The sequence below is a fragment of the Rhodoferax sp. GW821-FHT07F03 genome (assembly GCF_059418745.1).
This window is the reverse complement of record NZ_JBWKQM010000013.1, coordinates 57,672-115,223: the sequence shown is the minus strand read 5'-3', so window position 1 is coordinate 115,223 and position 57,552 is coordinate 57,672. Positions and strand designations below refer to the sequence as shown.

The 57,552-nt window shown below is 62.9% G+C and carries 51 protein-coding genes and 1 pseudogene (2 of these 52 running past the window's edge); 22 read left to right on the top strand and 30 right to left on the bottom strand.

All coding sequences use genetic code 11. From position 1 onward, the window contains the following. The 12 genes and pseudogenes from AC07R0_RS20280 to AC07R0_RS20225 all read left to right on the top strand — a co-directional run. A protein-coding gene (locus AC07R0_RS20280; protein ID WP_495106187.1) for an Ig-like domain-containing protein crosses the window boundary here: on the top strand, positions 1-2,814 show its end. Its footprint begins 4,224 nt before the window's first position; only the last 2,814 of its 7,038 coding nucleotides appear in the window; its start codon lies beyond the left edge, outside the window; its stop codon occupies positions 2,812-2,814. A gap of 24 nt (positions 2,815-2,838) precedes the next feature. Then, the gene (locus AC07R0_RS20275; protein WP_495106186.1) at positions 2,839-4,335 is read left to right on the top strand and encodes a TolC family protein; all 1,497 of its coding nucleotides are present in this window, start codon (positions 2,839-2,841) and stop codon (positions 4,333-4,335) included. Then, positions 4,332-5,084: an efflux RND transporter periplasmic adaptor subunit gene (locus AC07R0_RS20270; protein WP_495106185.1), complete on the top strand. Its 753-nt coding sequence runs from the start codon at positions 4,332-4,334 to the stop codon at positions 5,082-5,084. Before AC07R0_RS20275 ends, AC07R0_RS20270 begins: the two co-directional genes overlap by 4 nt. Positions 5,085-5,093: 9 nt before the next feature. Then, a complete protein-coding gene (locus AC07R0_RS20265; RefSeq protein ID WP_495106184.1) occupies positions 5,094-6,434 on the top strand; it encodes an efflux RND transporter periplasmic adaptor subunit in 1,341 nt (446 codons plus the stop codon). Continuing rightward, the gene (locus AC07R0_RS20260) at positions 6,434-8,557 is read left to right on the top strand and encodes a site-2 protease family protein (RefSeq protein ID WP_495106183.1); all 2,124 of its coding nucleotides are present in this window, start codon (positions 6,434-6,436) and stop codon (positions 8,555-8,557) included. Before AC07R0_RS20265 ends, AC07R0_RS20260 begins: the two co-directional genes overlap by 1 nt. Before the next feature lie 63 nt (positions 8,558-8,620). Continuing rightward, the gene (locus AC07R0_RS20255; RefSeq protein WP_495106182.1) at positions 8,621-9,571 is read left to right on the top strand and encodes a phosphoglycerate mutase; all 951 of its coding nucleotides are present in this window, start codon (positions 8,621-8,623) and stop codon (positions 9,569-9,571) included. Continuing rightward, positions 9,568-11,292 (top strand): single-stranded-DNA-specific exonuclease RecJ, encoded by a 1,725-nt coding sequence (recJ, locus tag AC07R0_RS20250; RefSeq protein ID WP_495106181.1) that lies wholly within the window; start codon positions 9,568-9,570, stop codon positions 11,290-11,292. The genes AC07R0_RS20255 and recJ overlap by 4 nt, the downstream gene beginning before the upstream one ends. A 183-nt stretch (positions 11,293-11,475) precedes the next feature. Next, positions 11,476-12,225, top strand: a complete 750-nt coding sequence (locus tag AC07R0_RS20245) for a helix-turn-helix transcriptional regulator (protein ID WP_495106180.1) — start codon at positions 11,476-11,478, stop codon at positions 12,223-12,225. Positions 12,226-12,346: 121 nt separating this feature from the next. Further along, positions 12,347-12,481, top strand: a complete 135-nt coding sequence (locus AC07R0_RS20240; protein WP_495106179.1) for a hypothetical protein — start codon at positions 12,347-12,349, stop codon at positions 12,479-12,481. Positions 12,482-12,556: 75 nt separating this feature from the next. Next, positions 12,557-13,516 carry a hypothetical protein gene (locus AC07R0_RS20235; RefSeq protein WP_495106178.1) on the top strand — a complete coding sequence of 320 codons (960 nt, stop codon included), beginning with the start codon at positions 12,557-12,559 and terminating at the stop codon, positions 13,514-13,516. Between the two features lie 138 nt (positions 13,517-13,654). Further along, complete coding sequence (locus AC07R0_RS20230; RefSeq protein ID WP_495106177.1) at positions 13,655-14,986, top strand: MFS transporter; 1,332 nt, start codon at positions 13,655-13,657, stop codon at positions 14,984-14,986. Between the two features lie 160 nt (positions 14,987-15,146). Then, positions 15,147-15,422: pseudogene (locus tag AC07R0_RS20225) on the top strand (single-stranded-DNA-specific exonuclease RecJ); the annotation flags it as partial. 178 nt (positions 15,423-15,600) lie between these two features. On the opposite strand, the gene AC07R0_RS20220 reads toward AC07R0_RS20225, so the two are convergent. From AC07R0_RS20220 to AC07R0_RS20140, 17 genes are all read right to left on the bottom strand, one after another. Beyond that, on the bottom strand, positions 15,601-16,077 hold the full coding sequence (locus tag AC07R0_RS20220) for a hypothetical protein (protein WP_495106176.1): 477 nt from the start codon (positions 16,075-16,077) through the stop codon (positions 15,601-15,603). Positions 16,078-16,296: 219 nt separating this feature from the next. Further along, positions 16,297-17,742, bottom strand: coding sequence for a family 43 glycosylhydrolase (locus AC07R0_RS20215; RefSeq protein ID WP_495106250.1), 1,446 nt, complete (start codon positions 17,740-17,742; stop codon positions 16,297-16,299). A gap of 296 nt (positions 17,743-18,038) precedes the next feature. After that, positions 18,039-19,373, bottom strand: coding sequence for an NAD(P)/FAD-dependent oxidoreductase (locus AC07R0_RS20210; protein ID WP_495075217.1), 1,335 nt, complete (start codon positions 19,371-19,373; stop codon positions 18,039-18,041). Positions 19,374-19,419: 46 nt separating this feature from the next. Further along, entirely contained in the window at positions 19,420-20,361 is a 942-nt protein-coding gene (locus AC07R0_RS20205) for an NAD-dependent epimerase/dehydratase family protein (RefSeq protein ID WP_495106175.1), read from the bottom strand. Continuing rightward, positions 20,361-21,359: a fumarylacetoacetate hydrolase family protein gene (locus AC07R0_RS20200; RefSeq protein ID WP_495106174.1), complete on the bottom strand. Its 999-nt coding sequence runs from the start codon at positions 21,357-21,359 to the stop codon at positions 20,361-20,363. Before AC07R0_RS20200 ends, AC07R0_RS20205 begins: the two co-directional genes overlap by 1 nt. 11 nt (positions 21,360-21,370) lie before the next feature. Beyond that, complete coding sequence (locus AC07R0_RS20195) at positions 21,371-22,180, bottom strand: cyclase family protein (protein ID WP_495075214.1); 810 nt, start codon at positions 22,178-22,180, stop codon at positions 21,371-21,373. A gap of 109 nt (positions 22,181-22,289) precedes the next feature. Continuing rightward, positions 22,290-22,877 carry a cupin domain-containing protein gene (locus AC07R0_RS20190; protein WP_495106173.1) on the bottom strand — a complete coding sequence of 196 codons (588 nt, stop codon included), beginning with the start codon at positions 22,875-22,877 and terminating at the stop codon, positions 22,290-22,292. A 14-nt stretch (positions 22,878-22,891) separates the two neighbouring features. Next, the gene (locus AC07R0_RS20185; RefSeq protein ID WP_495106172.1) at positions 22,892-24,019 is read right to left on the bottom strand and encodes an FAD-dependent oxidoreductase; all 1,128 of its coding nucleotides are present in this window, start codon (positions 24,017-24,019) and stop codon (positions 22,892-22,894) included. Continuing rightward, positions 24,016-24,363: a Rieske (2Fe-2S) protein gene (locus AC07R0_RS20180; protein WP_495106171.1), complete on the bottom strand. Its 348-nt coding sequence runs from the start codon at positions 24,361-24,363 to the stop codon at positions 24,016-24,018. Before AC07R0_RS20180 ends, AC07R0_RS20185 begins: the two co-directional genes overlap by 4 nt. Before the next feature lie 11 nt (positions 24,364-24,374). Then, a complete protein-coding gene (locus AC07R0_RS20175; RefSeq protein ID WP_495106170.1) occupies positions 24,375-25,319 on the bottom strand; it encodes a VOC family protein in 945 nt (314 codons plus the stop codon). A 33-nt stretch (positions 25,320-25,352) separates the two neighbouring features. Then, a complete protein-coding gene (locus tag AC07R0_RS20170; protein WP_495106169.1) occupies positions 25,353-26,183 on the bottom strand; it encodes an EthD domain-containing protein in 831 nt (276 codons plus the stop codon). Positions 26,184-26,231: 48 nt separating this feature from the next. Further along, entirely contained in the window at positions 26,232-27,389 is a 1,158-nt protein-coding gene (locus tag AC07R0_RS20165) for an alpha/beta hydrolase family protein (RefSeq protein WP_495106168.1), read from the bottom strand. A 22-nt stretch (positions 27,390-27,411) separates the two neighbouring features. Further along, entirely contained in the window at positions 27,412-28,590 is a 1,179-nt protein-coding gene (locus AC07R0_RS20160) for an MFS transporter (RefSeq protein WP_495106167.1), read from the bottom strand. Beyond that, positions 28,587-30,974 carry an efflux RND transporter permease subunit gene (locus AC07R0_RS20155; RefSeq protein WP_495106249.1) on the bottom strand — a complete coding sequence of 796 codons (2,388 nt, stop codon included), beginning with the start codon at positions 30,972-30,974 and terminating at the stop codon, positions 28,587-28,589. The genes AC07R0_RS20160 and AC07R0_RS20155 overlap by 4 nt, the downstream gene beginning before the upstream one ends. Then, on the bottom strand, positions 30,974-32,041 hold the full coding sequence (locus AC07R0_RS20150) for a WD40/YVTN/BNR-like repeat-containing protein (RefSeq protein WP_495106166.1): 1,068 nt from the start codon (positions 32,039-32,041) through the stop codon (positions 30,974-30,976). Before AC07R0_RS20150 ends, AC07R0_RS20155 begins: the two co-directional genes overlap by 1 nt. Before the next feature lie 13 nt (positions 32,042-32,054). Continuing rightward, positions 32,055-33,419, bottom strand: coding sequence for a DUF1329 domain-containing protein (locus tag AC07R0_RS20145; protein ID WP_495106165.1), 1,365 nt, complete (start codon positions 33,417-33,419; stop codon positions 32,055-32,057). Between the two features lie 30 nt (positions 33,420-33,449). Then, entirely contained in the window at positions 33,450-35,069 is a 1,620-nt protein-coding gene (locus AC07R0_RS20140; protein ID WP_495106164.1) for a DUF1302 domain-containing protein, read from the bottom strand. 234 nt (positions 35,070-35,303) lie between these two features. On the opposite strand from AC07R0_RS20140, the gene AC07R0_RS20135 reads away from it, so the two are divergent. After that, entirely contained in the window at positions 35,304-36,212 is a 909-nt protein-coding gene (locus AC07R0_RS20135; RefSeq protein WP_495075202.1) for a LysR family transcriptional regulator, read from the top strand. Here the strand turns inward: AC07R0_RS20135 and hmpA are convergent, their stop codons facing one another. After that, on the bottom strand, positions 36,213-37,394 hold the full coding sequence (gene hmpA, locus AC07R0_RS20130) for an NO-inducible flavohemoprotein (RefSeq protein WP_495106163.1): 1,182 nt from the start codon (positions 37,392-37,394) through the stop codon (positions 36,213-36,215). It abuts the gene before it with no gap. 126 nt (positions 37,395-37,520) lie between these two features. On the opposite strand from hmpA, the gene norR reads away from it, so the two are divergent. Beyond that, on the top strand, positions 37,521-39,080 hold the full coding sequence (norR, locus tag AC07R0_RS20125) for a nitric oxide reductase transcriptional regulator NorR (RefSeq protein ID WP_495106162.1): 1,560 nt from the start codon (positions 37,521-37,523) through the stop codon (positions 39,078-39,080). A 33-nt stretch (positions 39,081-39,113) separates the two neighbouring features. Beyond that, complete coding sequence (locus AC07R0_RS20120; RefSeq protein ID WP_495106161.1) at positions 39,114-39,635, top strand: acyl-CoA thioesterase; 522 nt, start codon at positions 39,114-39,116, stop codon at positions 39,633-39,635. Between the two features lie 22 nt (positions 39,636-39,657). Here AC07R0_RS20120 and AC07R0_RS20115 read toward each other — a convergent pair whose 3' ends face one another. Genes AC07R0_RS20115 through AC07R0_RS20100 form a run of 4 tightly spaced genes read right to left on the bottom strand, consistent with a single transcriptional unit; the run spans position 39,658 to position 42,398 of the window. Further along, entirely contained in the window at positions 39,658-40,197 is a 540-nt protein-coding gene (locus AC07R0_RS20115; RefSeq protein ID WP_495075198.1) for an NYN domain-containing protein, read from the bottom strand. 5 nt (positions 40,198-40,202) lie between these two features. Continuing rightward, on the bottom strand, positions 40,203-40,595 hold the full coding sequence (gloA2, locus tag AC07R0_RS20110; protein WP_495106160.1) for an SMU1112c/YaeR family gloxylase I-like metalloprotein: 393 nt from the start codon (positions 40,593-40,595) through the stop codon (positions 40,203-40,205). An 11-nt stretch (positions 40,596-40,606) separates the two neighbouring features. Beyond that, complete coding sequence (locus AC07R0_RS20105; protein WP_495106159.1) at positions 40,607-41,347, bottom strand: LytR/AlgR family response regulator transcription factor; 741 nt, start codon at positions 41,345-41,347, stop codon at positions 40,607-40,609. A 13-nt stretch (positions 41,348-41,360) separates the two neighbouring features. Beyond that, complete coding sequence (locus AC07R0_RS20100) at positions 41,361-42,398, bottom strand: sensor histidine kinase (RefSeq protein WP_495106158.1); 1,038 nt, start codon at positions 42,396-42,398, stop codon at positions 41,361-41,363. Between the two features lie 104 nt (positions 42,399-42,502). On the opposite strand from AC07R0_RS20100, the gene argH reads away from it, so the two are divergent. The 3 genes from argH to AC07R0_RS20085 all read left to right on the top strand — a co-directional run bounded on the left by argH (position 42,503) and on the right by AC07R0_RS20085 (position 45,562). Further along, positions 42,503-43,912, top strand: a complete 1,410-nt coding sequence (gene argH / locus AC07R0_RS20095) for an argininosuccinate lyase (RefSeq protein WP_495106248.1) — start codon at positions 42,503-42,505, stop codon at positions 43,910-43,912. A 186-nt stretch (positions 43,913-44,098) separates the two neighbouring features. Then, a complete protein-coding gene (locus AC07R0_RS20090) occupies positions 44,099-44,536 on the top strand; it encodes a universal stress protein (RefSeq protein WP_495075194.1) in 438 nt (145 codons plus the stop codon). Between the two features lie 201 nt (positions 44,537-44,737). Further along, entirely contained in the window at positions 44,738-45,562 is an 825-nt protein-coding gene (locus AC07R0_RS20085) for an SGNH/GDSL hydrolase family protein (protein ID WP_495106157.1), read from the top strand. Positions 45,563-45,591: 29 nt separating this feature from the next. Here the strand turns inward: AC07R0_RS20085 and opgC are convergent, their stop codons facing one another. Further along, a complete protein-coding gene (gene opgC, locus AC07R0_RS20080) occupies positions 45,592-46,731 on the bottom strand; it encodes an OpgC domain-containing protein (RefSeq protein ID WP_495106156.1) in 1,140 nt (379 codons plus the stop codon). A 182-nt stretch (positions 46,732-46,913) separates the two neighbouring features. Between opgC and AC07R0_RS20075 the strand changes: the two genes are divergently transcribed. Both AC07R0_RS20075 and AC07R0_RS20070 read left to right on the top strand, forming a co-directional pair. After that, positions 46,914-47,573, top strand: coding sequence for a response regulator (locus AC07R0_RS20075; RefSeq protein WP_495106155.1), 660 nt, complete (start codon positions 46,914-46,916; stop codon positions 47,571-47,573). Beyond that, positions 47,570-48,874 (top strand): ATP-binding protein, encoded by a 1,305-nt coding sequence (locus tag AC07R0_RS20070; RefSeq protein WP_495106154.1) that lies wholly within the window; start codon positions 47,570-47,572, stop codon positions 48,872-48,874. The genes AC07R0_RS20075 and AC07R0_RS20070 overlap by 4 nt, the downstream gene beginning before the upstream one ends. Here the strand turns inward: AC07R0_RS20070 and AC07R0_RS20065 are convergent. Next, positions 48,871-50,103, bottom strand: a complete 1,233-nt coding sequence (locus tag AC07R0_RS20065) for a glycosyltransferase (RefSeq protein WP_495106153.1) — start codon at positions 50,101-50,103, stop codon at positions 48,871-48,873. The genes AC07R0_RS20070 and AC07R0_RS20065 overlap by 4 nt on opposite strands. An 89-nt stretch (positions 50,104-50,192) precedes the next feature. Here AC07R0_RS20065 and AC07R0_RS20060 point away from each other — a divergent pair, with 89 nt between their 5' ends. Next, entirely contained in the window at positions 50,193-51,386 is a 1,194-nt protein-coding gene (locus AC07R0_RS20060) for a right-handed parallel beta-helix repeat-containing protein (protein WP_495106152.1), read from the top strand. Between the two features lie 56 nt (positions 51,387-51,442). Then, positions 51,443-53,116, top strand: coding sequence for an asparagine synthetase B family protein (locus AC07R0_RS20055; RefSeq protein ID WP_495106151.1), 1,674 nt, complete (start codon positions 51,443-51,445; stop codon positions 53,114-53,116). A 122-nt stretch (positions 53,117-53,238) separates the two neighbouring features. Here the strand turns inward: AC07R0_RS20055 and hisD are convergent, their stop codons facing one another. The 6 genes in view from hisD to AC07R0_RS20025 are tightly spaced (at most 19 nt apart) and all read right to left on the bottom strand, a layout consistent with a single transcriptional unit that may run on beyond the window. Next, positions 53,239-54,561, bottom strand: a complete 1,323-nt coding sequence (hisD, locus tag AC07R0_RS20050) for a histidinol dehydrogenase (protein ID WP_495106150.1) — start codon at positions 54,559-54,561, stop codon at positions 53,239-53,241. 5 nt (positions 54,562-54,566) lie between these two features. After that, positions 54,567-55,217, bottom strand: a complete 651-nt coding sequence (gene hisG, locus AC07R0_RS20045; protein ID WP_495106149.1) for an ATP phosphoribosyltransferase — start codon at positions 55,215-55,217, stop codon at positions 54,567-54,569. Beyond that, positions 55,214-56,494: a UDP-N-acetylglucosamine 1-carboxyvinyltransferase gene (gene murA / locus AC07R0_RS20040; RefSeq protein ID WP_495106148.1), complete on the bottom strand. Its 1,281-nt coding sequence runs from the start codon at positions 56,492-56,494 to the stop codon at positions 55,214-55,216. The genes hisG and murA overlap by 4 nt, the downstream gene beginning before the upstream one ends. A gap of 19 nt (positions 56,495-56,513) precedes the next feature. Then, positions 56,514-56,756: a BolA family protein gene (locus tag AC07R0_RS20035; protein ID WP_116605720.1), complete on the bottom strand. Its 243-nt coding sequence runs from the start codon at positions 56,754-56,756 to the stop codon at positions 56,514-56,516. A 16-nt stretch (positions 56,757-56,772) separates the two neighbouring features. Then, on the bottom strand, positions 56,773-57,528 hold the full coding sequence (locus tag AC07R0_RS20030; RefSeq protein ID WP_495106147.1) for an ABC transporter permease: 756 nt from the start codon (positions 57,526-57,528) through the stop codon (positions 56,773-56,775). Next, positions 57,525-57,552, bottom strand: partial view of an ABC transporter ATP-binding protein gene (locus AC07R0_RS20025; RefSeq protein WP_495106146.1) — the final stretch only. 911 nt of this gene lie beyond the right edge of the window; the window shows 28 of its 939 coding nt (coding positions 912-939); the start codon falls outside the window, past its right edge; it ends in the stop codon at positions 57,525-57,527. Before AC07R0_RS20025 ends, AC07R0_RS20030 begins: the two co-directional genes overlap by 4 nt.

Genomic DNA, 57,552 nt, shown 5'->3' with positions numbered 1-57,552 from the left:
GGCAACGCCGGGACCGGCAGCACCGATTCCAACAACTACGCCCTCGACAGCCAACGTCCAACGGCCACCATCGTTTTGAGCGATACGACTCTTAAACCAGGCGAAACTGCGTTGGTGACCGTTACATTTTCCGAAGCGGTGACGGGATTCGACAACAGTGATTTAAGCATCGCCAACGGCACACTGACCGCAGTGAGCAGCAGTGACGGCGGCATCACCTGGACCGCAACCTTCACCCCGACCGCAAGCACCACCGACGCCACCAACGTCATCACCCTGAGCAACAGTGGCATATCCGACCTGGCTGGCAATACCGGAGCGGGCACCACCAGCTCGGCCAACTATGCTGTCGAAACCGAAGTGCCGACTGCCACCATCCTGGTAGCCGACAACGCCCTCAAGGCAGGTGAAACCTCGCTGGTGACCATCACCTTCTCGGAGGCAGTGAGCGGTTTCACCAACGCCGACCTGACCATTGCGAACGGCACACTGAACACCGTTGCGTCGGGCGATGGCGGCATCACCTGGACCGCGACCTTCACACCCACAGCCAGCGTGACAGATGCCACCAACCTGATCAGCCTGGACAACACCGGCTTCACCAACGCTTCGGGCAACAGCGGCATTGGCGTAACGGACTCGAACAACTACGCCATCGATACCGCTCGCCCCACCGCAACCATTGCGTTCGCCGATACGACACTGGCCACCGGTGAAACCTCACTGGTTACTTTCACTTTCAGCGAAGCAGTCACTGGCTTTACCAATGCCGACCTGACCATAGCCAACGGCAGCTTGAGTGCGGTGAGCTCCAGCGATGGCGGCATCACCTGGACGGCAACCTTCACGCCCGCCGCCAGCACTGCGGATACCACCAACCTGATAAGCATCGACAACACTGGCGTGCAGGATGCGGCGGGCAACACCGGCACAGGCACGACCGACTCCACAAACTACATCGTCGATACACAGAACCCCACCGTCACCTCTGTCAGCGTGCCGGCCGACGCCACCTACATAACCGGGCAGAACCTGGACTTCACCGTCAATCTGTCGGAGGCCGTGCTGGTCGATACCAGCGGCGGCACACCGCGCATCGCGGTCAGCCTCGATACCGGCGGTGTCGCCTATGCCAACTATCTATCCGGCTCAGGCACCAGCGCCCTGGTGTTCCGCCTCAGCGTCACCTCGGGCCAGCTCGACAGCTCAGGCATCAGCCTGGCTGGCAGCCTGGACTTGAACGGCGCCAGCGTGCGCGATGCAGCTGGCAATGACACAGCCACGGGGCTCCACAGCGTGGGCAGTACGACCGGCGTGCTGGTCGATGCCGTGGCCCCTGGCGTGACTTCTGTGGATGTCCCGGCGGCTGGCGACTACAAAGCTGGCGACCTGCTCAGCTTCACGGTCCAGACCTCCGAAGCCGTGATCGTAAATACCGCCGGTGGCATACCGCGCCTGCCTATCGACCTGGACGGCACCACCGTCTATGCGACCTATGTGTCCGGCTCCGGCAGCACGTCCCTGGTATTCCAGTACACCATACAGACAGGCCATACCGATACCAATGGTATTTCTGTCGCCAGCAGCCTGGAGCTCAACGGTGCGACGCTACGCGATGCGGCAGGCAACGCCACGTCCCTGGCGCTCAACGGCGTGGGCTCCACCAGCGGAGTTCTGGTCGACACCACCCCACCAACGATTCTCAGCGTCAGCCCCCTGGACAGTTCGCCAACCTCCGACGAAAGCGTGCACTACACAGTCACCCTTTCCGAAGCGGTGCAAGGGCTGGACGCTGGAGACTTTCAATTAACCAAGGATGGTACAGTAACCGGCACGATTTCCGCACTGACCCAGGTAGATGCCCGAACCTATGTGGTAACCATCTCGGGCATTAGCGGCACAGGCGCTTTGCAACTCAGCCTGGCCGGAGCGGGCAACAATATCAGCGATGCCGCTGGCAATGCCTTGCAAGGTTCTCTCAGCGGCGCGGCATATGCCATTGCCCCGCCGGAATCCACCGCCCCACCTGCACCTATTGCCCCGCCGGTTGCCATACAGGTCTTGCCTCCCCCCAGTCCGCCAGTGCCCACCATCGGCAGCGACCCGATCCAGCTCGGACCGGTCACACCCAATATCGTATTGGCCGTTTTTAGCAACGGGACGGGTGCCACAGCATCGCCATCGCTCACGTTGGATCCCATCGGCAGCAGCCAAGCCGTTAATGGGTTACAGCTGTACAGCCCGCCTGGCCAGTCGATTGGCTTTACCCTGAACCTGCCCACAGTAGGTGCCGGCCCCTCCGATGGCCGCGCGACCTCGATACCGGTCCGCGACACCCCATTCATCACAATGGCCGATCCAAGCCAGCGCGAGGCCATCAGGTCCCTGCCTGATCTCGGAACCCATAGCATCCAGAGCGGCCAGAACTTTGGCTTCGCCCTGCCTGCTGACAGTTTCAGCCAAAAAGATCCGGACGCGCGCGTCAGCATTGCCGTGCGCCAAGCCAATGGCAGCGCCCTGCCCCCCTGGATACGCTTTGATCCAGCTACTGGCTGGTTCAGCGGCAAGGCACCACCTGGACAGAGTCAGACTCTGGTGCTGGAAATTGTGGTCCGTGACGCTAGCGGCGCGCAGGCCATCAGCCGCATGGAGATTTCGTTCGAAAAAAGCGATGCACCAGTCGTCCCTGGCGGTGGCACAAGCTTTCTGGTGCCGCAGGGCAAGCCTGGGCTGCATGAACAGCTCGCGCAATTCGGCCACACGGCCTTCGAGCGGGACTGCGATGCCTTGTTGGACCTTCTTGCCACCGCCTAACCCCAGAACCACAAGGACATCGCCATGCAACACAAACTCAAACTGCTGCCGCTCCTGGTTCTGGCGACACTCGCCACTGGCTGTGCCGTACAGCCCCGACAAATCGGCATGGACGAGCGCCAGGCCAGCCTGGCCGAAGACCACAAGGCCTTGTTCGACCAGCAGGACGCGGTCAGCGGGGCGATCAGCCTGGAAGAAGCCATGGCCCGGGCTTTGAAACACAACCTGGACTTCCGGGTCAAACTGATGGAAGAAGCCCTGGCACAGCGCCAGCTCAAACTCTCCAATATGGACATGCTGCCGCGCCTGGCCCTGGCCGCCGGCTACACCCATCGCAGCAACGACGCCGCGTCCAGCTCGCAGGACGTGATCACTGGCAAGGAATCGCTGGTGCCATCCATCTCCAGCGAACGTGACAGCAAGACCATCGACCTGAACCTGAGCTGGAACGTGCTGGACCTGGGCGTCAGCTACTACAGCGCCCAGCAGCAATCCGACCGTGTGCTGATACTGCAGGAGCGCAAACGCAAGGTGGCGCACCAGTTGATGCAGCAGGTACGGCAGGCCTATTGGCAGGCCGTCGGCGCACAGCAGCTGGCCGAACCCATTGAAACGCTTTTGAAGGACGCCGAAAGCGCCCTGACCGATGCGCGCAAGATCGAAAAAGAAAAGCTGCGCGCACCGCTGGAGGCGCTCAACTACCAGCGCCAACTGCTCGACATCATCCGCCAGATGTCGCAGATCCGCGCCTCACTGGCCCAGGCCAAGCCGCGCCTGGCCAGCATCATGAATGTGGCACCGGGCAGCAGTTTTGAGGTCAAGATCAGCAACGAGCTGCCCGTACCCGCTCTGAACATGACGCAAGACAAGATGGAGGAAATGGCGCTGCTGAACCGGCCCGAACTGATGGAAGCCCGCTACAACCAGCGCATCAGCGCGCTGGAGACGCGCAAGGCAATCGCCAAAATTCTGCCCGGGCTGGAGTTCAGCCTTGGAACCCACCGTGATGACAACCATTTCCTGGTCAACCAGCAATGGAGCGATGCCGGATTGCACCTGACCTGGAACCTGTTCAACATCTTGAACGCCGGTACGATCCGCGACTCCGCCGAGGCCCAACTAAAAGTGGCAAAAGAGCAGCGGCTGGCACTGAACATGGCGGTGATGACCCAAGTCTACGTTGCCGTGCTGGACTACGAAGGGCGCACCCGCCAGTACGGGTTGGAGCGCGAACTCAACACGGTGGAACAGCGCATTTTCGAGCAAACCCGCAACGCCGCACAAAGCGGTTCGCAGGGCAAACTGCAAGCCATACTCTCCAATGCCAATGTGGTGCTGTCGCAGTTGCGGCTCTACCAAAGCTATGGTGACCTGCAAAACGCCTATGGACAAATAGGCGCCACGCTGGGCCTGGACCCCTTGCCGCAGCAGGCTGCGGGCCATGACTTGGCATCATTGACAGCGGCCTTCCAGAACGCCGAATCCAGCTGGCAGGGCACGATAGGAGATGGCAAGCCATGAGGTTCCGCCTGAGCGCGGCGTTGTGGCTTGCGTTGTCGATACCAGCGCTTGCCGCAACGCCCCCAGCACCTGCCCCAGCCAAATCCGACGAGGGCCGCATACGCACCCAGTTGATGGCAAAGAACGCGGTAGTGATTGCTGGCGAGCTTTCCGCCAAGATCGCACGCCTGCCGGTGCCTGAAGGCGGCAGCTTTGGCCGAGGCCAGCTGCTGGTGGAGTTCGAATGCAGCAGCTACCGCGCCCAGCTGAGCAAAGCCGAGGCCACACTAGAGGCAGCACGCCAACTGGTCAAGGTCAACAACCGCCTGGCCGAGCTCAACTCCATAGGCCAGCTGGAGCTGGAACAAGCCCAATCCAAAGCCAAGGAAGCGACCGCAGAACTGCACTATATGCAGACGATGGTGGCCAAATGCACCATCAGCGCGCCGTTCACCGGCCGGGTGGCCAAACGATCCGCCGCGCCGTTTTCATATGTAAGCCCGGGCACGCCGATCCTGGACGTACTGGATGTCAGCAGCCTGGAGCTGCGCATGATCGTGCCGTCGAAATGGTTGGCCTGGCTCAAGCCTGGTGCCAAATTTAACGTGCAGGTCGATGAGCTGGGCCGCACGGTGAATGCACGCGTCGAGCGCCTGGGCGCGCAGATCGATCCGGTCAGCCAATCGGTGTTGGCCATCGGTGTGGTCGAGGGTGCCAGCGCAGACCTACTGCCCGGCATGAGCGGCTGGGCTAATTTTGTCCTTCCGTGAAGCGTGGGCATGAATGCACCCGACCCTGGCCGCGAACTCGCCACCCTGCTGCAACTGATGCGCCGCGCGCGCGAAGCCGACAGCGAAGAAGCGCTGGGCTTTGTGCTGGTCAACGAAACGCTGCGCCTGCTGCCCTACCGCCAGGCAGCGCTGTGGCGCGACGGAGCCCTGGGCCGCGTCAGCGCGCTGTCCGGTGTACCCGAAACAGACAGCAATGCACCCTATGTGCAATGGCTGGGCAGCCTGTTCCGCTGGCAGCGGCGGCGCATTGAGAGCCCCCCCATCACCCCCCTATGTGCCGCCGATCTGGATACAGACCTGGCGGAAGACTGGCCCCAATGGCTGCCGCCCCATGCCCTCTATCTGCGCCTGGATCCACCCGGTACCCGGCTCAGCGGCGCTTTGCTGCTGGCACGCGATGCTCCCTGGACGGCGCGCGAGTTGGCACTGGCCGCCGAACTGGCCCATGCCTACGCCCATGCGCAGGCCCGCTATGCACCCCAACAGCACTGGCGCGACCGCTTGGGCGAATGGGCCCGCCCTGGCAAAACCCGCCGCCGGGTGCTGCTGGGCCTACTGCTCGTGCTGTGCCTGCCGCTGCGGCTGAGCGTGCTGGCCAAAGGCGAAGTCCAGCCCATGAACCCCTTGCTGGTACGCGCGCCGCTGGCCGGAGTGATCGACCGTGTGGAGGTGCAGCCCAACGATCGCGTCGAAGCCGGGGCCGCGCTGTTCAATCTGGACGCCACCGTGCTGGCTGGCCAGCAAGCCCTGGTCAGTAAGGAGCGCGATGCGGCCAGCGAGTCCTACCGCCAAAGCGCTCAACTGGCGGTGACCGATGACAAGGGCAAACTGGACATGGCGTTGAACAAAGCGCGCCTGGAAGAAAAATCCATCGAGGCCGACTTCAGCGCCCGCCAGCTCAGCCGCATCCATGTGCGCGCGCCGCGCGCCGGGGTCGTGGTGTTTTCGGACCCCAACAACTGGATGGGCAAGGCAGTGGCCGCGGGCGAAAAAGTCATGACCCTGGCCGACCCCAGCCAACTGGAACTCAGCGCCTACCTGCCCGCCGCCGAGGCGATACGCATCGCCCTGGGCGGCGAATTGAAGCTGTACCCCAACGCCTCGCCCACCGAGTCCTACGGTGCAACGATCACCCGCATCGCCTACCGGGCCGAGCTGACCGAAGACGGCATCCTGGCCTACCGCATCCAGGCACGCTTCAATCCTGACGAGCCTCCGCCACGCCTGGGCCAGACCGGCACCGTGCGGGTCTACGGCGACTGGGTACCACTGGGCTACTACGCGCTGCGCCGACCGCTCACCGGGCTGCGCCAATGGCTGGGCTGGTAATGGCCGCGCTAGACCAGCTGCCTCCGCTGCGCCAGGAACTAAGCCTGCACCCCGGCCCAACCCAGGAGAACGGCACCCCCAGCTGGACCCTCCACGACCCTGCGGCCAACCGCTTCTACCAGCTCAGTTGGCAGGCTTTCGAACTACTGACACGCTGGCCACTGGGCCAGACCACCGCACTACTGGCTGCCGTCAACAGCCAGACCACGCTGCGCCTGCAGGCCGAAGACGTAGCCGCGCTGTGCGACTTCCTGGCACGCCACCATTTGCTGCAGACGGGTATGCCCGGACATACCGCCCAGCTCACCCGTGCGGCACAAGCCAGCCGACCCAACCAGCTGCAGTGGCTGCTCAAGAATTACCTGTTCTTTCGCGTGCCATTGCTGCGGCCCATGCCCATCCTCAAACGCCTGGCACCGGCCTTCGCGCTGGTATTTACACCGGGCTTCTGGTGGGCGGTAGCCGCCATGGCGCTGTGCGGCCTGTTTTTGGTGTCGCGACGCTGGGATGAATTTACCCACACCTTTTCGGCCTACGGCGGTATTGCCGGCCTGGTCGGCATCAGCCTATCGCTGAGCTTTGCCAAGCTGCTGCACGAGTTCGGCCATGCGCTGACAGCGCAACGCTTCGGCTGCCGCGTGCCCAGCATGGGCGTGGCTTTTCTGGTGATGGTGCCGGTGCTCTATACCGACACCAACGAGGCCTGGAAGCTGCCCCGGCGGCGCCAGCGCCTGCTGATCGGCGCGGCCGGCATGCTGGCCGAACTGGTGCTGGCGGTGCTGGCCACCCTGCTGTGGAGCTTCCTGCCCGACGGCCCGCTGCGCGCCGGGGTTTTCATGCTGGCCACCACCGCCTGGGTCGCCACCCTGGCCATCAATGCCAGTCCCTTCATGCGCTTTGACGGCTACTTTCTGCTGTCCGACTGGCTGAACCTGCCCAATCTGCACACCCGCGCCTTTGCCCTCACCCGCTGGGCACTGCGCCGCGCACTGCTGGGCTGGGACGAGCCGCCGCCCGAGCACTTCACACCCGGACGCCAACGCTTGCTGATCCTGTTCGGCCTGGCCACCTGGCTCTATAGGCTGGTGCTGTTCCTGTCGATCGCGCTGCTGGTCTACCACCTGTTTTTCAAGCTGCTGGGCCTGTTGCTGCTGGCCGTGGAACTGAGCTACTTCATCCTGCGGCCGATCGTGTCCGAGCTGACCGTCTGGTGGCGGCGCCGCGCCGAACTTCGCTGGTGCTACCAGTCCTGCCGCAGCAGCCTGCTGTTGTTGGCGCTGCTTCTGCTACTAGCGCTGCCTTGGCAGTCGCGTACCAGCGCACCGGCCATCGTGGGCGCAAGCCAAGCCCAGAGCCTGTATGCCCCGGCTCTGGCCGAAGTTGCATCCCTCCAAGCGCAAGACGGCGACTGGGTCCGCCAGGGCCAGTTACTGCTGCAGCTGCAGTCGCCAGAGCTGGAGTCCCAGTTGGCCCAGGCTAGCAGCCAGGCCCAGTTGCTGCGCTGGCAGCTGGAGCAGCAGGCCTTCAACAGCGCACTGATGCAGCTCGGCCCGGCCCTGTCCAAGCAATGGCAGAGCGCACAGGAGAAAGTCGCGGGCCTGCAGCGCCAGCGCGCACAGTTGGCCGTACGCGCCCCCTTCGATGGCCGCGTCGTCGACGCCAACCCGGCGCTGCAGGTCGCCGCCGTGATTGGAGCGGGCGAGCGCCTGCTGCAGGTCGTTGGCGACCAAGGCGTGAAGGGTGAAGCCTTTGTAGACGAGGCTGCGTTGGCCCGACTCCAGGCCGCCGGTAGCGCGGTCTTTATCGCGCAGCGCCTGGAACAACCTCGCTGGAACTGCCGCATCGGCGAGATCGACCGCCTGCCGCTGACTTCACTGGACCAGCCGGCCCTGGCCGCCACCTATGGCGGGCCCATCGCCACCCAGCGCTCGGAGCAGCAGTTGGTACCACTGCAAGCCCTGTTCCGCGTACGCATCCTGGGCTGCCAGGACGATACCGGCCAGATCCGTGCGCCGCTGCGCGAAATGCCTGGAGTAGTGCAATTGCAAAGCCGGGGCCATAGCATGGTTATGCAAGCCTGGTTATGGCTAACAACCGCGTTACAGGCCGAAGCCGCACTGTAGCGTGTTGACTTCACGCTGAAATGGCGTAAAGCTGCACAACGCCCCATCCGGGACAATAGCCCCATGTCTACCTCTCTCCATGTGTTGATCCCCCTCGCTGGCAGCGAGGCCGAGGGTTGCCGCCAAGCCCTGGCTACCCTGCGCCTGCCAAACCTGGAGCGCCTGCTGGCGCGCCTGACGCCGGCCGTGCTGGACAGCGGGCCGGACGACAGCCTGTCGCCCCCCCACGAACGCGCGCTGGCCCGCCACTACGGCCTGGGCGCCGCCGACGGTCAAATCCCCTGGGCCGCTTGGCAAGCGGGCACCGCGGCCGACGGCCATGCCTGGGCCTTCATCACCCCTTGCCACTGGCAGGTGATGACGGACCACATCACCATGCCCCACCCAGACAGCCTGGACCTGCAGGAGGCCGAATCCCGCGCCATCCTGGCCGCCGTGCGGCCCTTCTTTGAAGAAGACGGCATCCAGCTGGAATACGTCAGCCCGACGCGCTGGCTGGCGCACAGCGAGGTCTTCCGCGGCCTGGCCACAGCCTCGCTGGACCGCGTGGTCAGCGGCGTAGGCGCGCGCAACGTGGACGAATGGATGCCGCCCACCGCGCAAGCCGGCCCACTGCGCCGCCTGCAGAGCGAAATGCAGATGCTGCTCTACACCCATGCGGTGAACGACGCACGCACCGAGCGCGGGCTGGCGCCGATCAACTCCTTCTGGGTCAGCGGCGCTGGCGCCCTGCCCACCCCGCCGCCGCCAGCGGCCGCCCCGTGCATGCCACTGACCCTGCTGCAAGCCGCGCAGTACGAAGATTGGGCCGGCTGGGCCGCCGCCTGGCAGCAGATCGACGCCAACGCCTGCACCGAGCTGCTGGCCGCGCTGGACCAAGGCCACAAGGTGCAACTCACCCTGTGTGGCGAGCGCAATGCGCAGAGCTTCGAGGCCGCGCCGCGCAGTTTCATGCAAAAAATAACAAGCCTTTTAAGCCCCCAGCGCTTATATACCGTGCTAGAGGTGCTATGAAAATTACAGCACGCGACATTCCGCCGCGCGCCGTCTGGGCGCTGGAACAAGCCGGTGTACACCCGCTGCTGGCGCGCCTGTTCGCAGCCCGTGGCGTGGCCGACAAGGACGCGCTGGACGACGGCCTGGGCAAGCTGCTGCCGCCTTCCAGCATGCTGGGCACGCAGGCCGCGGCTGTGCTGCTGGCCGACGCGATTGCTGCAGATAAAAAGCTTTGCATCGTCGCCGACTACGACTGCGACGGCGCCACCGCCTGCGCCGTCGGCCTGCGTGGCCTGCGCCTGCTGGGCGCCAAGCACGCCACCTACATCGTGCCCGACCGCGTCACCGACGGCTACGGCCTGACGCCCAGCATCGCCCGCCGCGTCAAGGACAGCGGCGCCGACATGCTGGTCACGGTGGACAACGGCATTGCCAGCCTGGAAGGCGTGGCCGAGGCCAAGGCGCTAGGCCTGCAGGTGCTGGTGACCGACCACCATTTGCCGGCGCTGAAAGACGGCCAGATCGTGCTGCCCAACGCCGACGTGCTGGTGAACCCGAACCAACCCGGCTGCACGTTCGAGAGCAAGTCGATTGCCGGCGTCGGCGTGATGTTCTATGTGCTGCTGGCCTTGCGCGCCGAGCTGCGCCGCCGCAGCGTCTTCACCGCCGAGAACCAACCCAAGCTCGACCCGTTGCTGACCCTGGTAGCCCTCGGTACCGTGGCCGACGTGGTGAAGCTGGACGCGAACAACCGCCGCCTCGTGGCCCAAGGGCTGAAACGACTGCGCGCGCAGGCGCAGCCTGCGGGACTAGCTGCGTTATTTGTAGCAGCCGGCCGCCAGGCCAAGGTGGCCACCACCTTCGACTTCGGCTTTGCGCTGGGCCCGCGCATCAACGCCGCCGGGCGCCTGGCCGACATGACGCTGGGCATCGAATGCCTGCTGACCGACGACCCGGCACGCGCCACCGAACTCGCCACGACGCTGGACAAGATCAACCGCGAGCGCCGCGAAATCGAGGGCGGCATGCGCGACCAGGCCATGCTGGTGGCCGAGTCGTTGTTCGACGAATCCGAAGAGCCGCCGCCAGCGGTATGCGTGTTCGACCCCGACTTCCACGAAGGCGTGGTCGGCATCGTCGCATCCCGGCTGAAGGACAAACTGCACCGCCCCATCTTCGTCTTCGCCGCCAGCAAGGCGCCGGGCAAGGAGCATGAGCTCAAAGGCTCGGGCCGCTCCATCCCTGGCTTCCACCTGCGCGACGCACTCGACCTGGTGGCCAAGCGGCACCCGGGCGTGCTGCTGCGCTTTGGCGGCCATGCGATGGCTGCGGGCTGCACTGTGCACGAAGACAATCTCGAACAATTCGAGCAAGGCCTGCAGCAAGTGGCGCTGGAGTGGCTGGACGCCGCCACCTTGACCCGCCGCCTGGAAACCGACGGCCCGCTGGCGCCCGAATACCGGCGTGCCGAGCTGGTCGATGTGCTGCACAAGGAGGTCTGGGGCCAGGGCTTTGCGCCACCCACCTTCAGCGAAGAAGTCGAGGTGGTGTCGCAGCGCCTGGTCGGCGAAAAGCATTTGTCGCTGAAGCTCAAGCACCAGGGACAGCCAGTGGACGGCATCTGGTTCGGCCACACCGAGAGCCTGCCGGCACGGGTGACCCTGGCCTTCCGCCTCGACGTGAACGAATGGCAGGGCCAGCGGCGCGTGCAGTTTCTGGTTGAAGCCGCTGAAACTTAGAAGGTATGTTGGTTTCGCAAGAACGAACCCAACAATATTAGCTGCAAAAAATAGAACAAAAATGCATGAATCAGAGATAAGTATGCTTACTTTTTAGTACAAATATTATTCATTCAGAAACACCCCTCCCTGCTTGAACGCTCAGCATGCTCTGACCTTAACAGTCGCCAGGGAGGCACTTGAATGCAGCCAGAGCTTTTTGATCTTGTCAATTCAAAGCATGAACAGACCCTAGACAACGACGCCTATGGAGTACTGGACTTCAACACATTTCAAGCTTGGGCCAACGGACCGCTGAAAGCAGTGCTGCCCCACCGCGGCTTGCTTTGCGGACAATTGATTTCCCACTCGGGAGGCTACGCGGCTCTTCAAAGTTGGAGCATGAACGTACCTGAATCCTATTTGCAAACTATAAAGCGGCCCTGCAACAATATTCGCAGCCCATTGTTTGAACGATTTCTGCAGTCACAAGGACAACCACAGTTCTTTGATCCTGTACGAGACGCAGAGTGGGGTCACGCTCGCTCCAATTGGTATCACCACTACAAGCAAGCAGGATGGGGTAATTCGTTGGTCTTAGGACATTTGGAAGGAACAGCTGATGACGATTTATTCACCGTCGCCACCTTCTACAACGTGGCTCCTTGGGTTGAGCGATTCGCGCACTACTTGCAATGCAAGGTTATGCCTTCGTTACATATAGCCTTATGTAGTTGGTATCAAGCTGCTCAACCTGATGCTTTACCTAAGCTTACTAAAACTGAAGAATCTATAGCAGCATTGCTGGTTCAAGGTCAAACAACCAAAGAAATTGCCAAAGCACTTGGGAAAAGTGACCAAACCGTTAAAACCCAGCTAGGAGTATTGATGCGCAAGCTAAGGGTAAAAAGTCGCGCTGCAGTGGTGGGAATGCTAGCCGTTGCCCGCAAATAACACAGTCGCGACATGAAAACTTAACCAACTCACCCAAATGGGTGATTGAATACCTACCTATTAAGCTCCTACGATTGACTTACACGACATCAATTCCGAGTCGTGTTAATTGGAGATAAATATGTCAGATGAAATTATTGAAGCTACACCATCCGAGGTAGATGCTATTACCTTTGATGCATTAGATGAACTAATAGGCGAAATTTCTGTTTGTGTCAATGCCCCAGAGTGCTCGGACGGCAGCACCAATGGCTAAAATAGAAATTTAACGAAAAATGTATGCATGCATTTATTAATTTAAATGCGTGCATTAAATAAAAAGGCGATTAATATGAATTATCTTTCTCAAGAAATTTTTGAAGTTGCAAAATCAGTTGTTAGCACTGTAGAAAATTCTGTAAAAAAATTAAATTTTTCGAAATTTAATTTACCAGCACTATCCAACGACATCGCCATAGAAATTATCAGCCAAGAAATCGAAAATGATATAAAAAATATAATTAAGAATAGCAGAGAACAACTAAACACCCCAAAACAAGGGATCTCCATTATAGATATTCCATCACCCGAAAACGACAATCCAGTTTTCAACATATGGATCGGGGCATTAATTGCGTTAATTATAACAAAACAACTTTACCCCACTCGTCTCGATAAAAATACCGGGCTTCCATTCACACTATACAACGCCTCTGCTGAGGGGCAAAAATTGCTTGACAAGAATGGCATAAAATATTATAGCCCAGAACAAATACTAGGATTTCATACTGATGGAATTGTTCTTGAAGATGCTCTATGGTCACCAAAGTTTGTTTCGATATACAACATGCACCTAGCATATAAAAAACCAGGAAATTTTCACTGGATTCCATTTGCACTATGGAACGAATTTAGCGAGTGGAATGATCGACTTAGTAAAAAACGTTTTAAACTCGGAATTACTCCAATCACCTATAAAACTGCAGCCAATGATCTTGTAATTACAAGCAATGGAGAGTTTGACGTTGCTTTAATGATACAAACAGAAGGGGCCACAATTCCATTCTTTAACGGAGAAGTAAGTAGTTGCATCAGTGACCCTTTGTTTGATATAAATCATATTAAACACATGCATGAATCTCTGTCAAAAAATTCCACTCGCATATCCACGCCCATTAAGGCCCGCCGCCTATTCATTGTAAATAATTGGCTAGGGGCGCATGCCAGAGATATATTTGAAGAGCCATTAACCGGGGTTAAATACTCCAGATCGTTCTTTAGAGCAATGAGTTCAGAAATTATTTGCGCTTAAAGCTCGACAACTACGACCACCTGCATCACACAACCTGTCATTTTATGAAATTGAAATTTTTGATTAATTCAAACCAACTTCTCATTATTTTCAATTAACATGAAACAACTAACACACTCCTAATGATGCAGGATATTCATGTCAACTATTTCAATAGTTACTAAAAATACAGAAAAAATTGCCCATGATAGGACAACAATAATTATGTATTTTTTAGAAAAATCATCTACACACAAAACTTTTTACTACACAATAACTGTATTGAGTTCTATTGCGCTGGCCATTTATACAATCTCTCTAAGTTGGATAGTTTTAACCACAACAAATAAAGCTTCTTCAGTCGGCTTGTTTTATATGATTGCAAGCGCATCGAGTTTACTTTTAACTCCATTTTTTAGTCCACTTCTTACAAAAACATCTCACATAAAAAATATTATTTTAATTTCAGCGCTTGTGCGCAGTATAGCCCTCGCAATGCCTCTAATTTTTTTAGAGCTAAAAATAAATTCCGCACAAAGGGGCAATTTATTATTTACAGTAGCAATTCTTTTTGGCCCGGCAAACAGCTTATTTAGCTCAGCAATTGATGCATTAATGCTTAGAAATATAGAAAATACCAATAGAGCATTAATTACAAAAAGAACCGGACTTATTCGAATGGTCGCACTAGCTGCAGGCGCCAGTCTCGGGGGACTAGTTATTTCACTCAGCAAGAATGGGGCTGAAATCACAGCAATAATTTCAGCAGCTCTCGGATTAATAAGTGGGATTATTTGTTTAACTTCGAACGAAGCAAACAACATACACCCCTCAATACCTTTTAAAAAAGATGATTTTATAAAAAAACTCTTAGAAGGTTTTTTAATTATAAAAAGAAATCACAATTTAGCCTATTCAAGCATAATTTTGACATTATGTTTTTCCGTATCGCAAATGTCAAACTCCTTGCTGTCCCCTATAATAATTTCACAAAACAAATCAGCCGCTTATTTTGGATTTATATCCGGATCATGGTATGCAGGAGCCGTATTCACGGCAGCACTAATAAACATTAAATCATTCTCAAAAAAATCTATTTCTAAAGAGTTTTTTGTACTACTTCTGCTAGGATTTTTTTGTATTTTATTTTCACTGCTTACCTCGAAATCAATTCAAACAATTACATTTACACTAATGGGAGGGACATTTGCCTATTTACGAGTCCTATCCACCAGCAATATTGCACTATATACTCCAAACGATAAAATAGGACAAGTTCAAATAGCAAATTCCAATATTATAAGTTTTTTCTCCATAATTATTTACATAATACCAACCATTCTCCAAAAAATGTTGCCAACTTCAATATTTTTCGCCTGGGGATTAATCATCATGGCAGTTAGTTTATTTTTTTTGAAAAAAATATTATTTAACAGCTCAAATGAAATTAAATTTGAATTAAATAAAATATCACCCCACAACACAGACTAAGCAAGAAATAATGAATTTGGCACATGTTTATCTCCACCTTGCTATCAGTGAGACGAACCAAAGGTACTAGCAATCAGGTGTCTGGGTTGCAGAAAGATTTCAGAAAATGGCCGAAGATTATCGGCCTCTCAAAACTGACTACAAGCCGTTTTTTGACTACCGCGCCAAACTGATTGAGGGGCTGCACAAAAAGGTCTGGGGCCAGGGCTTTGCGCCACCCACCTTCAGCGAAGAAGTCGAGGTGGTTTCACAACGCCTGGTCGGCGAGAAGCATTTGTGACTGCAGCTCAAGCACCAGGGCCAGCCGGTGGACGGCATCTGGTTCGGCCACACCGAGAGCCTGCCAGCCCGGGTGACCCTGGCCTTCCGCCTGGATGTGAACGAGTGGCAGGGTCAGCGGCGCGTGCAGTTCCTGGTGGAAGGCGTGGAAGATTAGCCCCGGGAACTGGCGCGCGAGCCTGGCGTGGATACGCGCCATGGCAGCAAATCTGCAAGCCTTTTAGCCCACCGCGGCAATCTTTCCCTGCGCTAGCAGCTATTATTTCAATAGCATCAGATGGATACCGCCCTTATGTGCCTATAGCGGCGTGCGCCGGGTGTGCGGAGCAGTGCAACTACTGCACGCGCCCCTGCGGATCTGACCTTGGACGGCCCCGCGCCGGCGACTCGACCGAGGTCGCTGGCGAGAGCTCACCACGCGCCAACCTTTGCAGCAAGGCGCTGGCACGGTCTACTTCGTCCTGGGTGGCCCAGCGCGCGGCCTCGCGCTCACCATCGGCCGGCGAGCCTGCAACCGCCGGTGCGTCGGCGGAACGGCTCTCCAGAAAGCGCCGCAACTCCCGCTGCGCCTGGGCATCGCCCTGCTCCGCCAGCGCTTCCAGTTGACGAAGCCAGCGGGGCGCCTGCACCTGGGCAGCGTCGCAGCGCTCGGCGGAACGGGAGTCCGCCGGCTGCCCTGCCCGGGGGCAGCTGTTCAGCACATGCAGCAGCATTCCCATGGCCTGCACATTGCCATTGCTGGCAGCCTGCTCCGTAGGGTCCGGTGGTGGGGCAAGCGCTGGCTGTGACGCAATGGCGGATTCGCCGGGCATGGCGTCACACGCAGTGCCCCCGCCCGGACAAGACACTGGGGCCGAGGCCGTGCTAGCCATCAAGGGAGCACCCGCCCCCGAGGACGGCGCGAGCACCACCGGCTCCGGGCTCTGTGCTGAGTCAAACCCGTACCACAGCAAGCCCGCGCCCAAAACCGCCGCGCCCAGGATCCAAGCAGGCTTCACCCAGTGCCCCATCAACGCTATGGACTTGACGGCTTAGTTCACCCGCTCGAACAACCAGCGTTGGGGCGCCAGGTCGTTATTGGTCCATTGCTGTATGACAGCTCCATCGCTGAGGTCCCCATTCTTGAGATCCAGAGTCAGGCCGCTCTTCTGGTTTTGCACTTTGAAGTACTGGGTGTCGGTGGGGCTCAGCTTCCAGTGCTGGTTAGCGCCGCCATTGGCCACATACGACTTCACCAATGCTCCCGCCGCCGTGCTGCCGGCGAAAACGTCCGCAACATTGCCGTTGAAGCTGGTGGTGAACTGCACGAAGCCAGAGCCAGTGGGGTCGAGTGCCCAGAGCTGGTCCGTGTTGTTGAAGTTGGTCCAGTCCCATATAGCGGCCCCGTTAGCGGTTGCGGCACCGCGGTCGATGCTCATTACCTTGCCGCTTGCCTGGTTGCGGATGCGGTACAGAATGGTGGCCGTACCTTCGCCGGAAGGGCGAGTGACCGGAGTACCTGGCACCGTGGGCGCCCCCACCACCATGGTGTCGCCACTCCAGGTGAGCTTTTGGATGCGGGTGGTGCGCTGGTCCAGGCAGCCTTGTCCAGAAGCGGGGTTGGCGTGGTAGACGACCCAGTCCTCTGCTCCATCAGGCGACTTGACGAAAGCATGGTGGCCCGGGCCGAAGGCACCTGGGCCTTTTTGCAGAAACGGTGTCGCGTTCTTGGTCCAGTTGGATGCGACGCTCAGGTCTGCCCCCACATTGGCAGTCCATTCACCCAGCTTGTAGTCATCGGTCCAGCAGCCGCTGGCCGAAAAGGTCAGGTGCACTTTGCTGCCATGCACGATGAACTGCGGTCCTTCGTTCACTGGCGAGCCCGAGGTCTCCCATGCCAGCGTGGGCATGAAGACCGTGGTGCCGCGCACGCCAGGGACAATTGTTGTCGGATCGCTCATTTTTGCGATCACCACATGCTGGTCCTTGCCCGCGAACTCAGACCAGGCCATATACATTTGGCCGTTTACCGTGGTCACCGTCTGGTCAATCTGCCATCCGTCAAAAGTATCGTGGATCTTTTTCGGTGCGCTCCAGCTGCCGGTTGTCGGGTCGGCGCTGGTGTTGGTGATGACCCAGATCCGGTTGCTGCCAGTGTCATCGCCGGATGCCGAAAAGTACAAGTACCAAATGCCGTTGAAGTTGTAAATCTCTGGCGCCCAGACGTCCTGGGTGTAGCAGTTGTTGCCCGAGCATGTGCCGGTAGGCGGCGTCCAGACAGTTACCGTGGCTCCAGCGCCTATGCCGCTGAGCGTGCGCGATTTGGTGACTTGCAGATTCGTCTGGTGTGAACTCCAGCCCTGGGTGGTGTGCACGTAGTAATAGAAGCCATCGCTGTGCCGCATCACAAACGGATCGGCAGACGATGCATTAGTTGGACCTACGGGATTGATAAAGGTACTAGATGCCGCAACAGCCGGTGTGACCGGAACGAGCATGCACAACGCGGCAGGCAGGGCGAACGCAAGCCCTCGTAGGTAAGAACGAACCATTTCAATTTGTCTCCAATGTGGGCCATGCCTCGCGAGGGGCCAACCCGTTTTTTTACTTCCGTGCCGGCCTGCAGCATCGAGATGGCAGAACCGGCGTCAGCGCCTTTTGGCCCGCGAAGTGTAGAGGGGGTTGTCGAATTCGTGCCATGAAATTGCGCACGGTTGCGATAGCAAAAATATTTTTTAAGGAAGTGCGTCGCGACCGGCTCCATGGTCAAAACGCAGGCTTACCCCACGCCACTTCAATGCAGCTTGACGTGCGATTCGGTGCGGCGTGTAATGGCGCGGGTGAGGGTTTCCAGGGCCACCTTGGTCACGCCGTGCAGCGCCAGTTCATGCATCTTGTACAGCGAGGTGTACATCACGCGCGCCACCAGTCCGTCGATGAACAGGCTGCCTTCCATGAGCCCTCCCATCAAGCTACCCACGGCGCTGTAGTCCCCCAGCGACACCAGCGAGCCAAAGTCGCGGTAGTGGTAGGGCTGCAGCGGCTTGCGCGCCATACGGCGCTGGATCTGCTTGAACAGGTGCGATGCCTGCTGGTGCGCGGCCTGGGCGCGTGGCGGCACGAAGCCGTTCTTTTCGGGCCAGGGGCAGGCGGCGCAGTCGCCCATGGCGAAGATGTTTTCGTCGCGGGTGGTCACCAGGGTCTGGTGCACCGCCAGCTGGTTGATGCGGTTGGTTTCCAGGCCGTCGATGTCCTGCAGAAAGCCCGGCGCCTTGATACCGGCCGCCCAAACCAGCAGCTCGGCCGGAATCACCTCGCCGCTGGCTAGCTGCACGCTGTCGGCGGCCACGCCCGAGACCCGGGCCGAGGTGTGCACCTTGATGCCCAGGCCGTTCAGCAGGTCCAGCGCGCCGGCGGAAATGCGCGGCGACAGCGCGGGCAGGATGCGGTCGGCGGCTTCGATCAAATGCAGCTGGATGTCGCGCTCGGGGTCGATGCGGTCCAGGCCAAAGGCCACCACCTCGCGCGTGGTGCGGTGCAGCTGGGCCACCAGCTCCACGCCCGTGGCGCCGGCGCCAATCACCGCCACATGCAGCTGCGACGGACTCAGGGGCGTGGTCTGCGCATGGGCGCGGATGCAGGCGTCGAGCATGCGGCGGTGGAAGCGCTCGGCGTCGGCCAGGGTTTCCAGCTTCAGCGCATGCTGGTCCACACCGGGCGTGCCAAAGTCGTTGCTGCGGCTGCCCACGGCCATCACCAGGGTGTCGTAACCAAAGCTTTGCTGGCTGGTCACGGCCACGCCGTCTTCATCGATGAAGGGTGCCACGTGCACCAGCTTGTTGGCGCGGTCCAGGCCGTTCATCTCGCCCAGGCGGTAGTGGAAATGGTGCCAGTGCGCCTGGGCCAGGTAGTTCAGCTCATGCCGCCCCACATCCATGCTGCCGGCGGCGATCTCGTGCAGCTTGGGCTTCCACACATGGGTGCGGGCTCGGTCTATCAGCGTGATGTCGGCCAGGCCGCGACGCCCCAGTGCATTGCCCAGTGCGGTCGCCAGCTCCAGCCCGGCTGCCCCTCCGCCAACGATGAGAATGCGATGGACCGGTGTGCTGGAGGGAGTGGGTGTGCGCATCGGGAAATTCTACGTTGCACCGCAACAACTGCAAACTCCCATCTGGCTAGGGCGCCAACGCACGTACCACCAAGGCGTCTACGCTGCCGTCGTGCCGGAAACCCAGAGCCTGCGCCTGGGGGGTGTGAAGGGGTGGATATGCCGCAAACAAACGCTCGATCTGCGCATCTGGCGCATAACGCACCAAGGCCAGGCGGTCGACACCGTAGCGTGCAGCCAGCGCATCCACCACCTCGGCCACGGCCAGGTGCAGCGCGGGCATTTGGTAGACGCGGCGCGCATCCAGTCGGTCCGGGGCTATGCAGGCGGCCTGCAGCAGGTTGTCCACACAAGCCCCCACGGAAATCCACCAGGCCTGGCCCCGGGCAGACACGGGCACGGTGATGGGCTGGCCGGCCTGCAAACGCCAGAACAGCTGGCTCATGAAGGCCGACATCAGGCCGGCGCCTTCCCCCGGCCGGGCCACCACGCCGGGCACGCGCAGCGAGCAGCCCTGCACCCAGCCCAGTCGGGTGGCGTCAGCCACCAGGGCCTCGACCATCAGCTTGTGGGTGCCGTAGCTCAGCGCCGGTGCGGGCTGTGTGGCCTCGTCCACCACGGCGGGCAGATTCGCACCGTACACCGCCACGCTGCTGGCAAACACAAACCGCGCTGGCTTGGGTTGCACGCGCAGGTCTTCCAGCAGACCCAGGCTGGCGTCCAGGTTGATGCTGCGGCCCAAGGCATAGTTTTTTTCGGCCAAGCCACCGGGGCAACTAGCGAGGTGGAAAACCACATCCACCGGCTCGACCAGCGCGCGCTGGCGCAGTGCCGGGTCGGCAATGCTGCCCGCGAAGTGGGTCACGCGGGTATCGCTGGGTGGCTCGGCAAACGCCAGGTCCATCAAGACCAGCTGGTCCACCGGCTGGCCTGCCAGCCCGTCCATCAACAGCCGCTGGACCAGCGTATAGCCTACAAAACCGGCAGCGCCGGTGACGAGGATACGCATCAGCCGCCCCTGCCATGGGCCATCGGCACGACCTGCTGGTCTATGCTACCGAAGGGCCCGGCGCTGCCGTCTTCAAACAGCGCCTGCATGCGCACCCGCTCACCGAAGCGCATGAAGGACGTTCTGGCCGCGCCCTGGTCAATCATCTCGATCACGCGACGCTCCGCCAGGCATGCCGAACCGGCATCACGCGCCACGTTCGACACCGTGCCCGAACCGACGATGCAGCCCGCCGTCAGGCGCCGGGTACGCGCTGCATGGGCCACCAGCTCGCCGAAGCCAAAGCCCATTTCACCGCCATGCGGCTCACCAAAACGCTCACCGTTGCGCTCGACCTTGAGGCGCATCTGCACACGGCCATTCCGCCAGGCGGTGCCCAGCTCGTCCGGTGTCACGGCCACGGGTGCGAAGGCGGTAGACGGCTTGGCCTGCAGAAAGCCGAAGCCGGTCTTCATCTCGTGCGGCCCCAGCGCGCGCAGACTCCAGTCGTTGATCTGCACGACCAGGCGCACAGCGGCCAAGGCCTCGGCGGGCGTTGCGGCCATGGGCACAGCCCCCACCACCACGCCGAACTCGCCTTCGAAGTCGATGCCATCGGCCTCGCTGGGCAGCGGCACGTCCGCATGTGGTCCCAGGAAGTCGTCGCTGGCGCCCTGGTACATCACCGGCACGGTGTCGAACTGGGGAATCGGCGGCGTATTGAACGCCTTTTCCATCAGCCTGCCGTGGTTCAGAAACGCCGAAGCATCCAACCATTGCGGGCTGCGCGGCAAGGGTGCCAGGCACTGCTGTGGGTCGAAAGCGAAGGCGTCGGCAGCCTGCCCGGCGTTGAGCGCATCGCTGCGCGCCTGCAGGGCCGGCACGACGGCGTCCCAGCGCTGCAAGGCATCCAGCAGGCTGGGGGCGATGTCCTGCGCCTCGCAGGCCCAGCGCAAGTCGCGCGAAACGATGACGAGCCGGCCGTCCAGGCGGCCGTTGGGAAGTGTGGCAAATCGCATGGATGTCCTGTTCAGCGGGGCAAGGCCATCAGGCCATCGTCAAAAATCGCCACGGCTCGCGTCCAGCCGGCCGAGCCGCGCCGCACCTTGTGCGGGAAGCAGCTGACGTAGAAGCCGTGGCCCGGCAAGGCTTCCAGGTTGTGCAGCTTTTCCAGGTGGCAGTAGCCGATGTCGCGGCCGGCCTTGTGGCCTTCCCATATCAATGCCTTGTTGCCGGTTTCGGCAATCTTTTGGGCGGTATAGGAAAACGGCGCGTCCCAGCTCCAGGCGTCGGTGCCGGTCAGACGCACACCACGCTCCAGCAAATACATGGTGGCCTCGTACCCCATGCCGCAGCCGGCGGACACAAAGTCGTTATGACCGTAGCGCGAGCCGGCGCGGGTGTTGACCACCACGATGTCCAGCGGCGCCAGCGTGTGTCCTATGCGTGCGAGCTCGGCCTCCACATCGGCTGCGGTGGCCACGTAGCCGTCAGGGAAGTGGCGAAAGTCCAGCTTCACACCGGGCTGGAAGCACCATTCCAACGGCACCTCATCGATGGTGATGGAGGGCTTCTTCTCGCCGTTCTTTGCATCCATGGTCGAGTGGAAATGGTAGGGCGCGTCCAGGTGGGTGCCGCTGTGCGTGGTCATGGTCACCCATTCCGCCGCAGCGGCCTCTCCGTCCGGGTAGTCCTCGGCCGTGGTGCCGGGAATCATGGCCATGAACTCGGGCAGTGTGTCCTGGTGCTTCTGGTAGCTGATCTTGGGCGCCAGCGGGGGTGGGTCGGACAGCACCTCGTTTTCCAGGTAGATCGATAGGTCAATGAATTGGCGTGGCATATGTGAAATCCTCAATGGCCGTCTATGGTCAAAGTGAAGCGAAACTGGTGGAATCGTCTGGCGAAACGGGAAGAGTGAAAAAAAGTCCCAACCTGAAAAAAGCGACCTTTCAGTCACCCTTACGGGCCTGCAATGCCGCACGCAGCGCCGGCGTGTAGGCACCATCCACCAGCACAAACAGCATGCGGCACATACGGCCCGAGCGGTTGGCCCAGGCGTGGTTGGTGCCGCGCTGCACCACCACATCGCCCTGGCGCAGCAGGGTGGCGCTGTCGTCCAGCACCAGGGTCATCTCGCCATCCAACACCACGCCGTAGTCCACCGACTCGGTGCGGTGCATCAGCGGATGCGGTGAATCGGCCCGCACAGTCGAGGCACTGGCATCGCCAATCTGGGTAAAGGCGTCGTGCATCGCCGCAGCGCCGTGGGCCAGAAAGTCCTCGGTATCGGGCGGAATGTCCACGATACGTATGCGGGTGCCGGTCTGCGGAGGCGGCAGCACCAGCGCACCCAGCGTCGGGTCGGCTCCGTTGTCTATCGGCACGGGCGTGCTCTGGGTGGACCATATTTCGTGAAACACGGTGCCCGGGATCTTCTCGATAGCCACCACGGTGGGCAGCGGCCCGGCCTCGCTGACGATGGCCTTGCCCTGGGCGTCGTGCCCGGTCACGATGCGGCGGATGGGATGGAATGCCATGCTGTGCGCCACCATCAAATGGGCGCGGCCAGGGCCATCAGCGTCTCGCGCATGATGCGGCCATGCTCGGCCTTGTCGCCGCCGGTAATCTCGATCTCGCCCAGGCGCACCGAGTTCTCCACCACCATGCGGCAGCGTTCCCAGCGCCGTGCCTGGAAGCGCTCCAGCGCTGCGGCCACGCCAGTGTGGGTGGCCAGCTCGTCGGCCAGCACGATGGCATCTTCAATGCCAATGCAGGCACCCGAGGCCATGTGCGGCGTGGTGGCATGCACCGTGTCGCCAATCAACACCACCCGGTTCTGGTACCAGGGCTGGGGCATGAGCAGGCTTTCCAGCGGGCGGTAGACGATTTGCGCATCGGCATTGATCTGGGCGCGCACGCTTTGCATGAGCGGCGCTGGGAAAGGTGCCAGCAAGTCCGCCAGCATCTGCGGAAAGTGTTGTGCATCCAGGCGCTCGTTGGTTGCCCGGTCTTCGGTCACGAACAGGTACATCTCATCCTGCGACACGGCGTTCAGCCCGGTCTTGACCTTGGGGCCCAACCACATCATGGTGCGCTGCACCTCCGCAGGCCGGGGCAGCACGGCGCGCCACACACACTGGCCGCTGTACAGCGGCTGCGGCGCCGCCGGGAACAAGGTTGTGCGCACCTGGGAGTACAGGCCGTCCGCACCAATCACCAGGTCATAGCGTTGCTGGCTGCCATCGGTGAACTGCACGTCCACGCCGTCGGCGTCCTGCTGGATGGCAGTAAAGCTGCAGCCCAGCCGCACATGGGCACCGGATGCGCGGGTGGCCTCAGCCAGTATCTTGGCCAGTACCGGCCGCATGATGCCGCCGCCGCCCGGCACGTCCGAACCCGCCAGGCGCGGCGTGGGCAGGGAGCCAATCTGCTGCCCCGCAGGGGTAAACAAGTCCACGCCATCGGCCGCAAAGCCCTGGGCCAAAAACGCATCCAGCACGCCCAGCGTGCGAAAGGCGCGCAAGGTGGCGCCGCCCAGGCTGATGCCGGCGCCGTAGGAGCGCCAGCCGGGGTCGATCTCGACCAGGTCCACCGCGCAGCCCTGCTTACGCAACTGGATGGCCGCCGCCATGCCGGAGAAGCCCCCGCCTATGACCAAAATTTTGTGTGCTGCTGTCATTCTTGTATCTCCTTTTTATCTATCAATCTCACATAACCCTGGGCGTCTACGGCGTGGGCCACGGCCTGCAGCGACTGGCCCAAACAGGGCCCCAGAGTGCAGACCCCGGTATCCACGTCAAACAGCGCGCCGTGGGCAAAGCACACGATGGCATCGCCCGCATGGTTCAGGTACGCGTCCTTGCGCCAAGCCATGGGGCTGTTGGCATGCGGGCAGTTGTCGCGGTACACCCGCAACCCATCGCCGCAGCGCACCGCAAACAGCGTGTCCCGGCCCGTGTGCCCAGGGTCGAAGCCGCGCGATGTGCCCGGAGGCACATCGTCCAGATGGCACAACAGCGTCATGGGCCTGACCTTCAGTGCGCCGCGCCGGGTGGCGGGCCGCCGGATGGTGCCCACTTGTCGCGGTGCTGGAACAGGAATAGCTGGGACGCGTCCGCCCCCATGGGTGCCTCGCGGGCCAGCCAGTCTGCGTCGTGCAAGTCCATGTCGGCGTCGTACTCCACATGGCAGCCCAGCGGGCTATTGAAGTACCAGAACCAGTTGGAGCCAAACAGATGGCGCCCCGGTCCCCAGAAGGACTGGTAGCCCTTGTTGGCGAAACGGGTGCCGGCCAGCATCACCTCGGTGGGCCCGCCCATGTGGAAGGTGAAGTGCTCGCAGCCCTTCATGAACGGCGGCGTCTGGATCATGAACAGGGTGTGGTGGTCGGCCGTGCCGGCCGGGCGCAGGAATGGGCCCACGCCGGTAAAGCGGTCGGTGCAAACAAAGCCCAGGCGCTGGTAGAAAGCCTCGGCCTTGGCCGCGTCGGGCACGAAATACACCACGTGCGACAAGGAGCGCGGCAGGGCCAGCATGTCTGGCGTGACAGCGACCTGGTTGGCCGGGCGCTGTGGCGCGGCCCCGGGTGCGTTGACGGTTTCGGCTGGCAGCTGGATAGGCCGGCGCACGCTGACCTGGAATGCCAGCGCGAAACCCATATCGTCCACGGCCAGCACGCGGCCCTGGGCGTCGCGGCGCACCTCGCGGTCGCGGCCCAACTCGGCGGCGATCGCGTCCAGCGTCGCCGCGTTAGCCACGCCGTACACGGTCTCGCGCAGCATGCTGGCCGTGCCCATGGCGGGCGGCAGGCGCGGGTCGGCCTGATGGCGGACTTCCACGGCCGTGCCGTCCAGGGCCTCGAAACGGCCTCCTTCGGCGGTGACGCCCACCGGCGTCAGGCCGTAGTCGGTCAGGTACTGGATGCAAGCGTCTAAGTCGTCCACGCCAAAAACCAGTGCATCGGGTCCAATAATGTTCATACGTTGTTACCCAGTTCAAAAGTAAGAGAAAAATCAGCGCGCCCCGGCGTACAGCACGGCTTCGCTTGCCAGCAGGCCAAAGTGGCCGGATGCGGTAGCCAGGCCCTGGGCCACCAGCTTGTCGCGCACCCAGGCCTGCCACTGCGTCCACAGCGTGCGGGCGGCGGCCTCGTCGTCCAGCCAAAATTCGTCGATGCCATCCAGCGGGGCCGTCGTGCCGGGTTTGGCCATCACATCGTTTTGCACGTAGCGGCGCAGCTTGGCGGCCACGGGCCAGGTTTTCAGCTCCGCAGCGCCTTGCAGCCAGACTGCGCGGAATGCCCCGGCGTCGGTATCCGGCGCGCGCTGGATGCAGAAGAACAGCTTGCAGGCGCCGTCCAGCGGCGCGCGCGGGGCCAGCAACTCGCGCTCGCGCACCGTCAAGGGCACCACCGTGCTCTGGTCCACAAAGTTGTCTTCGTCACCCTTCAGGTTCTGAAGATAGAACGGCGTCTGCAGCGAACGCCCCAGCGCGGCAAAGTCCGGGAACCAGATTTGGGTCACGAAATCGCGGTTCAGCGCGAACGGGTCGTTGCCCGGTGCGCTCGCGCGGTACTGGCCGTCGAACACCGCGTTCTGCACATAGCGGCGCGGCGCATTCTGCGGGTCGGTGGCGATGTAGCGCAGCACCATCTCGCCATGCACACGGCGGATGTGCTGGCGGTGTTCCGCCAGGCTGGTGCCGGGCCGGCGGCGGCCCAGGATCATCAGCTTCAAGTCAAACGGCCCCGGGGCTGGCGCCGGCGACTGGCCATGGCCCGAAGCGGCCGCGCCCAGCGCCAGAGAAGCCAGCAGCAGGTGCCGCCGGTGGATCATTGCGTTCATTGAATACTCCTATTTTTATAGCTACTCGCGCTTTATCTACATGCGCAATCAAGCGGTTCGACCACCCAATGTTTCGGCCACCCAGTCGGCGATGTAGGCGCCGGCATTGGCACTGTTGTCGAAGCTGCTGTGCTGCACGCCGCCCTCGCGGTCGGTGAAGATCTTGAGTTCGCGTTTGGGGCTGTTCACCAACTGCTCGTAGGTACGGTGCGCCCACTTCAGCGGGATCTGCGAATCCTTTTCGCCATGGGTCACCAGGAACGGCACCTTGATGCGGTCCAGGATGCCGTCCAGGTGCACGTCCTGCGCAATGCGCATGAAGTCGTCGATGTCCTTGGCACCCCAGACCCAGCAGACATGCTTCCAGTAGTGCGGGACTGGCAGATTGCCCTCCTTGGCCAGGCGCTGGGCCTGCACGTCACGCCAGTCGTGGTTGGCACCCCAGACCACGCCCATGGCGAAGCGCGGCTCGAAGGCCACGGCACGCGGGCAGTAGTAGCCGCCCAGCGACACGCCTTCCATGCCTATGCGCTTGGCGTCCACGTCGGGCCGGGTTTCCAGCCAGTCCACCACGCGGCTGGCCCAGTGTTCGCTGTCAAAACGCGCGGTCAGCCCGCGCAGACGCAGCGCGTCGCCGGTGCCCGGCTGGTCGATGATCAGCGACGAAACGCCCCGCTTGGCCAGCCAGGCTGGCAGGCCCACCAGGTACTTCATCTCCTTGGTCGAGTCCAGGCCGTTGACCTGCAGCAGCAGGGGTGCCGGGCCGGATGTTTTTTCGGCGCGCACCAGCAAGCCGGACAGAAAGCTGTCGCCGTAGGGAATCTGCACCCGCTCGCAGTTGTCGCCAGCCAGCGCAATACCTTTGGTGAAAATTTCCTCGAAGCGCTGGTACAGCGCTACCCGCCCTGGCGCGCCGTGGGCTTGCAGCCGTTCGCAGGTCAGCAGGTAATTGGCCGCGCGTTTGTATTTCTCACCGGCGGAGAACATGCGGCCCGCGGCCTCGTCTTCCTCGGCCAGGCCGCACAGCTTCTCGGCCATGTTTTGCCAGGTCTCGCGGAAGGCTGCGGTGCCTGCGGCATCGGGTTGCTTGGCAGCCTCTTGCAAAGGCTTGCACATGACCTCGATTTCACCCATGCGTGCGCCCATCTCAATGGCCAGGTTGACCGACAGGTCCCAAACGTAATTGGTGGGGAAGTAACGGAACATAACTGCTTTCTCAGAGTAAAAATCAATGGACCGCTGCAGGCGCAGGTACAGCCTGCGCCGCGCCGGACGAAAGATGGGCCGCGCGCCGGTAGCACAGCCAGGACACGCTGCACACCAGCAGTGCGGCCAAGCCGATGGACGAGGTGCCAAAACCTGCCACCAGCACGCCTCCCACCACCGGGCCAATCGCCGCGCCGGTCATCAGCATGGCGGGCGTCAGGGCCACTGCGCGGCCACTGGCGTCGTTGCGCGACAGCCAGCCGAAGACAAAGGTGTGGGTGAAGATCATGGGCGTCACAAACAAGGCGGTAGCCACCGCATACAGCGCAAAACCACTGCCCCAGGCCAGCGCCATGGCCAGGCTGGCCTGCACCAGTACGCCGCCTGCGGCGGCGCTGAAAGCCGGCCAGCGCCGCTCGGTCAGCGCGGCCAGCACCGGTGGCAAGAGGTTGATGAAGCCCAGCACGACCAGCACCACCAGCACGCGGTCGCCAAAGCCCCGCTCGGTACCGATGCGCTCGGCAAAGCTGAACACCATGGACTGCGTGACGGCCATCAGCGTCAGACCGGCAATCGCCCACCAGACCGGTACGGCAATGGGCTGGACCTCGCGCGGCACCGGCTTGGCGCTGCCGTCCACCGCCGTGGGCCGAGGGAAAGCCAAGGCCGTGCCCAGCGTGGCGCAGGCCATCAAGGCCGCAAACATGGCAAACATTGCCACGCCGCCATGCTGCGTCACCATGCTCTGGGCCAGCCCGATGAACACGATGCCGGACACCCCCAGGCCGATGCTGACGATGGCAAACAAGCGGTGCGGCCGGGCGCTGCGGCCTATGGTGCCGTGCACGAAGGACAAACCCATGCCCGCGCCAAACCCGGCGACGGCATGCAGAGCCGTCATGGCGCCCACATGGGTGGTCTGGGTGATGGCTGCAAAAGCGGCAAACGCGATGGCATAGCCCAGTGGCGCGGCCCGCCAGGGCGCATGCCGGTGAAAGCGTGGCGCGAACACCAGGCTGGCCAGCACGGCCGCAGCCAGGTATGCCGTGACCATGGCACCGGCCTGCGGCGGGCTCAGCTGGTACTGGCCTATCAATGCGGAACCCACCCAGACGGGCAGCGCCACCAGGTCCACCATGCCGGCCACATGGGCCAGCAGCAGAATGGCCCGGCCCTGCCAATGCTCGGTATCTGTCTTCATGTGGTTGTCTCCGTGGCTGCCGTCTGCGCGGCGGGTTTGAGTAGAAAGTGGGCCAAGGCCGGCAACAGGATCAGCGCGCCCAGCATGTTCCAGAGGAACATGAAGGCCAGCAGCAAACCCATGTCGGCCTGGAACTTGATGGGGCTGGCCACCCAGGTGATCACGCCAATCGCCAGCGTCACGCCGGTCAGCATCACCACCTTGCCGGTGAACAGCAGCGCCTGGTAATAGGCCTGCGACAGGCTGGCGCCAGCACGCAGCTGGGCCAGGGTCACGCTGAGGATGTACAGCGCGTAGTCCACGCCTATGCCCACGCCCAAGGCAATCACCGGCAGCGTGGCCACCTTGACGCCCATGCCAAAGGCCACCATCAAAGCCTCGGCCAGAAACGAAGTCAGCACCAGCGGCAACACCGCCACCACCACCGCACGCCAGGAACGGAAGGTGATGAAGCACAGCAGCACCACGGCGCCATAGACCATCAGCAGCATCTGGTGCCAGGCCTGCTTGACAACGATATTGGTGGCCGCCTCGATGCCGGCATTGCCCGCTGCCAGCAGGAACTGCACGTCTGCCGTGTCGTTGTCCTTGGCAAAGGCTTCCACATGCTCGACCACACGGGTCAACGTGTCGGCCTTGTGGTCGCGCAGGTAGACGTACATGGTCAGCAGGCCGCAGCTGTCGTTGTACAGCCCACGCGGTGCGCCAGCGGTCACTGTGTTGAGCATGTCCTGGTTGTTCAGGAACTCGTACCACTTGGGGTTGCCCTCGCTCAACCCGGTCAGCACGCGGCGGTTCAGCAGCGCCAGGGTATTGGTGGACTCCACGCCGTCCAACTGGCGCAGCTGCCACTCCAGCGCGTCCACCTTGTTCAACGTCTCGTATTGGGAGCACTGGCCTTCGGGCGTTTTGACCATCACCGCCAGCACGTCGCTGCCTGCACCATAAGCGCTGTTGATGAAGGCCACGTCGCGGTTGTAGCGGCTGTCGGCGCGCAGCTCGGGAGCGCCCGGGTCCAGGTCGCCAATTTTCAGCTGCGAAGCTACGAGCGCACCTGCCACGCCCAGCAGCACGCCACCGACCACGGCCGCTGTCGCCCAGCGGCGCTGGGTAAAGCGGTCCAGCCATACCCACAGCGGGCTGCGGGCCGCGCCGCTGGCATCGCCGGCCTCAGCCCGCAGGCTGCGTTGCGCGGCAGCAGGGCTGACACCGGTGTAGCTGAGCAAAATCGGCAACAGGATCAGGTTGGTGAAGATCAGCGCCGCCACGCCGAGGCTGGCCGCCAGGGCCAGCTCGCGAATGGCCTGGATGTCAATCACCAGCAGCACCGCAAAGCCCACGGCGTCGGCCAGCAGCGCCGTCAGACCGGCCAGGAACAGGCGGCGAAAGGTAAAGCGCGCGGCCACCAGGCCGGGCATGCCACGGCCTATGTCCTGCATGATGCCGTTCATCTTCTGCGCGCCATGGCTCATGCCGATGGCAAACACCAGGAAAGGCACCAGGATGGAATACGGGTCCAGCTGCTGGCCCAGCAAGGGCAGCAGACCCAGCTGCCACACCACGGCCACCATGGACGCCGCCACCACCAGTGCGGTAGAGCGCACGCAGCGGGTGTAGGCAAACACCATCACGCTGGCAATTGCCACCGCCAGCGCAAAGAACACCAGCACCGCCTGCACGCCGGCTATCAGGTCGCCCACGATCTTGGCAAAGCCGGTGATGTGAACCTCCACGCCTTGTGCGCTGTACTTGGTACGCAGCACCTCCAGGCGTTGCGACAAGGCACGGTAGTCCATCGCATGGCCTTGTGCATCGCGCGCCAGCAGCGGCACAAACAGCACGCTGGAACGCCGGTCCAGCGCCACGGTCTGGCCGATCTCGCCCGAGCGCTCGATGTTCGCCTCCAGCCTCTGCAGGCTGGCCGCGCCACCGTCATAGCCGTCAGGAATCACCGGGCCGCCCTCCAGGCCGTCCTCGGTCACGCCGACCCAGCGGGTGGATGGCGTCCACAACGACTTCATGCCCACGCGGTCCACGCCAGGCATCAGGAACACCTCGTCGCTAATCTTGCGCAGGGTCTCCAGATAGGCTGCGTCGTAAATACTGCCCTTGGGGTTGGCCACCGCGATGCGTACGGCATTGCCCAGGCCGCGCAGTTCGTTCTGGTGCTGCAGGTAGTTCTGGATGTAGGGGTGGTGGCCGGGAATGGTCTTCTCGAAGCTGGCGTTCAGGTCCAGCCGGCTGGCCTGCCAACCCAGCAGCAGCGTGACCAGCGCACAGATACAAACTACCCACAGCCGGTTGTTGAACAGCAGCCGCTCAACCACTGAGCCAGACTGCACATCAAAGGCCGTCTGTGTAGACGGAAGGGGTTGGGGCGCCATCATGGTGCAGCCCCCGCAGCGACGGCCATTGCGCCACGTACTGTGAGCGCCAGCAGGCGGCCATCGGCCAGTGGCAATAGGCCTGCCGGCGACGGCAGCGCCGCGCCAGGCAACAGGCTCAAGACCCCACCACGCAAAGCAAACAGCTGCCCGCCCTGGTTGGCCAGTACAACCCCCTGCCCCGCACGCAATGCCGAGGCCGTGAAGGAAATTGGCGCGGCCGCCGCCAAGGCGGACCAGGTGGCGCCCGCATCCATGGAACGCCAGGCATTGCCGCGCAGTCCGGCCAGCACGATCTCGCCAGGGGCAGGCAGTTCGGCGGTAAAGAAGCTGCCGGCGTAGGGCGTGGTCAAGCGCGTGAAGTGCTGGCCCGCATCTTGTGATTGCAGTAACAGCCCTTGCTCGCCGGCAATCACCACCGTGCCACCCTGGGCGCGCACGGTGTACAGATGCAAGGCCTTGGGGTTGTCCAGTTGCTGACCCCAGGGCTTCCAGCTGCGGCCGCCGTCTTCGGTGATGAACGCCAGGTTGTAGGCGCCGACCACGATGCCGCGCCGCGCGTCAAAGAAATGCAGGTCCAGCAAGGGCTTGTCTGCGCCGTCGGCCACCAGGCGCTGGGCGTTCATTACCGCCGCCGCATCGCCACGGGCCTGGGCCTCGTCCAGCACCAACTGGGCCGCCTGCTTGCCGTCCAGCTGGCGCACCCAGGTTTCGCCACCGTCCACCGTAGCCAGCACCACGCCGCTGTGGCCCGTGGCCCAGCCATGCTGCGCGTCCACAAAGCGCACGGCGGTCAGGGTCACGCTGGTCGGTACCTGGGCCTGGCGCCAGTGGGCTGCGGCGTCGTCCGACAGCAGCACAATGCCGCGCTCGCCCACCGCCACCACCCGCGGGCCGGCCAAGGCCGCGCCCAGCAGCACCGCGTGTGCGGCCTGCGGGCTGGCCAGGGCAGGACGGTCCAGCGCACTACCCACCGGTGCCGCCCATACGGATGGCACAGCCAGTGTGGCGGCACACGCCAGCACGGCAGGTACCTGGCACGCGGCCTTCAAGCAAGTCAAAACCATGTTGTGCTGCACCTCAGCGAACGCTGTCGCCAGCCATGGCATCGGGCGAGAAAGTGGAATCTGCGTAGCGCGGCTGCAGCGTGTATTGCGCCGACTTGCCGTTGTACAGATCGCCCACGTAGGCGGTGCCCGACAACAGGTCGTTGAAGCCGAAAGCCCCCGTCACCGTACCTGGCAGGTCGGGCGCCACAAAGGTGGCGGTCCAGATGGTCTTCCACAGCTGGCCGTTGGAATCCCAGCGGTCGGCCAGCACACAGGTCCAGGTGTCTTCATCGCAGTAGTAGCGGCTCTTGGCGGCCGGGTGGCGCTGGCCGGCCCGCAGGCTGGCATCCACCACCCACACACGGTGCAGTTCCCAGCGCATGAAGTCGGGGTTGACGCCGTTTTTGCCCAGCACCTCGGCATCGGTCTTGGGCTGCAGCAGGCGGTTGCCGTTGTAGGGGATGAATATCTCCTTCTTGCCTGCCAGCTTGAAGTCGAATCGGTCCAGCTTACCTGACCATGTCTGTATTTCGTCGAAGCTCATCAGTCCGGCGGTAACCGGAGACGGCGTGTCGCAGCAAGGGTTGGGCAGCTTGCGCACACGGCGCTGACCGGTCAGGTAGACCCAGGACTGGGTTTTCGACGGGTCGATCTGTTCGCGGCCGACGAGGGCTTCACCCGCACGTATCGGTGGCCCCACGTTGACCAAGCGGATCAGCTGGGTCTCGGGCGCCTTGGCGAAGGACTCCAATGTGACGTCGGGGTAGTAGTACGGGATCTGGAAGTCAATGACACCGTCGGTGGTCATCACCGGTTTGCCCTCGGCCGTGATCTGGTACTGGGTGATCTTGGACTGGAAGGAGGTGCCGCGCCAGCGCAGCATGTGGTTCCACATCACCTCGACCCCCGCCTTGGGCAGGGGGAAGGGAACGCCACCCACCACGTCGGCCGGGACATCGCCCTGCAGCTTGCCACGGGTGGCGTTCTTCAGCGTGTTGTCATACACCCACTGTGGCGCGGCAGCAGTGCGGTGCGTCTTGTACACATCCACGCGGTAATCAGGGTACTTTTTCAGCAAAGCCATGACGCCGTCGCTGAGCTTGTCGGCGTACTGGTCGGCGTTCTTGCCGGTGATGCTGGTCACCGGTTTTTCGTCCTTGAACGGATCGCCGCGGCGGCCACCGGCTTTGTCGCCAGGGATGGCGGTTGTCATGCCGCCGGTCCAGGCGGGAATGCTGCCGTCCTTGTTGGCAGCCTTTTCAGCGCCCAGCGGGGTCAATTCAGTTTTCAGTTTCGCGGCTTCTTCCGCGCTCACGGCAGCCAAGCTGGGCAGGCTGGTGGCGGCGCCCATCAGCAGCCCACAGGCCGCCAGCAGGGTATGGTGGTTTTTTTTCATGGTATCTCCGGTAATTCCAATGCGCGGGGTTCAGAACGTGCGGCGCAGGTTCAATGAGATGAAGTCGCGGTCGCCCAGCGGGTTGCCGTCGCTGAACTGGCCTGTGCTGTAGTCGTGGAAGGGCTTGGTGGTACCGATGTAGCGGGTGTAGTTCAGCCCGAACTGCCAGGTGTTGCGGTAATTGCCCTCGATGCCGATGTTGGCGCTGCCCGTGCCCTTGGGGCCCCAGGCCGTGACGCTGGAACGGCCGGACAAGGTGTAGCGCAGGCCCACAGGCACGTTGATGTCCACCCCATCAAACAGCTGCCGGTAGGTCGGGGTGTAGACGAATTGCAAGATGCTGGCGTCGCGGGTGCGGCCCTGGTCGATCTCGTTGTCCGGATCGTTCTTATGCAGCACGCGGTTCCAGGCCAGCTCGGCCGCCAGGCCACTTTCCTTGGCTAGGAAGTTCGGGCCGAAGCTGGCAATGGTGGACAGATTGACGTGCGCGGTACGCCCGGTCGGGTAGGCAGGCCGGGATGCGCTGCTGGGGCCGAAATACACAGCGTTGTTTACATTCAGCGGCATGTTGTCGCGCAGCGATGCCTCGGCGGACACATTGAAGTCGCCCATCGAGCGCGTCACGCTGGCGCCCGCCACGTCGATGTCGCGGCCGAACACATAGAACCAGCTGCTGTCCGTGGTGGGCGCACCGGGGTTCAGCCGGGAGTAGAGCTGGCCGGTCTTGTCGTGGTAGTGCGCGTAGTAGAAGCCCAGGTCGGTCTCGTCCAGCCGCCACTTGGCCTGCAGGCCAAATTGCCCGCTGTTGCGCGGCTTGTCGTCGCTACCCGGCGAGGCCACATAGTTGCCACCCACGCCGGGCACCGATAGCGGTATGCCGACAAACTCCGGCCCGGTGGCCCCCCAGGGTATGTTGGCGGTGGAGAAGTAGCTACCGCCTGCCGGCACGCGGCTCTCTTTCCACTGAAACTGCACATAGCCGCCCAAGCTGAAGTTGGGCGCCACCTGCCACTGGCCCGACAGCTGCGGCACGGGAATGGCAATTTCCTTGAACTGTGCATTCGGCGAGGACAGCAATTTGGACACGTCTGTCGGCCCCTGGGCCGCCGCAATACCGTTGTCGCCAAAGAACAGGCTTTCGCCGTACAGCAAGGTGTGCTGGCCCAGCCGGCCACTGATCTTGCTGCCGTTGGCCAAGGTGGTGCTGCCAAACACAAACGCATCCATCAGCTCCGCCTTGCGACCCGACTCCTGCTGGGTGTGGTCGGCGAACTGGTTGTAAGGTGACTGGCCGTTGGTCGGGTCGTTGGGCGCGTCCGTACCACGCTGGTAGGCCCGGTCGTACCAGCCCGCGGCACTCACCCGCAGGCCAAAGCGGCCCTGGTACACCGCGTCGAACTCAGACAGCAAGTCCACCCGCTCCGACACAAAGCCGCGCTTGCTGAAGTTCTGGTCGCCGGCATTGAAGTTCAAAGCCTGTGGTGCGCCCTGTGCATTGAAAGACTGCGTCAGTACCGGGTCTGCATTACGCAAGCGGTACATGGTGCTGGCCTTGACCGTGTTGTCGAAGCGCAAGCTGAGATCCGGGTTGCCACTGTCCAGCTCCGTGGACTGGGCGCCCTGCACGGCCCCCAGCGCGACGCAGGCCATGGCCGTATGTGTAATTAGCTGGGCATGGGAATAAAGGCGAGTGGCCCGGGCGGACGGGGTCCGCCTCCATAGACGTGGGTGCATTTTTGTCTCCGTTTTGTTGTCTTGCGGTGGGCTGCAAACTGCGGTTTGCCCCGACCTGGAAACGGAATGTACGGAGGGGTAAAGCATTCGTAAAATGGATTCTTTCGATTCCACAAATCCACGCTACCAATACCAAGGGTTACCCCGAGCATGCGATTCAACAAACTCGACCTCAACCTATTGGTGGCGCTGAACGCCTTGCTGACCGAGCGCAGCATCAGCCGTGCGGCCGTGCGCGTGCATCTCAGCCAACCCGCCATGAGCAATGCGCTGGCACGCCTGCGGGCTTATTTCGAAGATGAATTGCTGGTGCCCTCAGGGCGCCAGCTGATCTGGACGCCACGCGCTGAAGCGCTGGTGGAACCGGTGCGCGAGGTGCTGATGCGCATCGACAGCACGATTGCCGCGCAGCCCCGCTTTGACCCGGCCACCGCCTCGCGGGCCTTCACCCTGCTGGTGTCCGACTTCACCACCACGGTCTTCGTACCCGCTCTGCTGGAGCGGCTGTACCACGAGGCGCCGGGCGTGCGCATAGACCTGCGCATGCAATACACCAACCCCGCAGAAATGCTGGAACAAGGCGACGCAGACCTGCTGATCATTCCTGCCCAATACGCCTCGCCCGACCACCCGTCCCAGCCCCTGTTCGAAGAGAACTACCTGTGCGTGACCTGGACCGGTAACCGGCATATCCAGGACAAGCTGAGTTTTGACGACTACCTGGCGGCCGGCCATGTGCTGGCCAACTTTTCCGGTGCCGCGCAGACACCGGCATTCGATGGCTGGTTTCTGGAGCGCTTTGGCATCACCCGCCGGGTCGAGGTCACAGCCCCAACCCTGGCGGCCCTCCCCAGCCTGGTGGTGGGCACCGACCGCATCGCCACCGTGCACCGGCGGCTGGCCGAGCGGGTGCGCCACCTGCTGCCCATCCGCATCTGGGAACCCCCGCTGGAAATCCCCAAGCTGGTCCAGATGCTGCAATGGCACAAGTACCGCAACAACGACCTGGCACTGGCCTGGCTGCGCAACTGCGCGCTCGAAGTGGGCGCGAAAATCTAGCTATTCCAAAGCCGCAGCCGGGCCAAAAAATTCATAACGGGTTTGTGTCTCGGGCACGCCCAGTTCACGCAGCTGTTTTTTCATCTGGCGCATAAAGGGCTTGGGGCCGAGGAAATACGCATCCACATCGCGCGATGCGGGCAGCCACTCGGCCAGCTGCGCCTGCTGCAGATGGCCTACGGCATGCGGCACATCGTCCGCGCCGCTGTGCTCGTCATAGGCGTAGAAGCGCTGCAGCTGCGGGTGCTTGGCCAGACGTGCCTCGATGGCGTGGCGGAAGGCATGGACCTGCCGATTGCGTGCGCAATGTATGAAGTGCACCGGCCGTGTGCCCTGCAGCGCTGCGTCCAGCATGGCCAGGGTCGGCGTGATGCCGACACCGCCGCTGATCAGCACCAGCGGCTTGTCGCTGGCGGCCAGCACGAAGTCGCCCGCGGGTGGAAACAGGTCCAGCACCGTGCCTACCTGCACCTGGTCGTGCAGGTAGTTCGAGGCCACGCCGCCGGCCTCGCGCTTGACGCTGATGCGGTAGTCCACGCCGTTCGGCGCAGCCGACAGCGAGTAGTTGCGGCGTATCTCGTTGCCGTTCACCACCAGACGCAGGCCGATGTACTGGCCGGGCTGGAAGCCGATCACCGTGCCGCCGTCCTGCGGCTGCAGGTAGAAGGAGGTGATCTCGGCGCTCTCCACTTCCTTGCGCGCCACGCGGAAAGCCCGCGCACCGCGCCAACCACCCGGGGCGGCCGCCACATCGGCGTAGATTTTTTCTTCCGCGCCGATCAGGATGTCGGCCAGCTGGCCATAGGCCGCGCCCCAGGCTGCGATGACGGCATCGGTGGCGATCTCGGCGCCCAGCACCTCGCGGATAGCGCGCAGCAGGCAGGCACCGACGATGGGGTAGTGCGCGGCCTCGATCTGCAGCGACACATGCTTGTTGATGATTTGCGACACCAATCCACCCAACTGCTCCAGGTGGTCGATATGCCGGGCATACATCAGCACGCCATTGGCCAGGGCGCGCGGCTGGTCGCCATTGGCCTGGTGGGCCTGGTTGAAGAAGGGCCGCACCTCGGGGTGCTCGGCCAGCATGGTTTTGTAGAAATGCGTGGTCAATGCCTCGCCGCCGCTTTCCAGCAGGGGCACGGTGGATTTGACGATGGCGCGTTGTTCTGGGGTCAGCATGTGTGGCTTTCAATCGGATGCAGGGCGGCGCCCGGCTGCAGCTACTAACTCAAGTTCCATGCCCGCCCTGTAGCCCATAGGAATCAAGCACTTAGGTGTACACACTATCTTTTTGATGCAGTCATAATGATCCACCAAGGAATCATTTTGATAACAAAAAGCCTGCTCCAGACCCTGGTGCCCCTGGTCGACGACCTGGCACGCGAACTGCCCGACGGCGAGCGCTACCGCCGCCTGCTGGAGGCCGTGCGCGCCCTGCTGCCCTGCGATGCGGCCGCGCTCTTACGGCTAGACGGCGGCTGGCGGCTGCCGCTAGCGGTGGACGGCTTGAGCCATGACACGCTGGGGCGCCGCTTCAAGGTCAGCGAGCACCCTCGCCTGCAGCAGCTGCTGGAAGCCCCCGGCCCGACCCGCTTCCCGCCCGACAGCCCGCTGCCCGACCCCTACGACGGCCTGATCGAAGGCGTACAGCTGGAGGTGCACGACTGCATGGGCTGCCCGGTGCTGCTGGGCGACACCCCATGGGGCGTGCTGACCCTGGACGCGCTGGACAAGGAACGCTTCTCCAGCGTCGATCTGGGCGATCTGCAGGCCTTCGCCAGCCTGGCGGCGGCAACCGTCAGCGTGGTGCAGCGCATGGCCGGGCTGGCGCAGCAGTTCGAGGCCGAGCATGCGCGCGCCGAAAGCTACCGCGCGCTGGCCGAAGAGCACCCACCCCCTACGCTGATCGGCCAGAGCCCGGCCCACCAGCGCCTGCTGGCCGACATCGCCACCGTGGGCAACAGCGACCTGACGGTGCTGATCACCGGCGAAACCGGCGTCGGCAAGGAGCTGGTGGCCCAGGCTCTGCATGCGGCTTCGCCGCGTGCCAGCCGGCCGCTGATCAGCCTGAACTGCGCGGCCCTGCCCGAATCGCTGGTGGAAAGCGAGCTGTTCGGCCATGTGCGCGGCGCGTTCTCGGGCTCGGTGGCCGACCGGCGCGGCAAGTTCGAACTGGCCGACGGCGGCACGCTATTCCTGGACGAGGTGGGTGAGCTGTCGCTGAGCGTGCAGGCCAAGCTGTTGCGCGTGCTGCAGGGCGGCCAGCTGCAGCGCCTGGGCTCGGACCGCGAGCACCGCGTCGATGTGCGGGTGATTGCCGCCACCAACCGCGATCTGGCGCAGGAGGTGCGCGCCGGCCGCTACCGCGCCGACTTCTACCACCGGCTCAGCGTCTACCCCTTGCCCGTGCCGCCGCTGCGCGAGCGCGGCCACGACGTGCTGCTGCTGGCCGGGCATTTCTTGGAGCTGAACCGATCCCGCCTCGGCCTGGGCAGCCTGCGCCTCGATGCCGACGCCCAGGCCGCGCTGCTCGCGCACAGCTGGCCCGGCAATGTGCGCGAGCTGGAACACCTGATTGCCCGCAGCGCCCTCAAGGCCATGCAGGGCGCGGCACCCCGGGCGCGCATCGTTAGCCTGACGGCTGCGCATCTGGACCTGGGCGCCCAAACCGCAACGGTGGACGTGCCGGCCGATACGACGCCGCCCGTCGATCTGCGCACCTCGCTGGACGACCACCAGCGCCAGCGCATCGCCGAAGGCCTGCAGCGCCACCAGGGCAACTGGGCATCGCTAGCCCGCGAACTGGGCTTGCACCGGGCCAATCTGGTCCGGCTGGCGGCACGGCTAGGCTTGCGCAAGAAGTAATAATCGGCATCAAGAATCAAACGAAAGCCCGCGATGGAACTCCCAGCACACCAACTGAGCATGACGGTCTTGATGACCCCGGATATGGCCAATTTTTCGGGCAATGTGCACGGCGGCGCCGTGCTCAAGCTGCTGGACCAGGTGGCCTACGCCTGCGCCAGCCGCTACGCCGGCCGCTATGTGGTCACCGTGAGCGTGGACCAGGTGATGTTCCTGCAGCCCATCCACGTGGGCGAGCTGGTGACCTTTCTGGCCAGCATTAACCACACCGGCACCTCGTCCATGGAGGTCGGCATCAAGGTGGTGGCCGAGAACATCCGCAGCCGCAGCGTGCGCCATGTGAACAGCTGCTTCTTCACCATGGTGGCCGTGGACGACGACCGCAAGCCGGCCCCCGTGCCGGCGCTGGTGCCCAGCACGGACGACGAAAAACGCCGCTTCGAGCAGTCCATCATGCGCAAGAAAGTACGCCGCGAGCTGGCCGCGCGCTTCGCCTCCATCAAGGAAGCTTCTGAACAAAATAAGCCTCCAGCGCAGGAAGCTACTGCGTCATAAGCTACCAATTCAATAGCAACCGCTATTTATCAATGGATGAGCCCATGTCATCCAGCCACAGCACGCGGTCGGCGTAGCACTGCAGATCGGCCGACAGCGTGGCCTGCGCGCCGTTGAGCCAAACCTCTTTGCGCAGATCGGACTTGAGGTAGGAGATGGCGTCTTCAAAGTCGCCGTCGCCGGCCGACAAGATCACCCGGTCATAAATGCCCTGAGCGGCAAGCTTGATCATCAGCGTGGCAATTGCCACGTCCACGCCTTTTTGCACCGTGCGGTCGAAGTGGGTTTTGCACGACGGGCACTGGTTGTGCTGCTCCTTGAGCTTGTACAGCTGCACCCGCATCTGCGGGCCCTTGGGCGGCGCGGACTTGATCCAGGTGTGGAAGGCGTTCTGCGCTTCGGCGTTCGGGTCGCCGGTGGAATTCAAGTAGTAGCTCTCGTAGATCGGGCCGCCGTTGGCCTTGACCAGCTCGTGCTTGAGCTTCAGGTAGTCAAAGCCGTTGGCACGTGAACGGCCGAAGTTGTACATGTACGCGGCGTCTACGATCCAGACTGTTTTCATGGGGGTCACGGGTTCACTTCGTAGAGTTCAAGAGGTAAGCCATCGGGGTCGGCAAAAAAGGTGAAGCGCCGGCCGGTGAATTCATCGACACGCACCGGCTCCACGGCCACGCCGTCAGCTTGCAGGCTGGCGATGTTCGCATCCAGATCCACCACGGCAAACGCCAGGTGGCGCAGGCCACAAGCCTCGGGCCGCGAGGGACGCGGTGGCGGCGCGGGGAAGGAAAACAGCTCAATCTGTGAACCATCGGCCAGCGCCAGGTCCAGCTTGTAGGACTGGCGCTCGGCGCGCAGGTTCTCGGCCACGATGCGCAGGCCCAGGATGCGGGTGTAGAAGTCCCGGGACCGCGCGTAGTCGGAGCAGATGATAGCGGCGTGGTGCAGGCGGCTTAGTTCCATAGGCTCAGAGCTTAACCCGCCATGGCTTCGCGCACCGCTGCCAGTTGGCGGCGCGACACCATCAGCACTTCATCCAGCCCCTGCAGGCGCACGGCCCAGCCCTCGCCCTCCTCGGGGTCGAAATGCTTTTCCAGCGCCCGCAGCGCACGGCGCGACACCAAGGCGTTGCGGTGGACACGGATAAACACACTGGCGTGACGCGCCTCCAGCTCGCTCAAGGAGCCGTCCAGCACATAGCTGCGGCTGGCGGTACGCACGGTGATGTATTTCAGCTCGGCCTTCAGATACAGCACGCTGGCCAGGGGCACGCGCTCGGTGCGGCCGCGGTCGTGTATCACCAGCACATCCTGCATCAAATCGGGCTCTGGCGCAGGTGCTGCCTGCAGCAGCCGCTCCACTTTCTGTAGCGCTTGCTGCAGGCGCTCCAGGCGCACCGGCTTGGTCAAGTAATCTGCCGCGGCCAGGTCAAAGGCCTGCAGCGCATGGCCGGCGTGGGCGGTAACGAAGACCACGGCCGGCGGCCGGGGCAGGGCCTGCAGCTGCTGGGCCAGTTGCAGACCGTCCATGCCGGGCATGTGGATGTCCAGCAGCAGCAGGTCCACCGTCTGGCTGGCCAGCGCGGCGCAGGCCTGCTGCGCGTTCGCCGCCTCGGCCACCACTTGGGCTGCCGGCGCCTTGCAGTCGCCCAGCAGGGTGCGCAGCCGGGCGCGGGCCAGCGCCTCGTCGTCCACGATCAATATGCGCAGTGTCATGGGCCGCGTCCTTTCATGCCGGTATCTCGATGCGCACCAGGTAGATGCCATCCTTCAGCACCGCCTGGAACTGGCCCTGCACGTCGTGCAGCAGCTTCAGGCGGTCGCGCACATTGTCCAGCGCCACGCCAAAGCCGGCGGCGCCCGGCCCGGCGGGCACAGTGTTGCTGATCTTGATGACCACCGTGTCGCCGCGCCGCTCGGTGCTGATGCGCAGGTCGGCCCCGCTGGCGCTGGGCTCCACACCGTGCTTGACGGCGTTCTCCACCAGCGGCTGCAGCAGCAGGGGCGGCAGCTGGGCCTGGGCGGCGCGCAGGTCCAGCGCCCAGTGGATGCGCAGGCGCTCGCCAAAGCGCACCTGCTCAATGGACAGGTAGCGCTCGGCCAAGGTGGTCTCCTGCTCCAGCGTGACGGACTCGCCCTGGTCCACCAGCGCGTGGCGAAACAGGTCGCTCAGGTCTTCCAGCAGGGCTTCGGCCCGGGCCGGCTCGGCGCGCACCAGGGCAATCGCGCTGTTCAGCGTATTGAACAAGAAATGTGGCCGGATGCGCGCCTGCAGCTCACCCAGCCGCGCCGTAGTGGCAGCTGGCGTACGGGCGCGGGCGCGCAGCACCAAGCCAGCCACCACCATGGCGGACAACCAGGCGCCGGCCGCCGCGCAGGCCAGCCAGGGCACGGGGTCCATCAGGCCGATCAGGGCCAGCATGCCGCAGCCGTACAGGCCGGCCAGCGCGCCCAGCAGCACCCCGGCCACATACTGCGCCCAGGGTGGCAGGCGCGCCAGCGTGCGCTTTAGGCTACAAGCGGCCAGCAGCCAGACCAGCACGGCAGGCAAGGCGCCACCAGTCCACAGGGCCAGCCGAGTCAGCCAATCGCCCGCGCCCAGGGCCCCAAACAGCGCGGCCACGGCCACCGCCAGCTCGACAAACAACACGGCGCGCAGGATCACACCCACCTGGCAGGCATCAAATACCAGGGCCCTGGACACGCGCGTGGGGGCGTCCGGGTCGGCTAGCGTACCGAAGCTCGATAAAATTTGCGTCTCTTGCATACCAACGTCCATGACAAGACCCGATTATTGGGTATGAACCGGCCGTTGGTACGCCACTCCATCTCCCCCTCTGCCACATTGGTGCCTGCCGCATGTCCTCCTCCATAAACCAACTCGACAAAAAATCCGAAGCCTGGTCGGCCCTGTTCTCCGAGCCCATGAGCGATCTGGTCAAGCGCTACACCTCCAGCGTGTTTTTTGACAAGCGCCTGTGGCAGGCCGACATTGCCGGCAGCCTGGCCCATGCCGAGATGCTGGCCGCGCAGAACATCATCGCAGCCCAAGACCATGCAGACATCCAGCGCGGCCTGGCGCAGATCAGCGCCGACATCGAGTCCGGCAACTTCGAATGGAAGCTGGACCTGGAAGACGTGCACCTGAACATCGAAGCCCGGCTGACCCAGCTGGTCGGCGACGCCGGCAAGCGCCTGCACACCGGCCGCAGCCGCAACGACCAGGTCGCCACCGACGTGCGCCTGTGGCTGCGCGGCGAGATGGACCTGATCAACGGCCTGCTGACCGACCTGCAGCTGGCCCTGGTCAGCATCGCCGAGAAGAATGTGGATGTGGTGATGCCCGGCTTCACCCACCTGCAGGTGGCCCAGCCGGTGAGCTTCGGCCACCACATGCTGGCCTATGTGGAAATGTTCGCCCGCGACGCCGAACGCATGCTGGACGTGCGCAAGCGCGTCAACCGCCTGCCGCTGGGCAGCGCCGCCCTGGCCGGCACCAGCTACCCGCTGGACCGCGAGCGCGTCGCCAAGACTTTGGGCATGGTGGATGTGAACGGGTTCCCCGTGGTCTGCCAGAACAGCCTGGACGCCGTCAGCGACCGCGACTTTGCGATTGAATTCACCGCCGCCGCCAGCATCGCCATGGTGCACATCAGCCGGCTCAGCGAAGAGCTGGTGCTGTGGATCAGCCAGAGCTTTGGCTTCATCGACATTGCCGACCGCTTCTGTACCGGCTCCAGCATCATGCCGCAGAAGAAGAACCCCGACGTGCCCGAACTGGCGCGCGGCAAGACCGGCCGCGTGGTCGGCCACCTGATGGGCCTGATCACCCTGATGAAGGGCCAGCCCCTGGCCTATAACAAGGACAACCAGGAAGACAAAGAGCCGCTGTTCGACACCGTGGACACCCTCAAGGACACGCTGCGCATCTTCGCCGAGATGGTCGGCGGCATCACCGTCAAGGCCGAGGCCATGGAGCGCGCCGCGCTGCGCGGCTACGCCACCGCCACCGACCTGGCCGACTACATGGTCAAAAAAGGCCTGCCCTTCCGCGACGCGCACGAGGCCGTGGCCCATGCGGTGAGGGCCGCGATCGCACACAGCGTGGACCTGTCCGAGCTGCCGTTGAGCGTGCTGCAGCAGTTCAACCCGAAGATCGAAAAAGACGTGTACGACGTGCTCAGCCTGCGCGGCTCCATGAACGCCCGCAATACCCTGGGCGGCACCGCGCCGGCCCAGGTCAGCGCGCAAATCGCACGGCACCGCGCCCGTCTGGCCTGAACCACAGCGCTAGCAAATAAATAGCTGCCAGCGCAGGTATTACCTGCGCCGGAGGGCTATTTTTTATGCAACAAAACAAAGGCTTACACCTGATACACACTGGCTTGACGCAGATCAACTGCAGTGTCGGGCCATCGGTCGCACAATGCCATCACACACCACACATAGTGGATGGAAGGAGCGACTATGTTGAAACACATTTTGCTGGCCACCGACGGATCTGCCGCCTCTGACCATGCGGCCGAAATGGCCGTGGATCTGGCGCGCAATATGGGCGCCAAACTGACAGTTCTGTATGCCGTAGACCCTTACCCTTATCTGGCCGTGGGCGAAATGAGCACCGAAGGCCTGCAGCACTACATGTCAGCCGCACAACAGGATGCCGCCGCCGCCCACAGCAAGGTGGCTGCCCTGTGCAAGCAGGGCAGCGCAGTGACGTTGATCCCGGTGACTGTGGAAGAGCGTGCCGTGGCCAGCGCCATCGTGGAGTACGCCAATGGCCAGGACGTAGACCTGATCGTCGTGGGCTCGCACGGGCGCTCGGGCATTGCCCGGTTGCTGCTGGGCAGCATCGCCACCAAGGTGCTGGCCGAATCCACGCTACCGGTGCTGGTGGCACGCTGACTGATTACGCTCAGCCACCGGCCCGGCTGAGCACCCAAAAAGCCACAAAAAGCTTTAAAAGCTGTGGGCGAGCCGGGCTAAAACAGGCGTGGCACGACAAGCAGGCGTAGTATTTAGGCATCTGGATTGCTTAGCAATATCTGCATCCTTATCTACCTGGTACTTGATGCCGCATTGCCATTTTCCACAATGCCCTGTCCCATGAAACCCGCCCGCTCCACCGTTGCCCACTACAGCCGTCGCGTCAAAGCGCTCACAGCTTTGCTGGTGCTTTCGGGTGCGATCCACAAGGCGGGTGCCGAAGCACCGTTATTCCCCGTAGCCCTGGCGGTATCCACGCCTGTTCCGGTGGGGGGCGGACAGGCTTCGGCTCCGCTATTGAGCCCACAGACCCGCTGGCAAAGCAGCTTGGATGCATTTGCCAAAGCCGACAACGAACGGCTGCCTGCCAGTGATGGCGTTCTTTTTGTGGGTAGCTCCACGATCAGGATGTGGACCAGCCTGTCGGACGATTTCAGACAGGTGCCGGTGATCATCAACCGCGGTTTTGGTGGTTCCACCATGGCCGATTGCAACCACTTCGTGCGCGAACTGGTGATCCGCTACAAGCCCAAGCAGGTGCTGGTGTATGCAGGCGATAACGATTTGGCCGAAGGTCGCAGTCCAGCCGATGTGAGAGACAGCTTTGCAAAGTTTGTACGCAGCGTGAGGGCGGAGTTGCCAGAAGCCCGCATTTCCTACATCTCGATCAAGCCCAGCCCGTCGCGCGTTGAACTGCTGCCAAAAATCAAGCAGACCAATGCACTGATCTCCGACTATGTGCACAGCTTGCAAGACGTGCGCTACATCGACATCTTCCAGCCTATGTTGAACGCTGAGGGCCAACCCCGGCCCGAGCTGTTTCAACCCGATCAGCTGCATCTGAATGAAGCCGGCTACCGGCTATGGAAGTCGATCATTGCCGCGCAGCTTCCGGCGTCCGCGCCAGCCCAAGTGCCGACTGCGCAAATTGCCGGCAGCCATTAAAGGCCACTGTCAACGCCACGCTTTCAAAATTAAAAGCGCACACCCGAGCCGCGAATCCCCACCTCCATCCGGTGCAAGCGGTCCAGCCTGAGCGATACCCGGGCAACCCCATAAAGCACACCAAAGCAGCCCGCCAGCAACACCACATCCACCCACCAGGCGTGGGCGAACGGGTCGCTTCCCAAAAAAGTCAGCGCCAGCAAAACGATCACCAAATGCGCGGAAAACACGGGCAATGAGGCTGCACCCAGCACCTCCAGCCATGGCAGGCTCGATATCCGCGACGCAAGCGCAGGACCAAAATGAAGAACCACCACCATCAATGCAAATAAATCCAGCAGCCGCAGCGGCCCGAGCAACCATTTGTCAAACAGCATATTCAGGTTTTGATCGGCACCAAAGGGCGCTTGCCCCACGCCGTGCCGCCATACGAACCCGGCAAACGCCATCAGCACCGCCAACACAACGGCCCAGTGCGGAAACACAAAAGGCCGCGCATCCTTCGCATGGCGGCTAGCCCCCATCCACAGGCCCAACACCCAAAGAAACTGCCATGAAAACACCGAGAACGCACCAACTTCACGGATAGGCACAACCAACCCCGTTAACGCAACGGTGGCGCCATACACCCATGCCCCTAGCCCAAATTGCGACAACAGCCATGCGCATAGGCTCCAGGTCATCACCCCGTTCCATCCGTGCCGCAAGGCATATGCCAAAACCCAGGGACTGGCCAGCATATAGAGGATATACATGGGCAGGATGTCCAGCAGCGGCGGCATATATACAAGCAACAACCCAGCCCCCAATGCGGTCAACGGCTGCGCCAGGTAAAAAGACATCAAGTTGGTCACGGCGGGTTGCTCCACCCGCAAACCGACTGCGGCAACGGCCGTGAATAGAAACAACAGCATGGCGACATGGCATGCATAGACCTTGATGGCCCGCTTCCAGAACGCCATACGCATGGCGTCAATGCCATCCCGTTGCGCCAACTTGGCGTATACCAAGCCCGCCATGTACGCGGACAAAAGTACAAACCCCTCGGCGGCCGATACAAATCCAAAGGGCTGCCCGAGGGGCGAACTCAGCCGCGTGGGTAAGTGCGTCACCGTCATGAGCACCAGCATCAGGCCGCGCATAGCATCCAGCTCCCAACGCCGCGTCATGGAAGGCTCACCTTAAGGCACACAACATCAATGTAGAAAACACGACGAATTTGCATAAAACATGGCTTGCGGAACAGCGGCTTGCGGTAGCGAAAGTGCATGCCTTCGGCAACGCCGTGGCGCCGAAGCTGCTTAAGCCCCACCTAAGCCGGAGGCCGCGATAATTGCACGGAGGAAACACAATGCGACTACTGCTCGTCGAAGATGATCCCATGATTGGCGAAACTGTGCTCGACGTACTGCGCGCCGAGCACTTCGCCGTGGACTGGGTCAAAGACGGCGCCATGGCAGACACCGCGCTGAGCACCCAACAGTACGACTTGGTGCTGCTGGACCTGGGCCTGCCCAAAAAAGACGGGCTGGACGTGCTCAAGTCCCTGCGCTTGCGCAAGGACAGCACACCGGTACTGATCGTCACCGCGCGCGATGCCGTGGCCGAGCGCATCAAGGGCCTGGACGCCGGAGCCGACGACTATGTGCTCAAACCCTATGACATCGACGAGCTGCTGGCCCGCATCCGGGCCCTGACGCGGCGCAGCGCCGGCCGCGCCGACCCGGCGCTGGAGATCCACGGCCTGCGCCTGAACCCCATCACCCACGAGGCCGCGCGCAACGGCCAGACCATCGCCCTGTCGGCCCGCGAATGGGCCGTGCTGGAGGCACTGATGGCACGCCCCGGCGTGGTGTTCTCGCGCGCCCAGCTGGAGGAAAAACTCTACAGCTGGAAGGACGACGTCAGCAGCAATGCAGTCGAGGTGTACATCCACGGCCTGCGCAAAAAGCTGGGCAGCGAGCTGATCCAGAACGTGCGTGGCCTGGGCTACGTGATTCCGAAGCCATGACCAGCCCGTATTCCCTGCGCCGACGCCTGCTGGGTTCGGTGATGACAGCCATTCTGGCGGCCGCGTTGTTCCAGGCCGCATCCGCCTACCACGGGGCGCTGCAGCAGGCCGACGAGATGTTCGACTACCACCTGCAGCAAATGGCCTACGCGCTGCGCAATGGCACCCCCAGGCAGCTCGATCCGTTGGAGTCAGACGACGACACTGACTACGAGGTGCAGATATGGAGCGCCAACGGCGTGCAGCTGTTCCAGTCGCACCACAACCGGCTGCCGCCGCAGGCCGTGCTAGGCTTTTCGGACGTAGAGCAGAACGGCACGCGCTACCGTGTGTACTCCATCCAGACCCCGGCGCAGACCATCCAGATCGCCCAGGACATGAGCGCCCGCCAGGCCCGCGCCCGGGCTCTGGCGGTCCGCGCCATGCTGCCCATGGCCTGGATGGCGCCGCTGCTGATGCTGGCCCTGTGGTGGGCCATACGCCATGCGCTCAAGCCGCTGGAGCGCACGCGCCGCCAAATTGCTACCCGCGCCGCCGATGACCTGTCGCCCCTACCCGACAGCGGCCTGCCAGACGAGGTGCGCCCCCTGGTGCACGAGCTGAACCTGCTGTTCGCCCGCGTGCATGCGGCGTTTGATGCGCAAAAGTCGTTTGTGGCGAATGCCGCGCACGAGCTGCGCTCGCCCCTGAGCGCGCTCAAGCTGCAAGCCCAGGCCCTGGGCCGTGCGGCCGATGGCCCGGGCCGCGATGTCGCCGTGGCCCGCCTGCACCAGGGCATAGACCGCGCCATCCGGCTAATGAACCAGCTGCTGGTGCTGGCCCGACAGGAGTCCGCAGCCGATACCCCGGCACAAAAGCTGAATCTGCAAGACCTGGTGCGCCTGGCCGTGGAAGAAGCTCTGCCACAGGCGCATGAGCGGCAAATGGACCTGGGTGTGAATGCCAACGCCCCAGCCTGGGTGCAGGGCCATGCCGAGGCCTTGCGCATCCTGTTGCGCAACCTGCTGGACAACGCGCTGAAGTACACGCCAGCGCAGGGCCGGGTGGATGTGGGCCTGGTTGCTACGCCGGACGGCGCCACCTTGACCGTGGAAGATTCTGGCCCCGGCATTGCTCCGGCCGACCTACCCCATGTGTTTGACCGCTTCTACCGCAGTGCCGAAGCGGGTGCCAGCGGCAGCGGCCTGGGCCTGGCCATTGCCCAGGCCATCGCGCAAGCCCACAAGGCCACGTTGACTCTGGACGCATCACCCACGCTGGGCGGGCTGCGCGTGACGTTGACCTTCCCGCGTCCCGGTTAAATCGTATCCAGCAGCCGCGCGAACGCCTGGGAACGGCCTTGGCGCGAGGCATCGCGCACCGCCGCCGGGTTGGGCAGGGCCACCGACTGGCTGCGCACCGCGGCCACGAAGCGCGGCAGCAATTCCACCATGGCGTCGACGGAATCCAACGGGGCGATGGCATCCAGGCCCGCACCGCGCAGCACGCCCGCCGTGTCGCCCACCGGGTCGGTCAGGCCCAGCAGGGGCCTGCCGGCGCGCAGGTATTCATAGATCTTGGCCGGAATCTGCGCATTGCAGTTGCTGGCCTGCATGACCAGCAGCGCGTCCACCGACAGCATCTCGGCCAGGGCCTGGCGGTAGGGCACGGCGGGGCAGAGTTCGATGAAGTCCTGCACACCGTACTGGCTGGACAGGCTGGACAGCAGATCGTCGTGCGCCGAGGCACGGAAGCGGATTTTCAGCTGCTGCGGTTGCAGGCCGCCCTGGACACGCAGGCGCTGCAAAGCCTGGAATAGCTGGGTCGGGTCGCGCTCCGAGGGGTAGACGATGCCGCTGTGCAGCAACACCACGGGCTGGTCGGCCGCCAGCGGCTGGGCGGTTGCGGCCGGGGCGTTGGCAAAGCTTTCCTCGTCATAGCCGTTTTCCAGCACCGCAATGCGGCTGGCGGCCTGGGGGTAGCGCTCGCGGTACATCTGCGCGGCGCCGGGTGTGGTGAACAGCGAATAGCGCGCCTGCTCCAGCGCCTGCTGTTCGATGCGCTGGTAGCTGCGCCAGGTTTCAGGGTCGGCAGGGTAGCCCTCCTGCGCCATGGGGTCGCGGAAGTCGGCCACCCATGGTATGCCGGTCTTCTGGTGCAGTTGCTGGCCAATCACATGGGCCGTGGCAATCGGATAGGTGGACCAGATGGCGTCCGGCTTGTACTTCTTGACCATCTGCAGGCCCTGGCGCACGGCGTCGAAGCGCCAGCTGACCCAGCGGTCGGGCCGGGCCATCCAGCCCATGTAGCGGCCCTTGATGTTCAGATGGCGCGCGGTGTCCAGGGCGAAGGCGCGCTGCACCACGGTCTCGGGCGGCACATCGGCCAACAGGTCGGGGCTGGTGCGCTCGTAGGCGCGCTCTTCGGCCGTCAGCACCAAGGGACGCCAGCCCAGCGCGGGCAGATGCTGCACAAACCGCAATGTGCGCTGTATGCCACTGCTGCCTGCCAAGGGCGGGAAGTGGTAGGCGATCATTAAAACTGTTTTCAAACGGCTGGCCCTGGGGTTGTGTTCTATGCAGCCAGAGATCATACGGGCAGACGCCGATCCGCCCGCATCCGGCAGAATGCCTGCCATCCATGCCCGCCACCCTCTCCAACCGCCCCACCCTCGCCATGCTGTGCCGCCTGTGGCTGCTGGCCTGGCTGCTGCTGGCCGGCGCGGCCGACGCGGCCACGCTGCTGCGGGTCGGCCCCCTGCGTACTATCAAAACCATAGCTGCTGCCGCACAGATGGCGGGCGACAACACGCTGATTGAAGTAGATGCCGGCGACTACCTGGGCGACGTGGCGGTATGGACCCAATCCCACATCACGCTGCGTGCCGTGGGCGGCCGCGTGCGTCTGCAGGCCAATGGCATGGCGGCCGAGGGCAAAGGCATTTGGGTGGTGCGCAGCCCCCAGTTCACGGTAGAGGGTTTTGACTTTTCCGGCGCACAGGTGGAGAGCCGCAACGGAGCCGGCATACGCTTTGAAGCCGGTAGGCTGGTGGTGCGCAACTGCAGCTTCACCTACAACGAGATGGGCCTGCTGACTAGCAACGACGCGAACGCGGTGCTGGAGGTGGAGGACAGCGAATTCGCCTACAACAGCCGCCCGGACGGCCACAACCACAACCTCTACATAGGCCGCATCGCGCGGGCCAAGGTCAGCGGCAGCTATTTCCACCACGCCCACACGGGCCATCTGCTGAAAAGCCGGGCCGCCGCCAACTACATTCTGTACAACCGCCTGACCGACGAGGCCGGCGGGAGCGCCAGCTACGAGCTGGAGTTCCCCGATGGCGGCGTGGCCTATGTGATAGGCAACATCGTGGAGCAAGGCCCGCTGACCGAAAACCCGCATGTGATTTCCTTCGGCGCCGAAGGCTATGCCTGGCCTAGCAACCAGCTTTATCTGTCGCACAACACCCTGGTGGACGATCTGCCCGGCGGCGGCACCTGGCTGCGCGTCAGGCCCGGCGCCGATGCGGTGCTGGCCGTCAACAACCTGTTCATAGGCCCCACGCCGCTGCCCAGCGCGCCCAACACACCAGGTACCTGGCGCAACAACTACCGGCTGGACCGCAGCGCCTTCGCCTCCGGCTACGACTACCGGCTGCGCGCCGACAGCCCCCTGGTCGGCAAAGCCATGACCCCTGGCAGCGCCAACGGCCAGGATCTGCGGCCCCTGCGCGAATATATTCACCCCGCGCACAGTGCGGCCCTGAGCACTGCGGGCAATGCCCCGCATAATCCCGGAGCGCTGCAGCAGCTGAACCCGGCCCGGCCTTGAGCTTTCCAGCCCCCGCGCTACTGCACTTGTATCGGCTTTTCATACCCTATCCGCCCATGTCCTTGACCCCCTCCTCACTGGTGCTTGGTTCCCCCCTGTTTGCAGATGCCCGCCTGGCCACACTGGCCCGCTCCGACGGCGCGGTAGCCGCCTGGCAGGCCGCCTTTGCTGACAACCCGGCCACGGCCGCGCTGCAGGCCAGCGGAGACTTTGCCGTGGCGCTGCAAGAGGCATCCGGGCGCACATTTCTGGCGGTGGACCGCTTCGCCGTGCGCAGCCTGTGCTACCGCATCCAGGACGGCCAGCTGCGCTTTGCGGCCCGCGCGGACGCGCTGGCCGATGCCAGCGCCGAGGTGGACCCGCAGGCTATTTTTGACTACCTGTTCTTCCACGCCATCCCCTCGCCACGCACCATCTTCAAGGATGTGTTCCGCCTGCCGGCCGGCCACTACGCGGTGTTCGACAAAGGCCAGCTGCTGGTGGCGCCTTACTGGGTGCCCACATTCAACGAGCAGACCGGCGCCTCTTTTGACACCCTGCGCGACGAGTTCCGCAGCCTGGTGCGCAGCGCCGTGGCAGGCGAGCTGGACGGTGGCAAGGCCGGCTGCTTCCTGAGCGGCGGCACCGACAGCTCTACCGTGGCCGGCATGATCGGCCAGGCCGCCGGCAAACCCGCCGCCACCTATTCCATCGGCTTCGACGCCGAGGGCTACGACGAGATGGAGTACGCACGGCTGGCTGCGCGCCATTTCAAGACCGAACACCACGAGTACTACGTCACCCCCGAGGACCTGGTACACAGCATTGCTGACGTGGCCGCCTCCTACGACCAGCCCTTCGGCAACTCGTCCGCCCTACCCTCGTACTACTGCGCGCGCATGGCCAAGGACGACGGCGTCACCAAGATCCTGGCCGGCGACGGCGGCGACGAGCTGTTTGGCGGCAACAGCCGCTACGCCAAGCAGCGCGTCTTCGGCTGGTACGACGTGGTGCCCGCGCCCATCCGCAGCGGACTGATGGAGCCCCTGCTGGGCAAGACCGCCAACAGCTCCATCAGCCTGCTGAGCAAGGCCTCCAGCTATGTGGAACAGGCCAAAGTACCCATGCCAGACCGGCTGCAGATGTACAACCTGCTGCTGCGCCTGGGCATCAGCGATGTGTTCACTCCCGACTTCCTGGCGCGCATCGACGTGCAGGGCCCGGCCGTGCAGCAGCGCGGCGTATGGGAGCAAGCCCGCACCGACAGCCTGGTGAACCGCATGCTGGCCTTTGACTGGCGCTACACCCTGGCCGAAACCGACCTGCCCAAGGTCTGCGGCACCACCCAACTGGCCGGCCTGCAGGTGGGCTTCCCCATGCTGAACCAGGCCCTGCTGGAGTTCTCGCTCAAGCTGCCCACCGAGTACAAGCTCAAGGGCCTGAAGCTGCGCTGGTTCTTCAAGGAAGCGCTGCGCGGCTTCCTGCCGGACGAGATTCTGACCAAGAAGAAGCAAGGCTTCGGCCTGCCCTTCGGCGTCTGGGCGACGCGCCACGACGGCCTGAAAAAGCTCGCCAGCGACTCGCTGAACAGCCTGGCCACGCGCAACATCGTGCGCCCGGACTTCATCCGCAGCCTGCTGGCCGAGCGGCTGCAGGAGCACCCCGGTTACTACGGTGAGATGGTCTGGATTCTGATGATGCTAGAGCAGTGGCTGCAAAAGCACGCGCCGCAGTTCAAGATGCCCAGCTGAGGTCGCAACCGGTATCCGCTCACTTTTTTAGCATCAAAAAGAATAGCTGCTAGCGCACATACTGATTGCGCTAGCAGCTATTTTTATGCCCAAAAAAATGGGCCTATTTTTCCAAACCCGGCTTAGGCCTTGTCCAAGCGCATCTCGGCAGCCTGGGCGTGGGCCTGCAGGCCTTCACCATACGCCAGCTCGGCAGCTATCGGGCCCAGCAGCTGGGCACCGGCCTGGCTGACCTCGATGATGCTGCTGCGCTTCTGGAAGTCGTAGACCCCCAGCGGACTGGAGAAGCGTGCGGTGCCTGAGGTGGGCAGCACGTGGTTCGGGCCGGCGCAGTAGTCGCCCAGGCTTTCGCTGGTGTAGGCGCCCAGGAAGATGGCGCCGGCGTGTTTCAGCAGCGGCTCCCAGCGGTGCGGGTCGTTGCTGCTGACTTCCAAATGCTCGGGCGCAATCCGGTTGCTGATCTCGCAGGCCTCTTCCATGCTGCGGGTGTGGATCAGCGCGCCGCGGCCGGTGAGGCTCTTGGCAATGATCTCGGCGCGCGGCATGCCGTTCAACAGACGGTCGATAGCAGCCTGCACCTGGGCGATGTAGCCGGCGTCCGGGCACAGCAGAATGCTCTGCGCCAGCTCATCATGCTCGGCCTGGCTGAACAGGTCCATGGCCACCCAGTCGGGTGGCGTCGTACCGTCGGCCAGCACCAGGATTTCGCTGGGGCCGGCAATCATGTCGATGCCCACCGTGCCGAAGACGCGGCGCTTGGCGGCGGCCACATAGGCGTTGCCCGGGCCGGTGATCTTGTGCACGTTGGGGATGGTCGCCGTGCCATAGGCCAGCGCGGCCACAGCCTGCGCGCCGCCTATGGTGTAAGCGCGGGTCACGCCCGCCACGTAGGCGGCGGCCAGCACCAGGGCGTTCTTTTCGCCTCTAGGCGTGGGCACGACCATGATGATCTCGGCCACACCGGCCACGTGGGCGGGAATGGCGTTCATCAGCACGCTGCTGGGGTAGGCGGCCTTGCCGCCGGGCACGTAGATGCCCACGCGGTCCAGCGGCGTGACCTTCTGGCCTAGCAGGGTGCCGTCGGCGTCACGGTAGCTCCAGCTCTCGCCCGAGGCCCTTTTCTGCGCCTCGTGGTAGGTACGCACCCGGGCGGCTGCCGCCTGCAGCGCGTCACGCTGGGCCGTGGGAATGGCGTCGAACGCGGCTTTCAGTTCGGCCTGGGTCAGCTCCAGCTCCGCCAGCGAACTGGCGCTCAGGCCGTCAAAACGGTTCGTGTACTCCAGCACCGCCACATCGCCACGTTGCTGCACATCGGCCAGGATGTCGGCGACGGTTTTTTCAATCACCGTGTCCGCATCGGCAGACCAATGCAGGCGCGCCTTGAATTCGGCCTCAAAAGTGCCGCTGGCGGTGGAAAGATGTGCGGGAGCAGCTACAAATGTCATAGCAATCAGGAGGTAGAACGTTCAGCAACCGCCTTCGCGAAGGCGTCTATCAGGGCGCGGATGGGCGCCTGCTTGAGTTTGAGCGCGGCCTGGTTCACCACCAGACGCGAGCTGATATCCATGATGCGCTCCACCTCTTTCAGGTGATTGGCCTTCAAGGTGTTGCCCGTGGATACCAGGTCGACGATGGCATCGGCCAGGCCGGTCAGCGGCGCCAGTTCCATGCTGCCGTAGAGCTTGATCAGGTCCACGTGCACGCCCTTGGCGGCGAAGAATTCGCGTGCAATTGCTACATATTTGGTAGCTACGCGCAGCCGCGAACCCTGCTTCACAGCCCGTTCGTAGTCAAAGTCGTTGCGCACCGCCACGCTGATGCGGCATTTGGCGATCTGCAGGTCCAGCGGCTGGTAGAGCCCCGAGCCGCCGTGCTCGATCAAGGTGTCCTTGCCGGTGATGCCCAGGTCGGCACCGCCGTTTTCCACATAGGTGGGTACGTCGGAGGCGCGCACCAGCACCACGCGCATGCCGGGCTGGTTGGTGTCCAAAATCAGCTTGCGCGAGGTTTCGGGGTTGTCCAGCACCTCGATATTCGCTGCGCGCAGCAGCGGCAGCGTGTCGTCAAAAATGCGGCCTTTGGAGAGGGCTAAGGTAATCATGCTTTTACTCGCTCGATGTCTGCGCCGATACCACGCAGCTTGGCTTCCATCTGGTCGTAGCCGCGATCCAGGTGGTAGATGCGGTCCACCATGGTTTCGCCCTCGGCCACCAGACCGGCGATCACCAGGCTGGCGGAGGCGCGCAGGTCGGTCGCCATCACGGTAGCACCTGACAGTTTTGCGACGCCCTCGGTCACGGCCACCTTGCCGTCGATCTGGATATGCGCGCCCAGGCGCACCAGCTCGTTGACGTGCATGAAGCGGTTTTCAAAAATCGTCTCGGTGACCTTGCTCGGGCCCTGGGCCACGCAGTTCAGCACCATGAACTGGGCCTGCATGTCGGTGGGGAAACCCGGGTATTCGGTGGTGCGGAAACTCTGCGCCTTCAGGTGGGTGTGCGCCGGGCCGGCGGACTGCACGCGGATGCCGTCAGTCTCGGGGGTCACGGTCACGCCAGCGGTGCGCAGCTTGTCGATCACCGCGTCCAGGTGGTCGGCACGGCCGTGCTGCAGCAGCACGTCGCCGCCGGTGGCGGCCACGGCGCACAAGAAGGTGCCGGTTTCGATGCGATCCGCCACCACCTGGTGGCTGCAGCCATGCAGCTTGTCCACGCCCTGGATGCGGATGCGGTGCGTGCCATGGCCTTCGATCTTCGCACCCATCTTGATCAACATCTCGGCCAGGTCGGTGATTTCAGGCTCCTGGGCTGCGTTTTCCAGAATAGTCTCGCCCTCGGCCAGGGCCGCGGCCATCAGGAAGTTCTCGGTACCGGTAACCGTCACCATGTCGGTGGTGATGTGGCAGCCTTTCAGGCGGGTCCACCCCTGGGGCAGCTTGGCGATCATGTAGCCGTGCTCGACCACGATCTCGGCGCCCATGGCCTGCAAGCCCTTGATGTGCTGGTCCACCGGGCGCGAGCCGATGGCGCAGCCGCCGGGCAGCGACACCGTGGCCTCGCCAAAGCGTGCCAGCAGCGGGCCCAGCGCCAGCACCGAGGCGCGCATGGTCTTCACCAGCTCGTACGGTGCTTCAGGCGAAGACAAGGCGCCAGCGTTGATGTTGACTGTGCCATCTTCAGATCGCTCGGCCGTCACGCCCATGTTGCGGATCAGCGTGAGCATGGTGGCCACGTCCTGCAGGCGCGGCACATTGGTCAGGGTGACAGGGTCAGCCGTCAGCAAGGCGGCGCACAGCTCGGGCAACGCCGCGTTCTTGGCGCCGGAGATGCGGACCTGGCCTTGCAGGCTGCGGCCACCGCGGATGAGTAATTTGTCCATGGAATGCGATCAGTAGGGTTTAGCGGGGCAAGGCGGCCCACTCGGCAGGCGTATAGGTCTTCATCGACAGCGCATGCACTTCGTCGGTATGCATTTTGGCGCCCAGCGTGGCATAGACCCGCTGGTGGCGCTGGATGGCGCGGCGGCCTTCAAACTCGGCCGAGACGATGGTGGCGTACCAATGGCGGCCATCGCCTTCGAGTTCGATGTGCTCGCAGGGCAGGTGCGCGGCGATGAGGTTTTGCAGTTCTTCAGCAGTCATGGGAGTATTTTTTTAATTAGCCGCGGATCTTGTAGCCTATGCGCAGCAGGTTCACGGTGATGGCGCTGACCACAACCAGCGCAGTGCCGACGATGCCCAGGCTGATCCAGGGCGATACGTCGCTGACGCCAAAGAAGCCGTAGCGGAAGCCGTCGATCATGTAGAAGAACGGGTTCAGGTGGCTGACGGTCTGCCAGAACGGCGGCAGCGAGTGGATGGAATAGAACACGCCGCTCAAGAAGGTCATGGGCATGATGACGAAGTTCTGGAACGCTGCCATCTGGTCGAACTTCTCAGCCCACAGGCCGGCGATGATGCCTAACGTGCCCAGCAGGGCCGCGCCCAGCACCGCGAACACGATGATCCACAGCGGGGCCACAAAGCTGGCGCCGGTGAAGATGGCCGTGACCACAAACACCCCGGCGCCGACCAACAGGCCGCGCGCCACGGCCGAGCCGGTATAGGCCCAGAACCAGCCCCAGTGGGACAGCGGGGTCAGCAGCACAAACACCAGGCTGCCCATGATCTTGCTCTGGATCAGAGAGGACGAACTGTTGGCAAAGGCGTTTTGCAGCACGCTCATCATCACCAGGCCGGGCACCAGGAAGGCTGTGTAGTTGATCGTGCCGTAGACCAGGGCCTTGCCTTCCAGCACATGGCCGAAGATCAGCAGGTACAGCACGGCGGTCAGCACCGGCGCGCCCACGGTCTGGAAGCCGACCTTCCAGAAACGCAGCGATTCCTTATACAAAAGGGTTTGCCAGCCGGTCATACCGCCACTCCGTTGGCCACATAG

Coding starts and splice junctions, on each gene's coding strand:
- AC07R0_RS20070 (WP_495106154.1), top strand. CDS start 47,570: ATGACCAGCCCGTATTCCCTGCGCCGACGCCTGCTGGGTTCGGTGATG.
- AC07R0_RS20240 (WP_495106179.1), top strand. CDS start 12,347: ATGTCAGATGAAATTATTGAAGCTACACCATCCGAGGTAGATGCTATT.
- AC07R0_RS20075 (WP_495106155.1), top strand. CDS start 46,914: ATGCGACTACTGCTCGTCGAAGATGATCCCATGATTGGCGAAACTGTG.
- AC07R0_RS20230 (WP_495106177.1), top strand. CDS start 13,655: ATGTCAACTATTTCAATAGTTACTAAAAATACAGAAAAAATTGCCCAT.
- AC07R0_RS20120 (WP_495106161.1), top strand. CDS start 39,114: ATGGAACTCCCAGCACACCAACTGAGCATGACGGTCTTGATGACCCCG.
- AC07R0_RS20175 (WP_495106170.1), bottom strand. CDS start 25,319: ATGAACATTATTGGACCCGATGCACTGGTTTTTGGCGTGGACGACTTA.
- murA (WP_495106148.1), bottom strand. CDS start 56,494: ATGGACAAATTACTCATCCGCGGTGGCCGCAGCCTGCAAGGCCAGGTC.
- AC07R0_RS20200 (WP_495106174.1), bottom strand. CDS start 21,359: ATGCGATTTGCCACACTTCCCAACGGCCGCCTGGACGGCCGGCTCGTC.
- AC07R0_RS20210 (WP_495075217.1), bottom strand. CDS start 19,373: ATGCGCACACCCACTCCCTCCAGCACACCGGTCCATCGCATTCTCATC.
- AC07R0_RS20145 (WP_495106165.1), bottom strand. CDS start 33,419: ATGAAAAAAAACCACCATACCCTGCTGGCGGCCTGTGGGCTGCTGATG.
- AC07R0_RS20155 (WP_495106249.1), bottom strand. CDS start 30,974: ATGGCGCCCCAACCCCTTCCGTCTACACAGACGGCCTTTGATGTGCAG.
- AC07R0_RS20265 (WP_495106184.1), top strand. CDS start 5,094: ATGAATGCACCCGACCCTGGCCGCGAACTCGCCACCCTGCTGCAACTG.
- AC07R0_RS20270 (WP_495106185.1), top strand. CDS start 4,332: ATGAGGTTCCGCCTGAGCGCGGCGTTGTGGCTTGCGTTGTCGATACCA.
- AC07R0_RS20150 (WP_495106166.1), bottom strand. CDS start 32,041: ATGGTTTTGACTTGCTTGAAGGCCGCGTGCCAGGTACCTGCCGTGCTG.
- AC07R0_RS20190 (WP_495106173.1), bottom strand. CDS start 22,877: ATGGCATTCCATCCCATCCGCCGCATCGTGACCGGGCACGACGCCCAG.
- AC07R0_RS20205 (WP_495106175.1), bottom strand. CDS start 20,361: ATGCGTATCCTCGTCACCGGCGCTGCCGGTTTTGTAGGCTATACGCTG.
- hisG (WP_495106149.1), bottom strand. CDS start 55,217: ATGATTACCTTAGCCCTCTCCAAAGGCCGCATTTTTGACGACACGCTG.
- opgC (WP_495106156.1), bottom strand. CDS start 46,731: ATGACGCGGCGTTGGGAGCTGGATGCTATGCGCGGCCTGATGCTGGTG.
- AC07R0_RS20140 (WP_495106164.1), bottom strand. CDS start 35,069: ATGGCCTGCGTCGCGCTGGGGGCCGTGCAGGGCGCCCAGTCCACGGAG.
- AC07R0_RS20235 (WP_495106178.1), top strand. CDS start 12,557: ATGAATTATCTTTCTCAAGAAATTTTTGAAGTTGCAAAATCAGTTGTT.
- AC07R0_RS20035 (WP_116605720.1), bottom strand. CDS start 56,756: ATGACTGCTGAAGAACTGCAAAACCTCATCGCCGCGCACCTGCCCTGC.
- AC07R0_RS20055 (WP_495106151.1), top strand. CDS start 51,443: ATGTCCTTGACCCCCTCCTCACTGGTGCTTGGTTCCCCCCTGTTTGCA.
- AC07R0_RS20260 (WP_495106183.1), top strand. CDS start 6,434: ATGGCCGCGCTAGACCAGCTGCCTCCGCTGCGCCAGGAACTAAGCCTG.
- AC07R0_RS20180 (WP_495106171.1), bottom strand. CDS start 24,363: ATGACGCTGTTGTGCCATCTGGACGATGTGCCTCCGGGCACATCGCGC.
- AC07R0_RS20170 (WP_495106169.1), bottom strand. CDS start 26,183: ATGAACGCAATGATCCACCGGCGGCACCTGCTGCTGGCTTCTCTGGCG.
- AC07R0_RS20220 (WP_495106176.1), bottom strand. CDS start 16,077: ATGCCCGGCGAATCCGCCATTGCGTCACAGCCAGCGCTTGCCCCACCA.
- AC07R0_RS20215 (WP_495106250.1), bottom strand. CDS start 17,742: ATGCTCGTTCCGGTCACACCGGCTGTTGCGGCATCTAGTACCTTTATC.
- norR (WP_495106162.1), top strand. CDS start 37,521: ATGATCCACCAAGGAATCATTTTGATAACAAAAAGCCTGCTCCAGACC.
- AC07R0_RS20105 (WP_495106159.1), bottom strand. CDS start 41,347: ATGACACTGCGCATATTGATCGTGGACGACGAGGCGCTGGCCCGCGCC.
- hmpA (WP_495106163.1), bottom strand. CDS start 37,394: ATGCTGACCCCAGAACAACGCGCCATCGTCAAATCCACCGTGCCCCTG.
- AC07R0_RS20255 (WP_495106182.1), top strand. CDS start 8,621: ATGTCTACCTCTCTCCATGTGTTGATCCCCCTCGCTGGCAGCGAGGCC.
- AC07R0_RS20275 (WP_495106186.1), top strand. CDS start 2,839: ATGCAACACAAACTCAAACTGCTGCCGCTCCTGGTTCTGGCGACACTC.
- hisD (WP_495106150.1), bottom strand. CDS start 54,561: ATGACATTTGTAGCTGCTCCCGCACATCTTTCCACCGCCAGCGGCACT.
- gloA2 (WP_495106160.1), bottom strand. CDS start 40,595: ATGGAACTAAGCCGCCTGCACCACGCCGCTATCATCTGCTCCGACTAC.
- AC07R0_RS20085 (WP_495106157.1), top strand. CDS start 44,738: ATGAAACCCGCCCGCTCCACCGTTGCCCACTACAGCCGTCGCGTCAAA.
- AC07R0_RS20100 (WP_495106158.1), bottom strand. CDS start 42,398: ATGCAAGAGACGCAAATTTTATCGAGCTTCGGTACGCTAGCCGACCCG.
- AC07R0_RS20195 (WP_495075214.1), bottom strand. CDS start 22,180: ATGCCACGCCAATTCATTGACCTATCGATCTACCTGGAAAACGAGGTG.
- AC07R0_RS20185 (WP_495106172.1), bottom strand. CDS start 24,019: ATGACAGCAGCACACAAAATTTTGGTCATAGGCGGGGGCTTCTCCGGC.
- AC07R0_RS20160 (WP_495106167.1), bottom strand. CDS start 28,590: ATGAAGACAGATACCGAGCATTGGCAGGGCCGGGCCATTCTGCTGCTG.
- AC07R0_RS20165 (WP_495106168.1), bottom strand. CDS start 27,389: ATGTTCCGTTACTTCCCCACCAATTACGTTTGGGACCTGTCGGTCAAC.
- AC07R0_RS20090 (WP_495075194.1), top strand. CDS start 44,099: ATGTTGAAACACATTTTGCTGGCCACCGACGGATCTGCCGCCTCTGAC.
- AC07R0_RS20135 (WP_495075202.1), top strand. CDS start 35,304: ATGCGATTCAACAAACTCGACCTCAACCTATTGGTGGCGCTGAACGCC.
- AC07R0_RS20245 (WP_495106180.1), top strand. CDS start 11,476: ATGCAGCCAGAGCTTTTTGATCTTGTCAATTCAAAGCATGAACAGACC.
- AC07R0_RS20060 (WP_495106152.1), top strand. CDS start 50,193: ATGCCCGCCACCCTCTCCAACCGCCCCACCCTCGCCATGCTGTGCCGC.
- recJ (WP_495106181.1), top strand. CDS start 9,568: ATGAAAATTACAGCACGCGACATTCCGCCGCGCGCCGTCTGGGCGCTG.
- AC07R0_RS20115 (WP_495075198.1), bottom strand. CDS start 40,197: ATGAAAACAGTCTGGATCGTAGACGCCGCGTACATGTACAACTTCGGC.
- AC07R0_RS20030 (WP_495106147.1), bottom strand. CDS start 57,528: ATGACCGGCTGGCAAACCCTTTTGTATAAGGAATCGCTGCGTTTCTGG.